Source organism: Ruegeria sp. BHSB056, from assembly GCF_059613305.1.
Genome location: NZ_JBXWSG010000001.1, coordinates 1 through 54,968, shown reverse-complemented (window position 1 = coordinate 54,968; position 54,968 = coordinate 1). Strand labels below are relative to the sequence as shown.

At 58.2% G+C, this 54,968-nt stretch carries 62 protein-coding genes (1 of these 62 running past the window's edge); 28 read left to right on the top strand and 34 right to left on the bottom strand.

Going from position 1 to position 54,968, the window contains the following annotated elements:
• The 10 genes from alr to AC2FND_RS00265 form a co-directional block, all read left to right on the top strand.
• Positions 1–20: the 3' portion of an alanine racemase gene (gene alr, locus AC2FND_RS00310; RefSeq protein WP_496767231.1), read on the top strand. The gene continues 1,015 nt to the left of window position 1, outside the view; the window shows 20 of its 1,035 coding nt (coding positions 1,016–1,035); the start codon falls outside the window, past its left edge; the stop codon is at positions 18–20.
• Complete coding sequence (locus AC2FND_RS00305) at positions 17–799, top strand: MlaE family ABC transporter permease (protein ID WP_480480639.1); 783 nt, start codon at positions 17–19, stop codon at positions 797–799. The genes alr and AC2FND_RS00305 overlap by 4 nt, the downstream gene beginning before the upstream one ends.
• Positions 796–1,542 carry an ABC transporter ATP-binding protein gene (locus AC2FND_RS00300; protein WP_496767228.1) on the top strand — a complete coding sequence of 249 codons (747 nt, stop codon included), beginning with the start codon at positions 796–798 and terminating at the stop codon, positions 1,540–1,542. Before AC2FND_RS00305 ends, AC2FND_RS00300 begins: the two co-directional genes overlap by 4 nt.
• Positions 1,543–1,640: 98 nt before the next feature.
• Positions 1,641–2,123: a cytochrome b gene (locus AC2FND_RS00295; RefSeq protein ID WP_480480635.1), complete on the top strand. Its 483-nt coding sequence runs from the start codon at positions 1,641–1,643 to the stop codon at positions 2,121–2,123.
• Between the two features lie 77 nt (positions 2,124–2,200).
• Entirely contained in the window at positions 2,201–2,650 is a 450-nt protein-coding gene (locus AC2FND_RS00290; RefSeq protein WP_496767226.1) for a paraquat-inducible protein A, read from the top strand.
• A gap of 67 nt (positions 2,651–2,717) precedes the next feature.
• Positions 2,718–4,079: a DNA repair protein RadA gene (gene radA, locus AC2FND_RS00285; protein WP_496767224.1), complete on the top strand. Its 1,362-nt coding sequence runs from the start codon at positions 2,718–2,720 to the stop codon at positions 4,077–4,079.
• A 39-nt stretch (positions 4,080–4,118) separates the two neighbouring features.
• A complete protein-coding gene (locus AC2FND_RS00280) occupies positions 4,119–4,712 on the top strand; it encodes a CvpA family protein (RefSeq protein WP_496767223.1) in 594 nt (197 codons plus the stop codon).
• 654 nt (positions 4,713–5,366) lie between these two features.
• Positions 5,367–6,890, top strand: a complete 1,524-nt coding sequence (gene purF / locus AC2FND_RS00275; protein ID WP_496767221.1) for an amidophosphoribosyltransferase — start codon at positions 5,367–5,369, stop codon at positions 6,888–6,890.
• Between the two features lie 298 nt (positions 6,891–7,188).
• On the top strand, positions 7,189–7,437 hold the full coding sequence (locus AC2FND_RS00270; protein WP_209503732.1) for a hypothetical protein: 249 nt from the start codon (positions 7,189–7,191) through the stop codon (positions 7,435–7,437).
• Between the two features lie 42 nt (positions 7,438–7,479).
• The gene (locus tag AC2FND_RS00265; RefSeq protein WP_267364183.1) at positions 7,480–8,124 is read left to right on the top strand and encodes an SDR family NAD(P)-dependent oxidoreductase; all 645 of its coding nucleotides are present in this window, start codon (positions 7,480–7,482) and stop codon (positions 8,122–8,124) included.
• Positions 8,125–8,184: 60 nt separating this feature from the next.
• Here AC2FND_RS00265 and AC2FND_RS00260 read toward each other — a convergent pair whose 3' ends face one another.
• From AC2FND_RS00260 to AC2FND_RS00245, 4 genes are all read right to left on the bottom strand, one after another.
• A complete protein-coding gene (locus tag AC2FND_RS00260; RefSeq protein ID WP_496767219.1) occupies positions 8,185–9,027 on the bottom strand; it encodes an ATP-binding protein in 843 nt (280 codons plus the stop codon).
• A 117-nt stretch (positions 9,028–9,144) separates the two neighbouring features.
• Positions 9,145–10,023 (bottom strand): twin-arginine translocase subunit TatC, encoded by an 879-nt coding sequence (gene tatC / locus AC2FND_RS00255; RefSeq protein WP_267364186.1) that lies wholly within the window; start codon positions 10,021–10,023, stop codon positions 9,145–9,147.
• Positions 10,020–10,478 (bottom strand): Sec-independent protein translocase protein TatB, encoded by a 459-nt coding sequence (gene tatB, locus AC2FND_RS00250; RefSeq protein ID WP_267364187.1) that lies wholly within the window; start codon positions 10,476–10,478, stop codon positions 10,020–10,022. The genes tatC and tatB overlap by 4 nt, the downstream gene beginning before the upstream one ends.
• Positions 10,479–10,484: 6 nt before the next feature.
• Entirely contained in the window at positions 10,485–10,700 is a 216-nt protein-coding gene (locus AC2FND_RS00245) for a twin-arginine translocase TatA/TatE family subunit (protein ID WP_209503727.1), read from the bottom strand.
• 222 nt (positions 10,701–10,922) lie between these two features.
• Between AC2FND_RS00245 and AC2FND_RS00240 the strand changes: the two genes are divergently transcribed.
• Both AC2FND_RS00240 and AC2FND_RS00235 read left to right on the top strand, forming a co-directional pair.
• The gene (locus AC2FND_RS00240) at positions 10,923–11,228 is read left to right on the top strand and encodes a hypothetical protein (RefSeq protein ID WP_209503726.1); all 306 of its coding nucleotides are present in this window, start codon (positions 10,923–10,925) and stop codon (positions 11,226–11,228) included.
• Between the two features lie 21 nt (positions 11,229–11,249).
• Entirely contained in the window at positions 11,250–11,921 is a 672-nt protein-coding gene (locus tag AC2FND_RS00235) for a helix-turn-helix transcriptional regulator (protein WP_480919665.1), read from the top strand.
• A gap of 62 nt (positions 11,922–11,983) precedes the next feature.
• On the opposite strand, the gene AC2FND_RS00230 is transcribed toward AC2FND_RS00235, so the two are convergent.
• The 8 genes from AC2FND_RS00230 to AC2FND_RS00195 all read right to left on the bottom strand — a co-directional run bounded on the left by AC2FND_RS00230 (position 11,984) and on the right by AC2FND_RS00195 (position 19,423).
• Positions 11,984–13,156: a peptidoglycan DD-metalloendopeptidase family protein gene (locus AC2FND_RS00230; protein WP_496767216.1), complete on the bottom strand. Its 1,173-nt coding sequence runs from the start codon at positions 13,154–13,156 to the stop codon at positions 11,984–11,986.
• 62 nt (positions 13,157–13,218) lie between these two features.
• Positions 13,219–13,869 carry a protein-L-isoaspartate(D-aspartate) O-methyltransferase gene (locus AC2FND_RS00225; protein ID WP_496767215.1) on the bottom strand — a complete coding sequence of 217 codons (651 nt, stop codon included), beginning with the start codon at positions 13,867–13,869 and terminating at the stop codon, positions 13,219–13,221.
• Complete coding sequence (gene surE / locus AC2FND_RS00220; RefSeq protein WP_480772795.1) at positions 13,866–14,648, bottom strand: 5'/3'-nucleotidase SurE; 783 nt, start codon at positions 14,646–14,648, stop codon at positions 13,866–13,868. The genes AC2FND_RS00225 and surE overlap by 4 nt, the downstream gene beginning before the upstream one ends.
• Positions 14,649–14,762: 114 nt before the next feature.
• Positions 14,763–15,830, bottom strand: a complete 1,068-nt coding sequence (locus AC2FND_RS00215; protein WP_245220451.1) for an ABC transporter ATP-binding protein — start codon at positions 15,828–15,830, stop codon at positions 14,763–14,765.
• 107 nt (positions 15,831–15,937) lie between these two features.
• Positions 15,938–16,987, bottom strand: a complete 1,050-nt coding sequence (locus AC2FND_RS00210) for a methyltransferase domain-containing protein (protein ID WP_496767213.1) — start codon at positions 16,985–16,987, stop codon at positions 15,938–15,940.
• 106 nt (positions 16,988–17,093) lie between these two features.
• Positions 17,094–18,206, bottom strand: coding sequence for a YhaZ family DNA alkylation repair protein (locus AC2FND_RS00205; RefSeq protein ID WP_496767211.1), 1,113 nt, complete (start codon positions 18,204–18,206; stop codon positions 17,094–17,096).
• 2 nt (positions 18,207–18,208) lie between these two features.
• Complete coding sequence (locus AC2FND_RS00200) at positions 18,209–18,988, bottom strand: SDR family oxidoreductase (protein ID WP_496767210.1); 780 nt, start codon at positions 18,986–18,988, stop codon at positions 18,209–18,211.
• A gap of 72 nt (positions 18,989–19,060) precedes the next feature.
• Positions 19,061–19,423: a SnoaL-like domain-containing protein gene (locus AC2FND_RS00195; protein ID WP_480480611.1), complete on the bottom strand. Its 363-nt coding sequence runs from the start codon at positions 19,421–19,423 to the stop codon at positions 19,061–19,063.
• A 109-nt stretch (positions 19,424–19,532) separates the two neighbouring features.
• Here AC2FND_RS00195 and AC2FND_RS00190 point away from each other — a divergent pair, with 109 nt between their 5' ends.
• The 4 genes from AC2FND_RS00190 to AC2FND_RS00175 all read left to right on the top strand — a co-directional run bounded on the left by AC2FND_RS00190 (position 19,533) and on the right by AC2FND_RS00175 (position 24,389).
• Positions 19,533–21,137: a peptide chain release factor 3 gene (locus tag AC2FND_RS00190; protein WP_209503717.1), complete on the top strand. Its 1,605-nt coding sequence runs from the start codon at positions 19,533–19,535 to the stop codon at positions 21,135–21,137.
• A 49-nt stretch (positions 21,138–21,186) separates the two neighbouring features.
• On the top strand, positions 21,187–21,930 hold the full coding sequence (locus AC2FND_RS00185; protein WP_496767208.1) for a hypothetical protein: 744 nt from the start codon (positions 21,187–21,189) through the stop codon (positions 21,928–21,930).
• Positions 21,927–22,856 carry a glycosyltransferase family 2 protein gene (locus AC2FND_RS00180; RefSeq protein WP_496767206.1) on the top strand — a complete coding sequence of 310 codons (930 nt, stop codon included), beginning with the start codon at positions 21,927–21,929 and terminating at the stop codon, positions 22,854–22,856. The genes AC2FND_RS00185 and AC2FND_RS00180 overlap by 4 nt, the downstream gene beginning before the upstream one ends.
• A 186-nt stretch (positions 22,857–23,042) precedes the next feature.
• Complete coding sequence (locus tag AC2FND_RS00175; protein ID WP_496767205.1) at positions 23,043–24,389, top strand: DEAD/DEAH box helicase; 1,347 nt, start codon at positions 23,043–23,045, stop codon at positions 24,387–24,389.
• Here the strand turns inward: AC2FND_RS00175 and AC2FND_RS00170 are convergent.
• Genes AC2FND_RS00170 through AC2FND_RS00160 form a run of 3 tightly spaced genes read right to left on the bottom strand, consistent with a single transcriptional unit; the run spans position 24,386 to position 26,408 of the window.
• The gene (locus AC2FND_RS00170) at positions 24,386–25,288 is read right to left on the bottom strand and encodes an EamA family transporter (protein WP_496767203.1); all 903 of its coding nucleotides are present in this window, start codon (positions 25,286–25,288) and stop codon (positions 24,386–24,388) included. The two genes, AC2FND_RS00175 and AC2FND_RS00170, sit on opposite strands and share 4 nt — an antisense overlap.
• 21 nt (positions 25,289–25,309) lie before the next feature.
• Positions 25,310–26,212, bottom strand: coding sequence for a fatty acid desaturase (locus tag AC2FND_RS00165; protein ID WP_496767201.1), 903 nt, complete (start codon positions 26,210–26,212; stop codon positions 25,310–25,312).
• Positions 26,205–26,408 carry a DUF2061 domain-containing protein gene (locus AC2FND_RS00160; protein WP_209503712.1) on the bottom strand — a complete coding sequence of 68 codons (204 nt, stop codon included), beginning with the start codon at positions 26,406–26,408 and terminating at the stop codon, positions 26,205–26,207. The genes AC2FND_RS00165 and AC2FND_RS00160 overlap by 8 nt, the downstream gene beginning before the upstream one ends.
• A 107-nt stretch (positions 26,409–26,515) precedes the next feature.
• Between AC2FND_RS00160 and AC2FND_RS00155 the strand changes: the two genes are divergently transcribed.
• Entirely contained in the window at positions 26,516–27,385 is an 870-nt protein-coding gene (locus tag AC2FND_RS00155) for a helix-turn-helix domain-containing protein (protein WP_209503711.1), read from the top strand.
• A gap of 79 nt (positions 27,386–27,464) precedes the next feature.
• On the top strand, positions 27,465–27,647 hold the full coding sequence (locus AC2FND_RS00150; protein WP_480473168.1) for a hypothetical protein: 183 nt from the start codon (positions 27,465–27,467) through the stop codon (positions 27,645–27,647).
• Between the two features lies 1 nt (position 27,648).
• On the opposite strand, the gene AC2FND_RS00145 is transcribed toward AC2FND_RS00150, so the two are convergent.
• The 3 genes from AC2FND_RS00145 to bcoG all read right to left on the bottom strand — a co-directional run bounded on the left by AC2FND_RS00145 (position 27,649) and on the right by bcoG (position 30,869).
• The gene (locus AC2FND_RS00145; protein WP_496767199.1) at positions 27,649–28,407 is read right to left on the bottom strand and encodes an SDR family oxidoreductase; all 759 of its coding nucleotides are present in this window, start codon (positions 28,405–28,407) and stop codon (positions 27,649–27,651) included.
• A complete protein-coding gene (locus AC2FND_RS00140; protein ID WP_496767334.1) occupies positions 28,404–29,870 on the bottom strand; it encodes a carnitine 3-dehydrogenase in 1,467 nt (488 codons plus the stop codon). The genes AC2FND_RS00145 and AC2FND_RS00140 overlap by 4 nt, the downstream gene beginning before the upstream one ends.
• Before the next feature lie 84 nt (positions 29,871–29,954).
• On the bottom strand, positions 29,955–30,869 hold the full coding sequence (bcoG, locus tag AC2FND_RS00135; protein WP_496767198.1) for a 3-dehydrocarnitine:acetyl-CoA trimethylamine transferase BcoG: 915 nt from the start codon (positions 30,867–30,869) through the stop codon (positions 29,955–29,957).
• A 133-nt stretch (positions 30,870–31,002) separates the two neighbouring features.
• On the opposite strand from bcoG, the gene AC2FND_RS00130 reads away from it, so the two are divergent.
• Positions 31,003–31,989, top strand: coding sequence for a GlxA family transcriptional regulator (locus AC2FND_RS00130; protein ID WP_496767196.1), 987 nt, complete (start codon positions 31,003–31,005; stop codon positions 31,987–31,989).
• A gap of 67 nt (positions 31,990–32,056) precedes the next feature.
• Here AC2FND_RS00130 and AC2FND_RS00125 read toward each other — a convergent pair whose 3' ends face one another.
• Genes AC2FND_RS00125 through AC2FND_RS00115 form a run of 3 tightly spaced genes read right to left on the bottom strand, consistent with a single transcriptional unit; the run spans position 32,057 to position 35,062 of the window.
• Positions 32,057–33,103: an aldo/keto reductase gene (locus AC2FND_RS00125; protein ID WP_496767195.1), complete on the bottom strand. Its 1,047-nt coding sequence runs from the start codon at positions 33,101–33,103 to the stop codon at positions 32,057–32,059.
• 29 nt (positions 33,104–33,132) lie between these two features.
• Entirely contained in the window at positions 33,133–33,591 is a 459-nt protein-coding gene (locus tag AC2FND_RS00120; protein WP_496767194.1) for a DNA polymerase III subunit chi, read from the bottom strand.
• A 4-nt stretch (positions 33,592–33,595) separates the two neighbouring features.
• On the bottom strand, positions 33,596–35,062 hold the full coding sequence (locus tag AC2FND_RS00115; RefSeq protein ID WP_496767192.1) for a leucyl aminopeptidase: 1,467 nt from the start codon (positions 35,060–35,062) through the stop codon (positions 33,596–33,598).
• Between the two features lie 229 nt (positions 35,063–35,291).
• On the opposite strand from AC2FND_RS00115, the gene lptG reads away from it, so the two are divergent.
• The 5 genes from lptG to rsmA all read left to right on the top strand — a co-directional run bounded on the left by lptG (position 35,292) and on the right by rsmA (position 41,688).
• Complete coding sequence (gene lptG, locus AC2FND_RS00110) at positions 35,292–36,392, top strand: LPS export ABC transporter permease LptG (protein ID WP_496767190.1); 1,101 nt, start codon at positions 35,292–35,294, stop codon at positions 36,390–36,392.
• On the top strand, positions 36,392–38,554 hold the full coding sequence (locus tag AC2FND_RS00105) for an LPS-assembly protein LptD (protein WP_496767188.1): 2,163 nt from the start codon (positions 36,392–36,394) through the stop codon (positions 38,552–38,554). The genes lptG and AC2FND_RS00105 overlap by 1 nt, the downstream gene beginning before the upstream one ends.
• Positions 38,545–39,798, top strand: a complete 1,254-nt coding sequence (locus tag AC2FND_RS00100) for a peptidylprolyl isomerase (RefSeq protein ID WP_496767187.1) — start codon at positions 38,545–38,547, stop codon at positions 39,796–39,798. The genes AC2FND_RS00105 and AC2FND_RS00100 overlap by 10 nt, the downstream gene beginning before the upstream one ends.
• Positions 39,795–40,760 carry a 4-hydroxythreonine-4-phosphate dehydrogenase PdxA gene (gene pdxA, locus AC2FND_RS00095; RefSeq protein WP_496767185.1) on the top strand — a complete coding sequence of 322 codons (966 nt, stop codon included), beginning with the start codon at positions 39,795–39,797 and terminating at the stop codon, positions 40,758–40,760. Before AC2FND_RS00100 ends, pdxA begins: the two co-directional genes overlap by 4 nt.
• 85 nt (positions 40,761–40,845) lie before the next feature.
• Positions 40,846–41,688 (top strand): 16S rRNA (adenine(1518)-N(6)/adenine(1519)-N(6))-dimethyltransferase RsmA, encoded by an 843-nt coding sequence (gene rsmA / locus AC2FND_RS00090; protein ID WP_496767183.1) that lies wholly within the window; start codon positions 40,846–40,848, stop codon positions 41,686–41,688.
• Between the two features lie 55 nt (positions 41,689–41,743).
• Here the strand turns inward: rsmA and AC2FND_RS00085 are convergent, their stop codons facing one another.
• The 3 genes from AC2FND_RS00085 to prfA form a co-directional block, all read right to left on the bottom strand.
• Complete coding sequence (locus AC2FND_RS00085) at positions 41,744–42,337, bottom strand: DUF4167 domain-containing protein (protein ID WP_480473192.1); 594 nt, start codon at positions 42,335–42,337, stop codon at positions 41,744–41,746.
• 239 nt (positions 42,338–42,576) lie between these two features.
• Positions 42,577–43,422, bottom strand: a complete 846-nt coding sequence (gene prmC / locus AC2FND_RS00080) for a peptide chain release factor N(5)-glutamine methyltransferase (RefSeq protein ID WP_496714809.1) — start codon at positions 43,420–43,422, stop codon at positions 42,577–42,579.
• A complete protein-coding gene (gene prfA, locus AC2FND_RS00075; RefSeq protein WP_496767333.1) occupies positions 43,419–44,474 on the bottom strand; it encodes a peptide chain release factor 1 in 1,056 nt (351 codons plus the stop codon). The genes prmC and prfA overlap by 4 nt, the downstream gene beginning before the upstream one ends.
• 62 nt (positions 44,475–44,536) lie before the next feature.
• Here prfA and AC2FND_RS00070 point away from each other — a divergent pair, with 62 nt between their 5' ends.
• Entirely contained in the window at positions 44,537–44,827 is a 291-nt protein-coding gene (locus tag AC2FND_RS00070; protein WP_496767181.1) for a hypothetical protein, read from the top strand.
• A gap of 3 nt (positions 44,828–44,830) precedes the next feature.
• Here AC2FND_RS00070 and AC2FND_RS00065 read toward each other — a convergent pair whose 3' ends face one another.
• From AC2FND_RS00065 to AC2FND_RS00045, 5 genes are all read right to left on the bottom strand, one after another.
• Positions 44,831–45,184: a DUF6404 family protein gene (locus AC2FND_RS00065; protein ID WP_480919679.1), complete on the bottom strand. Its 354-nt coding sequence runs from the start codon at positions 45,182–45,184 to the stop codon at positions 44,831–44,833.
• Between the two features lie 35 nt (positions 45,185–45,219).
• Positions 45,220–45,624 (bottom strand): DUF1499 domain-containing protein, encoded by a 405-nt coding sequence (locus AC2FND_RS00060; protein WP_480919680.1) that lies wholly within the window; start codon positions 45,622–45,624, stop codon positions 45,220–45,222.
• 66 nt (positions 45,625–45,690) lie between these two features.
• Positions 45,691–46,638 (bottom strand): agmatinase, encoded by a 948-nt coding sequence (gene speB / locus AC2FND_RS00055; RefSeq protein ID WP_480919681.1) that lies wholly within the window; start codon positions 46,636–46,638, stop codon positions 45,691–45,693.
• An 89-nt stretch (positions 46,639–46,727) separates the two neighbouring features.
• A complete protein-coding gene (gene speB, locus AC2FND_RS00050) occupies positions 46,728–47,702 on the bottom strand; it encodes an agmatinase (RefSeq protein WP_496767179.1) in 975 nt (324 codons plus the stop codon).
• A gap of 30 nt (positions 47,703–47,732) precedes the next feature.
• Entirely contained in the window at positions 47,733–48,896 is a 1,164-nt protein-coding gene (locus tag AC2FND_RS00045) for a M20 aminoacylase family protein (protein ID WP_480564418.1), read from the bottom strand.
• Between the two features lie 66 nt (positions 48,897–48,962).
• On the opposite strand from AC2FND_RS00045, the gene mazG reads away from it, so the two are divergent.
• Genes mazG through AC2FND_RS00030 form a run of 3 tightly spaced genes read left to right on the top strand, consistent with a single transcriptional unit; the run spans position 48,963 to position 51,271 of the window.
• Positions 48,963–49,829 (top strand): nucleoside triphosphate pyrophosphohydrolase, encoded by an 867-nt coding sequence (mazG, locus tag AC2FND_RS00040; RefSeq protein ID WP_496767332.1) that lies wholly within the window; start codon positions 48,963–48,965, stop codon positions 49,827–49,829.
• Between the two features lie 54 nt (positions 49,830–49,883).
• On the top strand, positions 49,884–50,825 hold the full coding sequence (locus tag AC2FND_RS00035; RefSeq protein WP_496767176.1) for a nucleoside hydrolase: 942 nt from the start codon (positions 49,884–49,886) through the stop codon (positions 50,823–50,825).
• Positions 50,822–51,271, top strand: coding sequence for a GNAT family N-acetyltransferase (locus tag AC2FND_RS00030; RefSeq protein WP_496767175.1), 450 nt, complete (start codon positions 50,822–50,824; stop codon positions 51,269–51,271). The genes AC2FND_RS00035 and AC2FND_RS00030 overlap by 4 nt, the downstream gene beginning before the upstream one ends.
• On the opposite strand, the gene AC2FND_RS00025 is transcribed toward AC2FND_RS00030, so the two are convergent.
• The 5 genes from AC2FND_RS00025 to AC2FND_RS00005 all read right to left on the bottom strand — a co-directional run.
• On the bottom strand, positions 51,268–51,432 hold the full coding sequence (locus AC2FND_RS00025; protein ID WP_171631940.1) for a hypothetical protein: 165 nt from the start codon (positions 51,430–51,432) through the stop codon (positions 51,268–51,270). The genes AC2FND_RS00030 and AC2FND_RS00025 overlap by 4 nt on opposite strands.
• A 140-nt stretch (positions 51,433–51,572) precedes the next feature.
• A complete protein-coding gene (locus tag AC2FND_RS00020) occupies positions 51,573–52,112 on the bottom strand; it encodes a GNAT family N-acetyltransferase (protein ID WP_496767173.1) in 540 nt (179 codons plus the stop codon).
• 48 nt (positions 52,113–52,160) lie between these two features.
• The gene (gene eno, locus AC2FND_RS00015) at positions 52,161–53,438 is read right to left on the bottom strand and encodes a phosphopyruvate hydratase (RefSeq protein WP_209596629.1); all 1,278 of its coding nucleotides are present in this window, start codon (positions 53,436–53,438) and stop codon (positions 52,161–52,163) included.
• 136 nt (positions 53,439–53,574) lie between these two features.
• Positions 53,575–54,453, bottom strand: a complete 879-nt coding sequence (locus AC2FND_RS00010) for a DMT family transporter (RefSeq protein ID WP_496767171.1) — start codon at positions 54,451–54,453, stop codon at positions 53,575–53,577.
• Positions 54,454–54,588: 135 nt separating this feature from the next.
• Positions 54,589–54,968: Fur family transcriptional regulator (locus AC2FND_RS00005; protein WP_496767169.1), on the bottom strand; the 380-nt coding region annotated here is incomplete at its 5' end.

The following is a 54,968-nucleotide window of genomic DNA, read 5'->3' as shown; positions in this document are numbered from 1 at the left end:
CGCGGGGCTACGTGGAATGAACCCAATCAGCGCGCTGGGGGGGCTGGGCCGCACCGTGCTGGGCCTGCTTGCGGCCTTTGGCCGGGTGGCCCTGTTTGCGCTTGATGCAGCGTCGCACATCCTGCGCCCACCCTTCTATCCGCGCGAATTCGGGATGGCCCTGCTGAATATCGGCTGGCTGTCCCTGCCCGTCGTCGGCCTGACCGCCATTTTCACCGGCGGCGCGCTGGCCTTGCAAATCTATGCGGGCGGTGCGCGGTTCAACGCCGAAGCCGTCGTGCCCCAGATTGTCGCCATCGGCATGGTGCGAGAGCTTGGCCCGGTGCTGGTCGGCCTGATGATCGCCGCGCGCGTGACCTCGTCCATCGCGGCCGAGATCGCCACGATGAAAGTGACCGAGCAAATCGACGCTCTGGTCACGCTGTCGACCCACCCAATGAAGTATCTTACTGCTCCGCGTGTGCTAGCCGCCCTGATCACCGTACCTGCGCTGGTCGCGGTGGGTGACGTTATCGGGATTGCGGGCGGGTACACTGTCGCCACGCAGAACCTGGGCTTCAACCCGGCGGCCTATCTGAAAAACACCGTCGATTTCCTCGAGATGCGCGACATTGTATCGTCTCTGGTCAAGGGCGCAGCCTTTGGTGTGATCGCGGCTATCATGGGCTGCTATTACGGCATGAACTCGGGCCGCGGCGCACAGGGCGTCGGCCGCGCAACCAAAGGCTCGGTCGAGGCCGCAGCCGTGTTGATCCTCGCCGCAAACTTTGTTCTCACGGGGGTGTTCTTCTCGCTATGATCCGGATGGAGAACGTACATAAAGCCTTTGGCGACAACCGTGTGTTGCAAGGCATGAACCTTGAGATTCCCAAAGGCACCTCAATGGTGATCATTGGCGGCTCGGGCACCGGCAAGTCGGTGGCATTGAAGTGCATTCTGGGCTTGATCCACCCTGACAGTGGCGTGATCTACGTGGACGGCAAAGATGCACAATCCGGTGACAGGGATGCGTTTCTGGCCAGGTTTGGAATGTTGTTTCAGGGCGGTGCTCTGTTCGACTCGCTGACCGTCTGGCAGAACGTCGCCTTTCGCCTGCTGCGTGGATCCTTGAAACGTCCAACCGAGGAAGCGCGCGAGATCGCCATCGAAAAACTGCGCCGCGTGGGCCTGAAATCCGACGTGGCCGACCGTTTTCCGGCAGAACTGTCAGGCGGGATGCAAAAACGCGTGGGCCTTGCCCGCGCCATCGCCGCCGAGCCTGAGATTATCTTTTTTGACGAACCCACCACCGGCCTCGATCCGATCATGTCCGGCGTCATCAACGACCTGATCCGCGAGATTGTGACCGAGATGGGCGCCACCGCGATGACCATCACCCACGACATGAGTTCCGTCCGCGCGATTGCCGACAACGTGGCCATGCTGCACGGAGGTGTGATCCAGTGGACCGGCCCTGTCAGCCAGATGGATGCCTCGGGTGATCCCTATGTGGAGCAGTTCATCAGTGGGAGCGCTATGGGGCCGATTGAGGCGGTGCGGTGATAGCAGTGATGCTGGACAAATAATTCAAAAATCATCGACGGAGATCTGACAGTTTTGCGTTAAACCAGAGCAACGTTAAAGTTTGTCGGAGCTTCCCCATGCCCAATTCGTATTCTCGCGCGCAAATCGCCCTTCACTGGGTCATTTTCGTCCTGATCGCAATTCAATTTCTCTTTCACGAGCCGATGTCTGAAGCCTGGGATCAATTCGAACGCGGATTGCCTGTCTCTTTTCAAGCTCCAGTTGCTCTTCATGTATTCGGAGGATTGCTTGTCCTTGCTCTCGCGATTTGGCGGATTGCACTACGTCTGACCCGCGGCGCGCCGCCGCTACCGGAAAAAGAAACAGCCGCGATGAAGCTCGCCGCACATATCACGCACTTCTCACTTTATGCGTTGATGGTGCTGGTGCCCGCCTCAGGCGCCCTGGCCTGGTTTGGTGGGATAGCAGCGTCCGCCGAAGTGCATGAAATCCTGAAAACGCTAATGCTTGTTCTGATTGTCTTGCATTTTCTGGCTGCCTTGTTCCATCAGTTCATTCTTAAAACCAACCTGATGGCTCGTATGAAGCGCGCAGGATAAGCTTTTGAACAAGCATCCTTGAACCCACGGTCCAACACCGTAATGTCAGGCGGTCACACTTAATAGCGTTGGCCGCCATGATATTGCGTTTCGCAACACTGTCACTTTTGGTTTTCTATCCCATCGCATGGTTCGCCCCGCTGATGCGCGCGGGGTTCCTGCCGATCTTTGGTCTCAGCGAAATCAGCGTCATCACCGGCCTCCAGTCGCTTTGGAAATCCGACATCTTCCTTGCGCTGGTCGTCACCATCTTCGCCCTTTTCGCGCCCTACATCAAAACCATTGGCACCGCCCTGATACAGTGGAACCTGCTAGATGCCCGTGTGCAGCCTGCACTCAACATCCTAGGCAAGCTGGCTATGGCAGATATCTTCCTGATCGCGCTTTACATCACGCTGGCCAAAGGTATTTCTTACGCCACTGTTGAGACCGCATGGGGTCTTTACCTGTTCACCACCTGCATCCTTACCTCCATCGCTTTGGGCATTCTCACCGAACGCCAATGCAAATCCATCGCTCGGACATAGGGCGCTGACGACGAGGAAAGCCCAGCAAGGGCTTGAAGAACCGCCCGTCCTCGGGCACCAAGACGTCATGGCAAAACCAACCTTCTCCTGCTCCGCCTGCGGCGCATCCCATTCCCGCTGGTCGGGCCGCTGCGACGGGTGCGGCGAGTGGAACTCGATCATCCAGGACGTACCTCTGTCGGCAGGCCCAGCCAAGAAATCGCTGGGTTCAAAACGCGGGCGGTCGATGACGCTCACCGATCTGTCGACCGAGGAAAAGCCACCACCCCGCACACTCTGCGGAGTGGAAGAGCTGGACCGGGTGCTTGGCGGCGGGCTTGTTCCCGCATCTGCCCTGTTGGTGGGCGGCGACCCCGGCATCGGTAAATCCACCCTGCTGCTGCAAGCGGCTGCCCGATTTGCCCGTGCTGGCGTCAAGACGATCTATGTCTCGGGTGAAGAAGCCAGTGCGCAGGTTCGCATGCGGGCGCGCCGCCTTGGGCTGGAGAACGCTCCGGTGCAACTTGCTGCCGAAACCAACCTACGCGACATTCTCACCACGCTTGAAGCCGAGAAACCCGGTCTGGCGATCATTGACTCGATCCAGACCATGTGGGCGGACAATGTCGACAGCGCGCCGGGGTCCGTGTCGCAAGTCCGGGCGGCTGCTCATGAATTGACCGCCTTTGCGAAACGGCATGGTGTGTCGATCATCATGGTCGGGCACGTCACCAAGGAAGGCCAGATCGCAGGGCCCCGTGTTGTCGAACACATGGTTGATACGGTGCTGTATTTCGAGGGCGAGCGCGGCCATCAGTTTCGAATTCTGCGGGCAGTCAAGAACCGCTTTGGTCCCGCCGACGAAATTGGCGTATTCGAGATGACAGGCAAAGGGCTTGCGCAGGTCACCAACCCCTCGGCCTTGTTCCTGTCGGAACGTGGTACGCCCAGCCCTGGCTCTGCGGTCTTTGCCGGGATTGAGGGCACACGGCCGGTTCTGGTCGAATTGCAGGCCCTTGTCGCCCCGTCCCCCCATTCACAACCACGCCGGACAGTGGTGGGATGGGACAGCGGGCGGCTGGCGATGATCCTTGCCGTTCTCGAAGCGCGTTGCGGCATTCCCTTTGCGGGTCTCGACGTCTATCTGAACGTGGCCGGTGGATTGAAAGTCAGTGAACCCGCCGCCGATCTGGCCGTTGCTGCTGCATTGATGAGCGCACGCGAGGACACGGCCCTGCCCTCAGACACCGTCGTTTTCGGGGAAATCTCGCTATCCGGGGCACTTAGACCGGCTCCGCAGACAGAAAACAGGTTGAAAGAAGCACAAAAACTTGGTTTCACAGCAGCAATTGCTCCGGCAGGTGGCAAAACCGGTACTGTGGCAGGTCTGACACTCACCCGGCCCTCTGATTTGGTGGGGTTTGTTGGCGAAACCTTCGGAGCAGGTTAAAGTCGCGCCTTGAGGGGCAGAAAAGAACAGGCGAGGGCCATGGAAGGTTTTACAATAATCGACGGGGTGGTTGCCCTGATCATCGTGCTGTCAGGCTTGCTGGCCTACTCGCGTGGGTTCATGCGCGAAATTCTGGCCATCGCGGGTTGGGTTGCGGCGGCCGTACTGGCGTTCATCTTCGCCCCGCAGGCTGTACCTCTGGTCAAGGAAATCCCGGTCGTCGGAGATTTCCTGCGTGACAGTTGCGAACTGTCCGTGATCACCGGGTTTGCAGCGGTCTTTGCGGTGGCGCTGATCGTGGTCAGTATCTTCACACCGCTGTTTTCATCACTGGTCCAGCGCTCGGCCCTTGGCGGTCTGGATCAGGCTCTGGGGCTGTTCTTCGGCATCGCTCGTGGCATTCTTCTGGTTGCGATCGCATTCTTCGTTTACGACACCGTGATGACCGGCCAGTCTTACACAATTGTTGATGAAAGCCGGTCGGCCAAGGTGTTTGAACAGTTCAGCGGCCAGATTGAGGAACAAAACCCCGAGGCGGCTCTGGGGTGGGTTACGACTCAGTATGAACAGCTGGTCGCCAGTTGCACGGCAGGAAACGCTGAACCGGCAACAACTGCACCTTCCAACGGCTGATAGAGGCAGATTAACAATTCATGAAAGCCCGGCCCTGCCGGGCTTTTTTTGTTGCTGATCAGACAAACCCCTCACCACCGCACACGGTACAGCGGATTGTTTTCAACCCAAAGCATCCGTCACATCGACTGAAAATCGGTTTTCCAAAGATATCTCTGCTTTTGGCGACCTCGCCCGCTCCGTTACAGATCTGGCACGATGCGCGCCCCAGTCCCCTGCAACGATGACACCGCTGCCTGATCCGTTCCTGGTTCTTGTGAGGAGGTTTATGTTGCCACATTCAGGTCCCCCCGAGGTGCTGAGTTTTAGCAGTTAATGTATGCAATCAAATGCATGACAGCACATATGTTTGCACATGTCACCATCTTCGTTTTTCTAAGTCGACATGCGTAAACTTGGCCTGCGGCATTTGGCTATTGTGATCCTTTGATGACAGCCACGCCAATAGGCATTATGTGGGGGCCAACCCGCCACGGAATCGGAGCCACCGATCTTGTCCTTTCTGTATGAATGCGCGCTGATCGCAGTGATGGTCGCCCTAACGGCGTCTTGTTCCTGTGTAGCGAACAGTTCCGCGCTGAAGATGCAGAAAGTCCGGTGCCGAACTGCGGCCAATCCTCGAATGAAATCGTCATAGAAGTTGGAGCCCCTTGAATGTGTGGGATTTTAGGAATCGCAAGCCGGACACATGATGTCTTTGCTGAGATCTATGACGGGCTGCTGATGTTGCAGCACCGGGGTCAGGATGCCTCGGGGATCGTGACTTACAACGGCGAATTCTTCCGGGAAAAGAAAGCCAATGGTTTGGTCAAGGACGTGTTCAACGCCCAGGATGCTGAAACCCTTTTGGGTCATATCGGCATGGGGCATGTTCGCTATCCAACGGCCGGATCACTCAGCGCGGCCGAAGCGCAACCTTTCTTCGTGAACGCACCCTACGGTATCTATCTTGTTCACAACGGCAACATCACCAACACAGCGGAGCAGCGCGAGAAAGTGACCGGGAAATACAGCCGCCACCTGCGCACCACATCGGATTCGGAAATCCTGCTGAACGTGCTGGCCGACAAAGTGGCTGACGCCATCAAGGTGAACGGCAATTCGGACCCGATCCGAAACATCTTTGCCGGTGTGAAGATGACGATGGAGCGGGTTCAGGGCGCCTATTCAGTCATCTGTCTGGTGGCAGGTGTTGGCATGCTGGCGTTCCGCGACCCATTTGGCATTCGGCCCCTTTCGGTCGCAAAACGCGATGTCGACGGTCAGGGGGACGATTATGCCTTTGCTTCGGAAGACGTGGCCTTTGGTATCAACAGTTTTGAAAAGCTGCGCGATCTGCGCCCGGGCGAGGCCATCCTGATCGACCTGAAAGGCAACATGCACGAGTTTCAGGCGGTCGAAGGTAAGCTGACGCCCTGTATCTTCGAGTATGTGTATCTGGCGCGTCCGGATTCACTGCTGGACGGTGTCTCGGTTTATAAAACCCAGATGCGTATGGGACAGACGCTGGCGAAACAAATTCAGGACTCAGGCCTGGAAATCGACCGGATCATTCCCGTACCCGACAGCGCCCGCCCCGTGGCACTGGAAGCGGCAAAAATCACCGGCATCCCCTATCGCGAGGGGTTGGTGAAGAACCGCTATGTGGGGCGTACCTTCATCATGCCGGGTCAGGCCGAGCGACAGAAATCCGTCCGCCGCAAGCTGAACGCAGTTCCGCTGGAATTCGAAGGCCACAGCGTTCTGTTGATTGACGATTCCATAGTGCGCGGCAATACCATCAAAAAGATCGTTCAGATGTGCCGCGACGCCGGGGCCAAAAAGGTTTATGTGGCCAGCGCCTCGCCGCCGGTCAAATACCCCAATGTCTATGGCATCGACATGCCGACCAAGGCCGAACTGATCGCAAATGGCAAAGAGATCGAAGAGATCCGTGAAGAGCTGGGCGCTGATGCGCTGTTCTATCAGCATCTGGAGGACCTGATTTGGGCCGCCCAGGAAGGCAACCCGGACATTCAGGGATTTGATTGCTCCTGCTTTGACGGCAATTACATTACTGGCAGCGTCAGCGCGGATTATCTGGACAGTCTGGAAAACAGCAGCCGTGTCAGTCAGAAACGCGCGGATATGCAGGTTCCGGGCGGGTCCTGGAATGCGGCCAAACTGGCCTCAGGCTGAAAGACCTAGCCCACTGAGGGCATGTACTGTTTTTGTTCGGACGGCGATTCGAACCGTTCGACATGCAGATAGGGCAGCCCCGTTCAAAGCGACTCTCACTTGTGCTGATCAACTGATGAGTGGAAATCTGCCACAACCCGGCGGCGAATCCTGCACGATCACAAGGACTAACAAAAAGGTCGCTACCTCGTGAAGCGCCGTGTCTGTGAGGGTCTTTTTCTTAGCTGATCGTTTTGTTAACGGGCGGCAACCACTCACTCGAAAAAAGGGGTTCGGATCTCGCGCCGGGCCACGGACCATGTCAAACACCAATGTCAAAAGCGCGGCCACGCAGCAGGGCGCGTTGAACAAGAACTCCGTTTCTGTCCTGGGAGTGTTCGGGCCCAAAACCGAACTGCACGCCTTGGTACGCCTGTCATCGGGCCGCGTAAAAGAGGTTGAACCCGGAAGCCGTGTCGCCTCGGGTACAGTGATAGCAATCGACGAACAGGGCATCATGCTGCGACAAAGCGGCCAGACCAAGCGGATCGCCATTCCCGGAAGCTAATCGCGACTTGACGCCCTTCGCGCGGGGGTTCAAACCGCAGCCATGACCGATCAGACAAAAATCGCCCTTATCACCGGGGCCTCTCGCGGGTTGGGCGCTGCGCTGGCCGAAGCGCTGGCACCTGAATACCATATCGTCGCCGTCGCCCGGACCACCGGCGGACTGGAAGAGCTGGACGATCGAATCAAGGCGAAGGGCGGGTCAGCCACCTTGGCCCCCATGGACATCACCGATCCAAACGCCATGGCGACCCTGTGTCGTGGCATCCATGACCGTTGGGGTAAGGTCGACCTGTGGATGCACACAGCCATCCACACATCAGCACTGACACCGGTGCATTTTGTTGACCCCAAGGAATGGGCCAAGGCGATCAACACAAATGCAAACGCGACCTCGGTTCTAATCCCCTATGTCTCACCCCTTCTGGGCGAGAGTGGCCATGCGGTGTTCTTTGACGATCCGAAAGCTGGCGAGAAGTTTTATGGCATCTACGGTGCCACCAAGGCCGCGCAGATGGCTCTGGCCCGCAGCTGGGCCGTCGAGACCGAACGCACCGGCCCGCGGGTTTCGGTTGTCGAGCCCGCGCCAATGCCCACGGCCGTCCGCGCACGGTTTCATCCCGGGGAAGACCGGAGCGTGTTGAACAGCACCAAGGATGAAGCCGCGCGGATTCTGGCGCTGCTTTAGGAAATGGCCCTGACGGGCCATGCCTCTGGCGGGGATATTTACAGCCAGGTGAAGCCGGGATCAGGTGATATGAACGCCGTTGCGCCCGGCCAGATCGACGAAGAATTGCCAGGCGACACGGCCAGAGCGCGACCCGCGCGTGGCCTGCCACTCAATTGCCTCGGCGCGCAGGGTCTCTGCATCAACTGAAACGCCATAGGCGGCGCAATAGCGGTCGATCATCGCCAGATACTCGTCCTGAACGCAGGGATGGAACCCAAGCCACAGACCGAAGCGATCCGACAGCGAGACTTTTTCTTCGACCGCCTCGGAAGGATTGATGGCGCTGGAGCGTTCGTTTTCGATCATATCCCGTGGCATCAGATGACGGCGGTTTGAAGTGGCATAGAAGACCACATTCTCTGGCCTGCCTTCAATACCACCGTCCAGAACAGCCTTGAGGGATTTATAGTGCTGGTCATCGTGGCTGAACGACAGGTCATCGCAAAACAGTATGAACCTGTAGGGCGCGGCGCGCAGATGGTTCAGCAGCCGCGCGACCGTGCCCATATCCTCGCGCTGCAGTTCGACCAGCTTAAGGTCAGCGTACTCAACGCTCAGAGAGCCGTGCACGGCCTTCACAAGGCTGGACTTTCCCATCCCCCGCGCCCCCCAGAGTAGCGCGTTATTTGCCTTGTAACCTGCTGCAAACCGGCGCGTGTTGTCCAACAACGTGTCGCGAGAGCGATTGATGCCGACCAAGAGGTCCAGATCGACCCGGTTGACATGCGCAACAGGTTCCAGTCGATCCGGTTCGACATGCCACACAAAAGCCGGAGCAGCGGCGAAATCAGGTGCCGCCAAAGGAGCCGGTGCCATGCGTTCCAACGCCTCGGCGATACGGTTCAGGGCTTGGTCGTCCATATGGGCCTCCGGTTTTGTCTTGAGGGGTTCAAAGCACGTTCCAATTGGCACAACAAGAGTTTCAAAAGAAAAAGGCGCGCCCATGGATGGCGCGCCCTTTTGTTTTCGTCGGCAGATTTACTTGTCGTCTTCGAATTCCTGCATCAGGTCATCATCCGCTTCCGCTTCATCATCGTAATAACCGTCAGCGCGCAACTGGTCCTCGCGTTTCTTTTCTACTCGCGCGACCAGGAAGATCGAAATCTCGTACAGGCCGTAGACCACCACAAACAGAATGATTTGTGTGATGACATCCGGTGGTGTGACGACTGCGGCCAGAACCAGAATTCCGACCACCGCATATTTCCGAACAGCGCCCAGCCCCTCGGCACTGACCAGTCCAGCCTTCCCCATGAGAGTCAGGAGAACCGGCAGTTGGAAACATAATCCAAAGGCCACGATGAACTTGATCGTCAGGTTCAGATATTCCTGGGCTGAGCCCTGGAACACCACACTCAGCGGTGCCGCGTTGACCCCGTCGGCCACGGCTTCACCCTCAGCCCCGAATTGCTGGAACCCGAGAAAAAAGTCATAGGCCAGAGGCGTGACGACGTAGAAGGCAAAGCTTGCGCCCAGGAGAAACATAAAGGGCGAAGCCAGCATGAAAGGAAGGAACGCGTTTTTCTCGGACTTGTAGAGGCCCGGTGCTACAAAGCGCCACATCTGCATCCCGATATAGGGAAATGCCAGAATGAACCCACCCAATAGGGAAACCTTGATCGCAACAAAGAACCCTTCCTGTGGCGAGATGAAAATCAGGCCACAATCCTGCCCGCGCTCGGCCAGAACGTCACACAGGGGATTGGTCAGGAAATTAAAGATCGGCGTCGCCACTGAAAAACAGATGATCATACCGACCAGAAACGCCACAACGCTATGGATCAGCCGTGTGCGCAGTTCGGCCAGATGTTCGATCAACGGGGCCGAAGAATCGTCAATCTCGTCGGTTTTGCTCATGTCTTGCTTTCAGTGTTCAACGCGGCTTCGGCCTCTTCTGCCTTGGCCAGTGCATCGGCTGCTTCCTTGGCCTTGCGCTCGGCGGTGGCACGGGCGGCTGACGCCTGAACCTTTTTGGCCTGCTCGGCCCGCTCGGCCGCCAGTTTACCCGTTTCGCTGTCAGGGTCGAACTTTGTCGGATCGATGCTTTTCGCCATCTCCTGCGCGGCTTGCTTGACACCGTCCATGGCCGATCCCACAGGGTTCACGGCAGCGTTGAGACCTTTCTTGATCTCATTCACACCGGCCTGATCGGCAGCCTCGTTCATGGCGCTGCTGAATTCGCGCGCCATTCCACGCGCCTTGCCGACAAAACGTCCGACATTGCGGAACAGCACCGGCAGGTCCTTTGGCCCCACAACGATCAGGGCAACGATGCCGATGACCAGAAGCTCGGTCCAGCCCAGATCAAACATCCGTGCTTACGCCTTGTCTTTCTCGGTTTCAGGTGTGACGTCCTTGGCCAGTTCAGAGGCGTCCTTTTCCAGCTCTTCCGAACCGTCCTTCACGCCCTTCTTGAACGCAGTGATGCCTTTGCCGACTTCGCCCATGAGCGAACTGATCTTGCCGCGTCCGAACAGAACCAGAACCACAACGGCGATCAGCAGCAGGCCAGGAAGGCCGATATTGTTGAGCATGTCTTTTCTCCTTTTTCGTCGGCACGTTTGCGCGCCGGGAACATCAACTGACTCAGTCTTTACGCCTCGATCGCCGGTCTCAAAAGGGATCTGCTCCGATTTGCTGGCGAAAATTGTAGCAAACGCGTGAAATCTAAGGGGTCGCAATTTCCAACTGACAGGTTTATGTCAGTTGCTGTCCGCTAAGACTTTGGCATCGAAACAAGGTCAATGGAGAAATAAATGACCCACGTTGCTGAAATCGTCACCTTCACGCTGGCCAATGGCACCACCCCGGAAGAGTTCGTGAAACTCAGTCAGGCCTCTGAGGCCTTTGTGCGCAGCGCTCCGGGATTTGCCCATCGGCAGCTTAGCCAGGGCGAAGATGGTCGCTGGACCGACTATGTTGTCTGGACCGATTTGAAGGCGGCACAGGACGCTGCTGCGCAATTTCCGCAACAGGAATGTGCAGCAGGCATGATGGCGGTCATCAATCCAGATAGCATCCAGATGCGTCACGAGAAAGTATTATGGAACATGACTGCCTAAACGCAGTCAGAATGGCGCGTCATGCGCCGCACTGACCGCCTGTTCGATATCATCCAGATCCTGCGCGACGGCAAACTGCACCGCGCGCAGGACATTGCGGACCGGCTTGAGGTGTCGGTCCGCACCATCTATCGCGACATGGATACGCTGGTGGCCTCGGGCGTTCCGGTCGAGGGAGAGCGCGGTGTCGGCTACATGGTGCGCGAGCAGATCACCCTGCCCCCGTTGAACCTGACCCCAGCCGAGCTTGAGGCGCTGAACCTTGGCATGGCCATCGTGGCCGAGGCTGCGGATACTGACCTGAAAGCAGCCGCACAATCGCTTGCCGACAAGATCGACGCTGTTTTGCCAACGCAGGTCGTGGCCGAGGCGGACAGCTGGAAATTCGCGGTCTACCCGTTTGCCGATGCCGCAAGGGGCCTTGCCCATATGGCCCCGATCCGTGCAGCCATCAAATCTCGTCAGAAACTTCACCTGTCCTATCGTCGCATTGACGGTGTTTTGACAGAACGCATCATCCGTCCGCTCCATATGGAATACTGGGGGCGGGTCTGGACCCTTACCGCCTGGTGCGAGCAGCGCAACGGATTTCGTGTTTTTCGAATTGACCTGATCGAAGCTGTTTCACCCCTTCCGGAGATCTTCGCCGACGAACCCGGAAAGCGCCTGAGCGACTATGACCCGTACGTCTGACAGGCTTCATCTTTTCAGAAATACTCTCGCCGAAGGCATGGCCCGGTACGGGCCATCTAGTCTCACTTCAGATAAGGTTCCGGGTCTACGGACTCGAACCCTTTGCGGACTTCGAAATGCACATAGGCATTGTCGCCGCCCCGCAGTTGCGCCAGCTTCTGGCCACGGCGTACCTTATCGCCTTTCTTGACAGTGATCTTGTCGACATTTGCATAGACAGTCAGAAGATCGTTGTTGTGCTTGACCACAATGATCGGCACCTGATCCGCGTCCGCGGTGATCGCCGCGACCGTACCGGCTTCGGCAGCTGTAACCGACGTACCCGGAGCAGCAGCAATGTCGATGCCCTCATTCTTGCCCTTGTCATAGCCGCGAATGATAGTGCCGCCAACCGGCAGGGACAGCGCAGTTGTGCGCGTATTGGTTGGCGCTTCGGCGGTTACGTCGGGGGCCTCGGCCAGAGGCTCGATTTTTTCGTCCGGCAAGGGCTGCGTAGCGCTGGGTGGTGTCGGCGTCGGAGAACCCTGCCCCGGTTCCGTCACCTCTGTGGCAGGAACGGGCGCGGCACTAGCCGCATTTTGCCGGGGCGCTGGTTGGTTCTTGACCGGAATCAACAAGTATTGACCTTCACGCACGGTAAAATCTGATCCCAGCCCGTTCCATTCCGCCAGCGATTCAACCGGAACCTGGTAGAGGCGCGAAATCGTATAGGCAGTCTCACCCCGCTTGACCTTGTGCCTGACCGGCTCCGGTCCTGTTGAAATCGGCGCGGGTGTTGCTGCCTGTTTCGCGGGTTCCAGTGTTGTGGTCTGAACCGAACCCGACGCCGGCACCTGGTCAATTGCAGACCCGGCAACCGACGCGATGTCCACGCCGCTGCCAGCACCAACAGTGCGTGGCAATGCAAGAACCTCACCCTCTCTCAGCGTGTCCGTTGTCTGCAGGCCGTTGAAGCGCGAAAGCTCGCCCTCGGGCAGGCCAACCCGCGCAGCCACGTCCCGCACCGTATCGCCGCGGCGGGCCACGACCACCTGATAATTCGGATAGGTAATGACACCCCGGCTGTCCGGTGTCGGGCGGGATGCCGTTGCGGATTGCGCTGCATTGGTGGTCGAAAATCCACCGATCTGCCCGCGAAGGTCATAATCCAGAGGCCCCTCGCACCCGGCCAGAATGGCCATAGCGGCCACCCCGGTCGCACAGCGGTGCATTGCTGATTTGGATACTGCTCTCATAATTCTGTCCTCAACGCCTGCCCCTGTTGCCCGGAGTTCCGGCGACCAATTCTTTAAGCCTATTACGCCTCGTCCTTTCCAAGCCCCTCCAGAAGGGGCACGAAACGGACAGACGTTAATTCGTCATAGTTCAGACCATCTTCGGTGCGCGTCACTTTGATCAGCTGCTGCACCGCGTCCGACTGGCCTACGGGTAGAACCATAATACCCCCGATTTTCAGCTGCGCCAAGAGCGGGCCCGGAGGATCCTCGGCTGCGGCTGTGACAATGATCCGGTCAAAAGGGGCTTGTTCCGGCAGGCCAAATGACCCATCCGACAACATCGACGTGATATTCGTCAGGCCCAGGTCGGCAAACAGCTTGCTTGTTTCGCTCACCAACCGCCTGTGGCGTTCCACTGTGTAGACCCGGCGGGCCAGCTTGGACAGGATCGCTGCCTGATAACCTGAACCTGTCCCAATCTCGAGCACCGTGTCCCGGGGCCTCACGTTCAGGGCCTGCGTCATCAGGCCAACGACCGAGGGTTGACTGATCGTCTGACCGCAGGAAATCGGCAGCGGCATGTCCTCGTAAGCACGCCCTGCAAACAGGCCGGTGACAAAGCGACCGCGGTCCACCTGCTCCATCGCAGCCAGCACGCGCGCATCCGTGACCCCCCGTTTGCGCAGGGCAAACAGGAATTGCATTACGGTTTCCGGGTCCAGTCCGCTCATTCGACCGCCTTCAATGCCTCCAGCATGTCATGTGCAGTCAGGTCGGCGCGCATCGGCGTCACCGAGATATAGCCTTCCAGATTGACAGCCGCATCCGTCCCGGGTGCGGTCGGATTGTGCTGATAGCCACCCTTGATCCAAAGGAACCGCCGCCCCGAAGGCGAACTGTGCGGTTCGACTGAAAACCGTGTGTCGCGTCGAAACCCCTGCGCCGCAATCCGCGTGCCCAGCACTTCGGCTGCCGGAACCGGGGGAAAATTCACATTATAGAACAGCCGGTAATCACCTTGTTCTGCCGGAGTTGCGTCCAGAATCCGGCGCACCAGTTCTGCACCATACCGAGCGGCTGCCTCGAACGGGTCGTCAACGCCCAGGTTGCGGGGGCCAAAATATTGCGACAGAGCAATCGCCGGGACGCCCTGCAATGCCGCCTCCATCGCGCCACCGATCGTACCGGAATACAACGTGTTTTCGGCAGAGTTATTACCCCTGTTCACGCCGGACAGAACCAGATCGGGAGGGGTATCCAACATAACATCGTGAAGCCCTGCCAAAACACAGTCGGCAGGCGATCCTTCGGCGGCAAAGCGACGCTCTCCCAGCTTGGCGACCATCATCGGATGCGTGTAGCTGATGCAATGCCCAACCCCAGACTGTTCAAACGCGGGCGCGACCACCCAGACCTCTCCATCCGGTCCGGCCAGCTCGGCCGCAATCGCCTCAAGCGTGATCAAGCCCGGCGCATTGATCCCGTCATCATTGGTCAGAAGAATTCGCATGTGCCCGATTTACCCCCGCGTTTGGCTCTTGATAGACCCGGGCCTGCGTTGCGGCAAGCGACGTGGTCCCCCAATCTGAGGATTTCGCGCACCACTTTGGTGGAAATCGATGGATCAGCGCCTTGTCTCGGGGAAAACGAAGCACCTGTCGCGGCGGATGGTCAGCCACATGACCCGGCCCGGGTTGGGGACAAACACGTTCGGAACCGTCGCCTTTAGGATCGAACCATCATAGTCCATGCGGAACTCTACCAGACTCTCATTGCCCAGAAATCGCGCACGTTCAACGACACCACGGGCCGCAACACCATCTGTCGGCGTCGGCAGTGGCCCCTTGCCGTTGCGGTCAAAGTCCAGCTTGATGTGCTGAGGGCGAAAAACGATCTCGACATCCGTACCATTCGGAATGCCCGGTGCCAGGAACTGACCAAAGGGCGTGTCCGCCAATGCGCCATTCACTTGCGCCCGTAAAACGTTGACATCACTGAAAAAAGATACCGCTGCCTTGTCTGCGGGACGCGTATAGACGTTATAGGGCGCGCCCTGTTGCACGATCTTGCCACGCCGCATCAGGGCGATCTCGTCGGCCATGCGCATCGCTTCTTCCGGCTCGTGCGTGACCAACAGTACGGCGGCATCTTCTTCCTTGAGAATGGCCAGCGTTTCGTCACGGATACCATCACGCAAACGGTTGTCGAGGCCGGAAAACGGCTCGTCCATCAGCATGATGCGTGGGCGCGGCGCCAGCGCACGCGCCAACGCAACGCGTTGTTGCTCGCCACCCGATAGTTGATGCGGGAAACCGTCGATAAACCGCATCAGGTCGACTTTGCGCAACAACTCCTCGACCCGGACACGTTTTTCGTCCTTGCTGCCCTTCAGGCCGAAGGCCACGTTATTGGCCACGCTCAGATGCGGGAACAGCGCAAAGTCCTGAAACATCAGACCGATCTCGCGCCGTTCCGGAGGCACCCGGAACACGGTGTCGCAGATCAACTTACCATCAACATAAATCTCACCCGAGTCCTGCATCTCGACCCCGGCGATCATGCGCAACGTGGTGGATTTCCCGCAGCCCGACGGCCCTAGAAGACAGGTCACCTTGCCTGCCTGAACGGTCAGCGAAACATCATCCACAACAACCCGGCCTTCAAACCGACGGATAATGTTGCGAATTTCCAGACGCGGCGGAATTGCGTTACCTGTCACCGATGGACCCCGTTGCCTTTCCCGATCAAATCCATCGGGCTTGAGCGGGGATAGCAACCCCGCCCTTCAGGTGCAAGGGATCAGCAACACCCGCCAGAAGCGACAGATGCACCCGTGGCCTCAAACGGGCTTTCGCCACCACAGCCTTCGAAAATGCCATAATGGGTCGAAAAATCGCCGATAAAGTCAAAGTGACGGGCAAATCGCGTGTCTTTCAGCATCATCCAGGTGTTGCCGCAAACCGGAAACACCTTGCCAGCTTCGATAACATGGTGGTCATCCAGAACAAATTCATGCGGTGCGCTCGGCACGGTCCCCTTGTAGATCACGGCTTGCCCAAAATCCTCACAGGCCGGTTCCAGTGCTGGCAGCTTGAACAGACGGTATGTCGCGGACAGGAACTTCAATGGCGCAACACGCTCTTCCAGTACGGGATTTTCGATCGTCAGTGGACGGTGCGTCACGCGGCGCGGGTCGCCGAAACCGGCCGTTCGAGCCATTGACAGGAAATCATTCCAATAAAGCGCGCCGGACAGGCACTCGCCATAAAGAACTTCGTCTTCGGCCATCGCCTGCGGAATACGGCGGTCTGCATAGACATCCGAGAAATACATCTCTCCGCCCTTTTTCAACAACCGATGCGCGCCGCGCAGAACCGCATTCTTATCCGTGGCCAGGTTGATCACGCAGTTCGAGACGATGATATCGAACGATCCGGGTTCCAGATCAAGCTCATCCAGTTTTTCGATATAGCCGTGATGGAACTCCACATTGCTGCGGGCATATCCAAATGCTTGGGCGTGATACTCCTGATGCGCGCGGGCGACGTCCAATTGTTCGGACGTCATGTCGACCCCCACCACCCGGCCCGTCTCGCCGACCATGGCGGACAAGGCATATACATCCCGCCCGGCCCCACACCCCAGATCGAGGATCGACATGCCTTCCAGATCAAGTGGGGCAATCAGACCGCAGCCATAGTAGCGAGTCAGAACGTCGTCATGAATCTTTGAAAGGATCTTTTTGACATGACCGGGCATGTCGTCGGGCGTGCAGCACGCATTGGTCTGCAAGTCAGCACTGCTTTGCAGGACTTCACCGTAATAGTTCTGCACCGATTCATGTTTCATCGCGCTTTTCCCTCGCAAATGGTCATGTCCGAGCTAATGCAAGCGCCGGGAGTTCGCAATCCGGCGAAGGCGTTTTTGACGAAAGCGTGAGTGGTCCCGCGCGGTTTTACCCAAGCAGATCGAAGTCCACGCCCGCACGAATTTTGCCATTCACCTGAACCTCAAGCCGATGTGCGCCGGGGACCAGTTTGAACGTTGTGGCGTCACCCTTCAACTTGTGGCGTTTTTCCAGCGTCAGTTTCCCGTTCTTCAAAGCCGCCTGCTTCAACTTGTGCACCTTGGCTGAGATTTTCCCGCCAGGTCTTTGAAAATGAATGACATAGTCAACCAGAACTGGCAGCTCTCCGGCCCCTTTCAAAGTGACCGAAAAGGCCAGAGCGTCCCCAATTCGAGCTTCGGAGTTCAGGTTGACCGCGACCTCGATTTTCGCGTCCGGGTCATAGCCTAACATCTTCATTGCTTCAGGATGCCCCGCTTTCACAAGTCCGCGCAGGGTGTGTGACGTCATCCAGTCCAGTTCGTCCTGAGCCTGATGACCCTGATTGCGCCACGCCTTCAGGCGATCCAATACCAGATCCGGGTCTTTCTTGGTGATGTCGTTCAGGTGATTGGATACGGACCGGGTGACATACCGCGTCGAATCCATGTGCAAATTGTCCAGCAACGGCAGCGGGTCCTGCAAACCCAATGCGACCGCCTGCCCCCATGGCAATCGGGGGCGCGTCCCCTCGCTGACCAACCTGCGCACGTGGTAACTGTCATGAGAGCACCAATCCTGCATCCGCCGCAACACCCGGTCCGGGTCATGGTTCAGGAACGGTCGGATCGCCCATTCCATGGAAAACCTCTGTGTCAGTTCCTCCATCACGTCCAAAGCCAGATCAACATGCTCAAGGCCTATGGCCGCTACCCACTCACCGACCGGCGCAAAGATGAAATCGCCAAAATCGTCATCCGTTTTCGTTGGGTCCAAAGGCGCAGGCAAGGCGCGCAGGATCGTCGGGGCAACAGCAGGCAAGTCACCGGGCACCGCCTGTTGCAGGCAAGTGGCGATCCAGATGATCCGATCCTTCAGCTCTAGATCCAGCAATCGCGACATGACCGCAGATCGGAATGCCGGGGCATCAAATTCTGCATGAGACTCGGAAAACAAACCACTGAGATAATTTACTTTCTCAGCGTTGAACATCTGATCTTTCAACGAAAACCCTTGCGCCATGGTCACATCGTCAAGTTGGTTGCGCCACCATCCAGCAGAATGTTCTGACCAACGATGAACCCCGCATGTTGAGAGCACAGGAACGCGCAGGCTGCCCCGAATTCCTGCCGGGTTCCATAGCGTCGCGCGGGAATGGTTGCGGAACGGTTTGCGCGTGCGTCTTCGATCGAGATGCCTTGCTGTGAAGCCACACCGCTGTCCAGCGCATCTGCACGATCCGTCGCGTGAATGCCGGGCAGCAGGTTGTTGATGGTCACGCCATGCGGTGCAACCTGGCGTGAAGTTCCCGCGACATATCCGGTCAAACCCGTGCGGGCTGCATTCGAAAGCCCCAGCACCGCAATTGGCGCGCGCACAGATTGCGAGGTGACGTTCACAACCCGGCCCCAACCTTTGTCCATCATTCCAGGAAGCAGCGCCTTCATGAACGCAATGGGGGTCAACATATTGGCATCCAGCGCCTTGATGAAATCATCACGCTCCCAGTCCGACCATAAACCCGGCGGCGGTCCACCAGCATTTGTCACAAGAATATCAACGCCCTGCGCCGCTTCGATCACCCGCGCCTGCCCTTCCGCAGTCGTCACGTCACACGCGACTGTTTGTACCTCAACGCCATTCTCTGACCTGAGGCGTGCCGCCTCGCTCTCCAAAGCGTCCGAACCACGCGCATTCATCACAAGATTTACGCCGGCCTCAGCCAAAGCCTCGGCACAGCCCAAACCCAGCCCTTTGCTGCTGGCACAGACCAGCGCGCGCTTTCCTTTTAGTCCAAGGTCCATCAGATCCTCCCTGTCAGTCATTGCCGCATGTCTAGCATCGGCCAGACAGGGAAGACCAGAAATGGCTTGGGATCAGTAGAAGAACTCTTCTCGCACGATCTTGCCATCTGCGACGTGATAGACACCCACTTCCCGCATATCAAAGGCTTCGCCGGTTTCCTTTACCTTACCCTGCACTTCGAAAATCACTGCAAAGCGGTCTTCGCCGTGCACAAACGGGTCGCTGACCGAAGCGCCAGAAACCTCGTGGGCTCCTTCCCACCATTCATGTTTGCCACGGATCGCGTCACGCCCTTGTACTTCGCGCCCCATGCCTGAGTAATCGACTGCTTCGACCGAAACCGCGTCTGGCGCATACAATTTCTCAAGGTTTTCCTTGGCGCGGTCCTCACGGCAGCCGGCCACCAATTCATTGGCAATCTCTTTCAAATCCATCGAATTACTCCATTATTTGTTCACTATATGTTCTTATAACCACAAGCCTGTGATTCGAACCACCCCCTTTGTCTTGCTTCGGCAGGATTCCCCGCCTATACGCGCGGTCATGCTTGATACCTCGAACCAACCTGCCCTGCCGCCCGAGATTGCCCGTCGCCGGACATTCGCCATTATCTCGCACCCGGATGCGGGCAAAACGACGCTGACTGAAAAGTTCCTGCTTTACGGGGGCGCCATTCAGATGGCTGGTCAGGTGCGCGCCAAGGGCGAGGCCCGGCGGACACGCTCGGACTTCATGCAGATGGAGAAGGATCGCGGAATCTCGGTTTCCGCGTCTGCAATGTCGTTCGACTATGGCAACTTCCGGTTCAACCTGGTGGATACACCCGGCCACAGCGATTTCTCGGAAGATACCTACCGCACGCTGACGGCCGTGGATGCAGCCGTGATGGTGATTGACGGTGCGAAGGGTGTCGAAAGCCAGACGCAAAAGCTGTTCGAGGTCTGCCGCCTGCGCGACCTGCCGATCCTGACCTTCTGTAACAAGATGGACCGCGAAAGCCGCGATACGTTTGAGATCATCGACGAAATTCAGGAGATGCTGGCCATCGACGTCACCCCCGCCGCATGGCCGATTGGCGTAGGTCGTGATTTCATCGGCTGCTACGACATGTTGCGCGACCGGCTGGAGCTGATGGACCGCGCCGACCGCAACAAGGTGGCCGAGAGCATCGAAATTAACGGGCTTGATGACCCGAAACTCGCAGAGCACGTACCCGAACATCTGCTGGAAAAGCTGCTGGAAGAGGTTGAGATGGCGCGCGAGTTGCTGCCCGCGCTGAACCCGCAGGCGGTGCTTGAAGGGCACATGACCCCGATTTGGTTCGGCTCGGCCATCAATTCGTTCGGCGTTAAGGAACTGATGGAAGGCATCGGCGCTTACGGCCCGCAGCCGCAGGTGCAATCAGCCGAACCCCGCCAGATTTCGCCGGATGAAAAGAAGGTCGCCGGCTTTGTTTTCAAGGTGCAGGCCAATATGGACCCCAAGCACCGTGACAGGGTGGCGTTTGTGCGCATGGCCTCCGGCCATTTCAAGCGCGGCATGAAGCTGACCCATGTTCGGTCGAAAAAGCCGATGGCAATTTCAAACCCGGTGCTGTTTCTGGCCTCTGACCGGGAACTGGCAGAAGAGGCCTGGGCCGGAGATATCATCGGCATTCCCAACCACGGCCAGCTGCGCATCGGTGACACGCTGACCGAAGGCGAGGCGCTGCGCGTCACCGGCATCCCCTCTTTCGCGCCGGAACTGCTGCAAGGCGTCCGCGCGGGTGATCCGATGAAGGCCAAGCATCTGGAAAAGGCCCTGATGCAGTTTGCAGAAGAAGGCGCGGCAAAGGTGTTCAAACCTTCGATTGGCTCGGGCTTTATCGTCGGCGTTGTCGGTGCGTTGCAATTCGAAGTGCTCGCCAGCCGGATCGAGATGGAATACGGCCTGCCCGTGCGTTTCGAGGCGTCTCAGTTTACCTCGGCCCGCTGGGTCAGCGGTGACAAGGCCGAGGTCGAAAAGTTTGTGAATGCAAACAAGCAGCACATCGCGCACGACCATGACGGCGACATTGTATATCTGACCCGGCTGCAATGGGACATCGACCGGGTGGTTCGGGACTATCCCGCCCTGAACCTGACTGCCACCAAAGAGATGATGGTGTGATCCAACTCACTGATTGCACAGCCGAGTCTGCCTGTGCAATTCTGCGCGCATGAGCAAGAATGAACTGACTTTCCCCGGCGGTCTGCCCGACATGCTGGACAGGTATGAAAACCGGCGCAGCCCGTTTCAGTTCGGCACCACCTCGTTGCCTGACCTTGACATCGACCTCATTGAACTGGCCGGTCGTACATTGCCCGAAAGTGCGACTGTGCCCCCGCCAAAGCCTAATACAAGCTGGGATCGCAAGCGCGCTCAGATAGCGCGGGAATTTGTCGGAAATTCTGAACTTGCTTTCCTGAATGCCCAGTTGATCTCGAACCTGCGAAAGCGGTCCTTCCCACGCCACGCCCCGCTTCTGTTTTGCCGCCTTTGGAACGAACAGTCGGACCACCTTCTGTCCACGCTTGATCTGCGGTGGCTGGTCTCGTCGGTTCAGACCTTTGCGGACCACGGGCAAACTGCAACCCAGCGCGAGGTTGGTCATGCGTTGCGCATGTTGTTCGGCATGATGAAACTTTATGAGTTCGAGAGGCGCTTTTCGCAGCTGCCCCCGGAAACACCGTTTCCGTATCAAAAATTGAAACGCGTCCCGCTGCCCTATCAGATGAAAGGGTTTTCCCTTGGAAGTGGCGGGCTGGACGTCAATCTGATTGCTCCGGTCTGGACCAAAGCCCTAAGCGACACCACCATCGCGCCGCTGGTCGATCACTTGATGATCGAGCTCAACAGTGATCCCGGCGGTGTCTTTCGCCGCCTGAAACTCATGCGCGAAGCGCGCGCGCAGCGCACATGACCACATGGGGTGTCGTGTCGATGGTCAGGGGACCGACCGAAGACGTTCTTCGGTTCGTAGCCTATCACCTCGATCTGGGTGCCGAGACCATCTATATCTATCTGGATGAGCCGAACCAGCGCACGTTCGAGGCGCTGAAGGCGCATCCCAGTGTTTGCGTACAGGTTTGCGATGATGCTTATTGGCAAAAACTAAAACGCACGCGACCGGACAAGCACCAGGTTCGCCAATCGGTCAACGCCACATACGCCTATCGTGACACGCATCTGGATTGGCTGGCCCATATCGATGTTGACGAGTTTCTGTGGTCGCCGACCCCAATCTCGGATGTGTTGCGCGAAGTCCCGGACAAGGTTCACGCCGCCCGTGTCCGCCCGATCGAGGCGCTGGCAGGCGGCGACGACCTGTACAAGGCGCATGTGCCGCAAAGCCCGGCCCGTACAGAGTTGATTGAGAGGCTTTATCCCAACTATGGGGCCTTCGTCCTTGGCGGGTTCCTCAGCCATGTACAGGGCAAGTTGTTTGCGCGCACGGGATTGAAACGTCTGAGTTTTCGTATCCACAACCTGTTTCAGAACGGGAAATTGCTGCCGTGCAAATACGAGCTTGTGCAAGTCGATCTATGCCACCGCCATGCGCCGGACTGGGACCACTGGATCGCACATTATCCGTTCCGCATGGATCGCGGCTCGTATCAGGCTGGTATGGCCCCGAATGCCCCGCGCGAGATGGGGGGACTGAACAAGAATGAATTGCTCAGTTGGATTGAAAGCGAACACGGCGAGGACGGGCTGCGCGCGTTCTTCAACGAGATGAGCGGCGCTGACCCAAAAGTCCGCGAACGGCTGGAGCAGAACGGGCTGATCCGCCACCGCGCATTGAATCTGGACGGGAAACTGGCGAAACACTTTCCCGGAAGTTGCTGAATTGTTGCGCAAAACTCGAACCTGTCTCAATGATACCCGGATGCAGCGGTCTTCATTTGACCCCGACCAACGTTTTTGTTATGTCCGCGTCCAAGCCGAAATGTCGCATCACGCGTATGGCCATCCGGGCCCGGCACATCTTATACGCGCGGGCCAGGTCAAGTGTCCGCATTCAACCGGACTTACATGACAAAGTTTAGCGAACTGAACCTGAACCCGAAGGTCCTCAAAGCCATTGAGGAAGCCGGATACGAAACCCCAACTCCGATCCAGGCAGGTGCGATTCCACCCGCATTGGAAGGGCGCGATGTTTTGGGCATCGCCCAGACAGGCACAGGTAAAACCGCCAGCTTCACGCTGCCGATGATCACACTGCTGGCCCGTGGCCGCGCGCGTGCGCGTATGCCACGTTCGCTGGTACTGTGCCCGACGCGGGAACTGGCCGCACAGGTGGCCGAGAATTTCGACACCTATACCAAACACCTGAAACTGACCAAAGCGCTGTTGATCGGCGGTGTCAGCTTCAAAGAGCAAGAAGCCCTTATCGACCGCGGTGTCGACGTTCTGATCGCCACGCCGGGCCGTTTGCTGGATCATTTCGAGCGCGGCAAGCTGTTGCTGACCGGCGTGCAGATCATGGTGGTGGATGAGGCGGATCGGATGCTCGACATGGGGTTCATCCCCGATATCGAACGCATCTTCTCACTGACACCTTTCACCCGTCAGACCCTGTTCTTCTCGGCCACCATGGCGTCCGAAATCGAGCGGATCACCGACACGTTCCTGTCGGCCCCTGCCCGGATCGAAGTGGCCCGTCAGGCGACCGCATCCGAGACAATCGAACAAGGCGTGGTCATGTTCAAAGGCGGACGTCGTGACCGCGAAGCCAGCAACAAACGCAAGGTTCTGCGCGCGCTGATCGATGCCGAAGGTGACAAATGCACCAACGCGATCATCTTCTGTAACCGCAAGACGGATGTCGACATCTGCGCAAAGTCATTGAAAAAACACGGTTACAACGCTGCCGCCATCCATGGTGATCTGGACCAGTCGCAGCGGATGAAAACACTGGACGGTTTCCGTGACGGATCATTGCGCCTGCTGGTGGCATCGGACGTCGCGGCGCGCGGTCTGGACATCCCGTCGGTCAGCCATGTGTTCAACTTCGACGTCCCCGGCCACCCCGAGGATTATGTGCACCGCATTGGCCGCACCGGTCGCGCCGGGCGTGAAGGCAAGGCCATCACAATCTGTTCGGGACGCGACGAAAAAGCACTGGTTGCGATCGAAAAGCTGATCCAGAAAGACATCCCGCGTATAGACCACCCGGTTCAGGAAGACCCTAGACCCGAACAGCCAAAACCTGAGAAAAAGGCCAAAGCACCCGAGAACCCGAAAGAGGGCAAAAAAGTTCGCGAGCCTAAGGGGCGCAGTCGTGGACGCAAGGAAGACACCGGCCCGACCGTCGTGGGCATGGGAGATCACCTACCCAGTTTCATCGCGCTCAGCTTCGACGAACGTCGCGCCAGCTAGATTGCCAGCACAAGTGCTAAAATCGAAAACCCAAGCAACATCATCCCGGCGATTTCGCGCCGGGTGATTGTTTCGCGAAAAAACAGGATCGACGCCAACAGGCTAAAGATCAGCTCTACCTGCCCCAGCGCTTTGACATAAGCCGCATTCTGCAAGGTGAAGGCCCAGAACCAGCAAAACGAGCCACCGAGGCTGGTCAGGCCGACAAATACCCCGGTCTTTCGCGTTTGCCAGACTGCGTGCAGTTCGGCCCGGTCGCGCCACAGCAGCCATATCCCCATGCTGGTAAACTGGAATGTCACCACCGCTGCCAATGTTACCAGCGCCCGGAACCACGCATCGATATCGCCCAGTTGCAGCGAAGCCCCACGATAGCTGACGGCGGAAAACGCAAACAAGACACCCGATCCAAGCCCCAATTGCGAAGCCCGATTGGTCAGATGGCGCCACCAGGGTCCGTCCCCACCGGGTGTTTTTGACAACAAAAGCACAGCCATCAACCCCAACAGGATCGCGATCAACGCACCGCGCGACACACTGTCCCCCAGGATCAGGAAGCCAACAATGGCGGTCTGGATCACTTCGGTTTTCTTGAAGGTAATTCCAACGGCAAAATTGCGTTGTTTGAACAGCGCCACCACGCAGATCGTGGCAAGGATTTGGGCTGTCCCGCCGATGACCGCGTAAAGCCAGAATAAACTGCTGAGCCGGGGTATACTCGCCCCAGTTATCTGCAACGCAACACATAGCCCGATAACCGCCAAAGGCATGGAATAGGCAAACCGCGCAAAAGTGGCACCTGCGGCAGACAATTTCACGCTGGCCAGCGACTTTTGCAGCATGAAACGCACAGTCTGGAAACTGGCGGCAGCAATTGTGACAGGGATCCAGAGACTCATGCCACCCGTTGTGTCGTCAAATCAAGGCTTTGGCCAGAGCGGATGTGGCACAGGGTCTTTTGCGTGAAAGAAATACTGCCGGAAAATCTGTGCATAGGACCGGTAAACATAAGCCTCATTGCAAGCCAAATACCTGTCCTTTCCGTCCCTGTACAACGATGGCAGGCGATACCATGGTGCAGTCGGATTCATATGATGAACGACGTGCAGGTTATTGTTCAGAAACAGGAAAGCCAAAGGCCCGCGATCTTCGATGATTACCGTGCGGGCGCGGGATTTTTCATGTGCACGATGTTCCAGAAACGTGCGGATCTTCAAAAGCGACAACCCCAGATAGGCCGCGATCAGATAGGCCCAAACCGGCATGGCCGATTGCGCAACAACCCACAGCACCACTACCGCGCCGGGTAGATGCACAGCCCATGCCAGCAGAATCGTCCTGTCCCCGCGCATAAATCCGCGCCATTCGTCCCGCATAAACAGAACCTGACCAAGGACGGGTCCCAGCACCATCCGCCCCAACAGCGTGTTGTTCAGGCTCAGGATCATCTGCGCCAGCCGGGGCAATCCCGACCAGATATGCGGATCCAGATAATTCGATTCCGGGTCGTCATAAGGGTCTGTCAGGGTGGCATCCTGATGATGCGCCAGATGCAGGTCCCGAAAGCGGTTATACGGAATTGCCAATGTCAACGGCAGTGCCATCAACGCCTCGTTCAGCCATTTGGCACGAAAAGGGTGCCCATGCAGGGCCTCATGCGTCAGTGACGAATGCAAAGCCGCAACAACACCCAGAGCAGGGACAGCCACCCACAAGGATGTGTTTGCCAGCCAGTACAGACCGGTAAGCCACGCGGCATAACACAAGACGATCAGGAAAAACGTACCCCATTCAGGCGATTTGGGTGTAGTGGGATCAGCCATTGCGTCCCCACGAAATGTTCGCCCAGATTCTTTCGTAAATCACGTACATCGTCAGGCCGATGGCCGTGTTCACCAGCGCCAGCGCCCCTCCTACAGCGGCCGAGCCTGTTGCGATCAAGCCCACCACTGTCATGATCGCCAACCCCATCACATTCCAAACGATTGCTTTCACGACTGATCTTCGCCGCGTTTCCATTCCGAACCCCGTTCTTTTTCTTACTCAAAAGCGTTACATTCGGACCCCGGTATTGGAAATTCTGAATATGATTAACAAAATTCATCAAATGTGATAAAAAACACGACATGCAGGAAAATATCGACAAGCGCGACCGAGCCGCCCAGTTTCGTCTCCGCCTCGCCCGTGCAATGGAAGAGCGCCATGTCAGCCAAAGTGCCCTTGCGCGCAATATTGGCGTTGACCGCTCGACCGTTTCCCAACTGTTGACAGATCATGGCGCGCGGTTGCCCAACGCGCATGTCGTTGGCGGATGCGCAGCGGCACTTGGCGTGTCGGCTGACTGGTTGCTGAGCCTTTCTGACAGGCCGGAAAGCGCGGCCGAGCTTCTGGCTAGCTCGCTGACCTTTACCGAGGCCCCCCGCGCCCTTGTCGATGAACGTATCTTCGAGTGGCATCAGGAGGCCGCCGGGTACAAGATCCGCTATGTCCCGGCCACCCTGCCCGACATGCTGAAGACGCGTGCGATACTGGAATGGGAATACGCCCCGCATCTGGGTCGGACCGCTGATCAAGCCATCGGCGCGTCGGCGGATCGTCTGGCATGGATGCGCAGCGCCCAGTCGGACTATGAGATCGCTATGCCGTTATTCGAAATCGAAAGCTTTGCATACGCGACCGGGTACTATCAGGGTCTCAGCCCCGAAGTTCGGCTGGAACAGATCGATCACCTGTTGGCGCTGTGCGAACAGCTCTATCCGCGGATGCGCATCTATCTGTTTGACGCAAAACGGCTTTATTCGGCACCGGTGACGATTTTCGGCCCGCTGCTTTGTGTATTCTACGCAGGAAGTCACTATATGGCCTTCCGCGACCGGGACCGGATCGAGACGTTCTCACGCCATTTCGACACGCTGGTACGTGAGGCCGACGTGGCAGCCCGTGACTTTCCAAACCATCTGCGTCGCCTCAGAACGGCGGTTTCCCGCGACGGGTGATGCAGCAACGCTCAACCTGTGCTATTTTACTATGGCGCGAACCATAAGGCATTCCGAACACAGACGGAGGAGCACAGGAATGGACGCAATTCAAACCGCTCAATACGCACGTGCACTTTTTGCCGCCCATGGAGACCAAGCCGAAGCCGAAGCCGCGAAAAAAATGCGCGACTGCGAAGCCGCCGGAAACCGACAAGAAGCCCAGGACTGGCAGGCAGTCCGTCAGACCATCCGCCAGATCCGTGGTCCAAACCAGGGCTGAGTTACAGTTTCGGGTCCGGGTTGACCGTGTGACCATCCACCGCGATCACCTGACCTGAAACCAAACGCGCCGCATCTGAGGCAAGGAATACTGCCATATTGGCGATATCCTGCGCTTCAACAAAGCGCCCCATTGAGGTGCCCGAGGCATAGCCCTGATAGACCTCGTCACGGGTCATGCCCTTGGCTGCGGCCTCGCGGGTCAGGACACCTTCCATCCGAGGGCCTTCAACTGCGCCCGGACAAATGGCATTGGCGCGGATGCCATAGGGCCCCAACTCCATGGCCAGCGTCTTCATCAACCCGATGACAGCCCATTTTGCCGACGCATAGGGCGCACGGAACGGATAGCCATACTGCCCGGCTGTCGACGAGGTCAGAATGATACTGCCCGCCCGCGCCGATTTCATCAGCGGCGCTGCATGTTTCGCCGCCAGGAAGGCACCGTCCAGATTGACCGCGACACAGGCACGCCAGGCATCCAAATCGATATCCTCAATAGCATCGGTCGGACCAGCAATACCTGCATTGGCACAGAGCACATCCAACCCTCCCGTCGATTGGACGGCGTCAAATACCGCGCGCATGTCAGCTTCGTCCGCAGCATCCGCTCGGTGCCTGGTCCAATGTTCGGGCAAAGAATCCAACGCCGCCTGATCGATATCCGTGACCCGGACGTCATAGCCAAACGCATCAAACGCCTCGGCCATGGCCCGGCCGACGCCTGACGCGCCAGCCGTCACCAGAACCCGGCGCGTCATGAAGGCTTCCTGATCGCCGCGCCTGCGCCCTCTGGATAAGGCAATCCGGCCTGAGCCTCTGCAACCCGCGCCATAGCCGCTTCGATTTCAGCGGATGGCGCGCTGGGGCGGCGGGTTTCCAGGCTGACATGCAGCAGAAAACTTTCACCTGTGGCCAGCAGTTTGTCACCCTCATACATGCTGTGGAACACATGCAGCTTCTTCCCCTGCCCCAACAGCATCTGCGTGCGCACGTCGATTTTGGCACCAGCATGAGCTTCATCCACATAGCGAATGTGGTTCTCCGCCGTGAAATAGCTGCCACCCGAGGCGATGTAATCCGCATCGCATCCGATGATTTCCATGAACCGATCGGTGGCGGAGGCAAAGGCCTCCAGATATTTCGCTTCGTTCATGTGGCCGTTGTAATCCGTCCAGTCCAGCGGAACGGCCCGCGACAGGGTCAGGATGGGCTGGCTCAGATCCGCTTGATCCAGCGTCGGCAGCGCGCCGGGTTTCAACCCTGCATCATGTTGGTTCAGCACCGCCCCCGCGCCGTAATTCTGCGCCTTGAGGGCCCGCATCATCCCAACAAGGTTGCTATCGCGAATACGCTCTAATTCTCGGATCGAATGCATCCCGGATTGTGCGTCAGATTGATTGGCGATCAAATCGACCAGTTCGTCAGTGAACTCAGGAACATCCATCAACTTGGTCCACGGCCATTTCAAGGCAGGCCCGAACTGCGCCATGAAATGGCGCATCCCCGCCTCGCCCCCGGCCACGCGGTAGGTTTCGAACAGACCCATCTGCGCCCAGCGGATGCCGAACCCCATACGGATGGCCTCGTCAATCTCTTCGGTTGTCGCAATGCCATCCTTGACCAGCCAAAGCGCCTCGCGCCAGACAGCTTCCAGGAACCGGTCGGCGATATGCGCATCGATCTCTTTCCGGACATGCAACGGGAAGAACCCAAGCGATTTCAACAGGTCCTGCGCCTGTTTGATCATCTCGGGCGGGTTCTTGTCTGTTGGTACAAGCTCGATCAAAGGCAACAGGTAAACCGGGTTGAAGGGGTGCGTCACCACGATCTGCTCGGGGCGCAGCGCTCCGTCCTGAAGTTCGGACGGCTTGAACCCGCTGGTCGAGGATCCAATGATCGCGCCCGGATCGCAAGCCTCCTGCAAGCCTTTGTAAACCTTCAGTTTCAAATCCAGACGTTCTGGCACACTCTCCTGTATCCAACGCGCACCCTTAACCGCTTCGGCCATGTCGCTGTGAAAGCTCAGCGAACCCTCGGCTGGCAACGGAACGTCACTCAGCCCCGGCAAGGACCGTCTTGCGTTGTCCAGCACCTCGCCAATCTTGCGTTCCGCCTCGGGGTCAGGGTCAAACACCCGCACATCCCAGCCATTGAGCAGGAACCGCGCGGCCCATCCACCGCCGATAACTCCGCCCCCAATAATTGATGCCGTTTTCATGATTTCCCACCTACTGGCTGCGCATGATTCATCTTTTTAGAAATATTCCGGGGGCTTGGGGGCTGGCCCCCAAACTCCGCGTGCCCATTATTTTGCAACCGGTGCGTGCTTGGTCAGCCCCAGCTTCGCACGGACTTCGTCAGGACCTATCACGCGCGCGCCCATATTCTCGATGATGGATCGCGCACGTTCCACCAGTTGCCAGTTCTCGGCCATTACGCCCTTATCCAGCCACAGGTTGTCCTCAAGCCCCACGCGCACGTTGCCGCCTGCCAGAACCGAAGCCGCGACAAACGGCATCTCGTTCCGTCCCAGCGAAAACGCGCTGAAGGTCCAGTCATCCGGCACGTTGTTCACCATCGCCATAAAGGTATTCAGATCATCCGGCGCGCCCCACGGCACCCCCATGCACAGCTGAACCAGAGCGTTGGGCGCCAGAATCCCTTCCTTCACCAGTTGCTTTGCAAACCACAGGTGGCCGGTGTCAAAGGCTTCGATTTCGGGCTTCACACCCAGATCAGTCATCATCTTGCCCATGGCGCGCAATGCACCGGGCGTATTCGTCATAACATAATCGGCCTCGGCAAAGTTCATTGTGCCGCAGTCCAAGGTGCATATTTCGGGCAAGCATTCGGCAATATGCGCCACGCGTTCCGAAGCGCCAACCATGTCGGTGCCCTCGGCCACAGGAAACGGGTTTTCAACACCGCCGAATACGATATCGCCACCCATCCCTGCGGTCAGATTCAAAACAGCGTCCACATCAGCGTCACGGATGCGGTCTGTCACCTCACGGTACAAATCCAGCCTGCGGCTTGGCGCTCCAGTCTCGGGGTCGCGCACGTGGCAGTGAACCACTGCCGCCCCGGCCTTGGCTGCAGCGATTGCGCTGTCGGCGATCTGCTGCGGTGACCGCGGCACATACGGGCTGCGGTCCTGCGTTCCACCCGAGCCGGTTACGGCACAGGTGATAAAGACTTCGCGGTTCATTTCCAAAGGCATGGTGTTTTCCCCAGCTTATACCGGCTTGTGCCAAGGGTTTTCCCCAGGCTTTTCCCCGGATTCCGATTTGCGTTCTGACCCGACTCTGGCGCAGCTTTGGGAAACCCACTTGGCAATATGCGAATCAAACTTGATGAAATCCGCAAAAAACATACTGCAACCGGAACACCGCGCCCTGAAAACAGCTGTGCTTGTGCTGGACGAATGCAACACGCTCAGCTTTGCCTCTGCGGTGGACCCGATGCGGGCCGCGAACCGTCTGGCGGACCGCCCGGCCTTTGACTGGGACTATGTGACCGCGACGCCAGAGCCCGCAATGCTGACAAGTGCGTTGCAGGTGCCTGGTATTCCACTGGCCCGGTTGCAATCCTGCGACCTGATGATCGTGGTCGCCGGGTTCCAACTGGCCCGCCACGCCACCCCCAGCCTGCTGGCTGGTCTGCGGCGCATCGCGGGCACAGGCGCAACGATGGCAGGCATTGATGGCGGCCCGTGGCTCTTGGCCGAGGCCGGGCTACTGGATGGTCATCTGGCAACAACCCATTGGGAAGACCTCGAAAATTTCGCCACCCGGTTTCCCGAAGTTGATGTGCGCACCGACCGCTTCACCGTTTCGGGCAACCGCCTGACTTCGGGTGGCGCAATTCCGGCTGTCGAGATGATGCTGCACATCATCGCCGCCCGTCACGGCGCGAGTTTCGCCGCGCGTGTTGCGGGCCTGTTCCTTTACGATGGCGCTCCGGACCCTGGAAAACCGCAAAGCCGCACAGGCGCACCCCATCGCCACACAGCACTGACCGCCAAGGCCAACTCGATGATGCAGGCGTCACTGGATGATCCTCTGCCGCTGGCCTTTATCGCAGACCGCCTGGGCACCAGCCCACGGACGCTGCAACAACAGTTCCGACTGCGCCTGAACACGACGCCGCAGGACCACTATCTGCAACTGCGCCTGGCCGAGGCCCGCCGTCTGGTCACCGACACCGACATGCCACTAATGGATGTGGCGCTCGCCACCGGCTTTGCTTCGCAATCCAGCTTTGCCCGCGCTTTCCGCACCGCCCACGGTCAATCGGCCCGCGACCTGAGACACGAACGCGCGCATCCCACCCATCACTGACCGGATCCTTCTTCATCTGGCCAAAAATATCCCGGGGGCGTCGCCAAAGGCGACGGGGGCAGAGCCCCTAAAACGGCATCGGGTGCGCCCGATGTGCCCTGCTGATCTCGGCCAACACATCCTTGGATAATTCAAGATCCACGCCCGCCAGAATATGATCCAGCTGTGCAACGGTCGTGGCCCCGAAGATTGCCGACATCATGAACGGGCGCGTCCGGCACCACGCCAGTGCCATATGCACCGGATCCAGACCATGCCGTGCGGCGATGTCCAGATAAGCTGCAACCGCCTCGAAAACACGACCGGATTTCCGGCCTCCCATCTCAGGCACAAAGGACATACGCGATCCGTCGGGAACGCAGTCATTTTGGTACTTTCCGGTCAGAAAGCCTGCTGCCAAAGGGGAAAACGCCATCAACCCAACATCTTCATGCACACTCAACTCACCCAGGTCGGTGTCAAAATGGCGGCACAGCAATGAATACTCGTTCTGCACCGATGCCACGCGCGGCGCCCCCATCTGGTCGGCCAGCCGCAGCCATTGCGCGGTTCCCCAAGCGCTTTCATTCGACAGGCCAAAGGCACGGATATTGCCCTTGTCTACCTGAGCCTGCAATGCCTCAAGGCACTCTTGCATGTTGCTCAGCACTTCGTCCGTGTTTTCGCCAGACGGCGCATAATCCCAGTTCTGCCGAAACATATAGCTGCCCCGATTGGGCCAGTGAAACTGATAGAGGTCGATATACCCGGTCTGCAAACGTCGCAAAGACCCCTCAATCGCTTCGGGTATGGTGCGGGCGGTGATCGGCGCACCATCACGGACAAAAGACAGCCCCGCGCCGGAATGCTTGGTCGCCAAAACATAATCTCCCCGGCGGGTAGGACTGGCGGCATTCCAGTTTCCCAAAATCTCTTCGGTGCGCCCGATCGTTTCTTTCGCTACAGGGTTCACCGGATACATTTCCGCCGCATCGACAAAGTTGATCCCCGCGTCCAACGCCATATCCATCTGACGGTGCGCATCCGTTTCAGACGTTTGAGAGCCAAATGTCATCGTGCCAAGGCACAGATCGCTCACGATAATTCCGGTACGGCCCAAGGGCTTTTTCTGCATTGTCGTATCTCCTGAAAATTGCGGGCCGGTCAGGCTTCAGCCTTTTTTTCCCACCGCCCGGACTCCTCCGACCAGTATTGTGCGGAACATCCGGCATCCGTCAGCGCTTTCCACTGCCCGCGCGCCTGTTGTACAGCCATGTCGTCATTGCCATCGAACAGGATACAAACCCGTTCCAGCGCGGCGACTTCTTCCGCTTCGACCGGCGCGCCATCCACAGCCATGATGCAGGTCGCGCCATTTCCCGCAACGGCGCTGGTAGTCAGCAGGATCGGCTGGTCCGCGTCGTGCGGGCCGCCAGCGCGACCATGTGGCAGGAACCCGTCCTCGGAGCCCAGCCACAGCTTTTCATCCAGCCAGTCCATCCGCGCAGGGTCAGTACCCCGCACGGCTATCCGCCACCCGGCTTGCCGCGCCTTGTCCAGCAGCGCGGGCAAGGTGTGCTCCAGCGGCTGGCGGGTCAGGTGGTAGAAATAGACAGCGCCCATGTGTTTACTCGAAATTATCCTGCACAAACCGGCTCAGCGCGCGCACGCCCCAGCCGGTGGCGCCTTTGGGCGCATAAGAGGTCTCTTCAGACACCGAGGCGACGCCTGCAATGTCCAGATGAATCCACGGTGTTTCCTCTTTTACGAACCGCTGGAGGAACTGCGCGGCGGTGACTGAACCGGCGGGGCGACCGCCCACGTTCTTCATGTCGGCAATGCGCGATTTCAGCAACTTGTCATAGGCATCGCCCAATGGCATCCGCCAAGCGCCTTCATCCTCGGCCTTGGCAGATTTCAGGAAGGCATCACAGAACGTGTCATTGTTCGAAAAGACACCAGCGTTTTCATGGCCCAACCCGATGATGATCGCACCGGTCAAAGTTGCCAGGTCAATCATACCGACCGGCTTGAATCGTTCCTGCGCGTACCACATCACGTCACACAGAACCAGGCGGCCCTCGGCGTCGGTGTTGATGATCTCGACCGTATCGCCCTTCATCGACCTGACCACATCACCCGGACGGGTGGCGTTACCTGATGGCATATTCTCGACAAGACCGACCAGCGCCACGACATTGGCTTTTGCCTTGCGCTTGGCCAGCGCGCGCATGGTGCCTGCAACAACGCCGGCGCCGCCCATGTCCATGGTCATCTCTTCCATGCCAGCAGCGGGTTTGAGCGAGATACCACCCGTGTCAAACACCACGCCCTTTCCGACCAGTGCCAAAGGCGCGTCATCCTTGGCCCCGCCATTCCACTGCATCACCACCACTTTCGAAGGGCTGTCCGAGCCCTGCCCGACGCTTAGCAATGTGCGCATTCCCAACTCGGCCAGCTTGTCTTCGTCCAGTACTTCGACCTCAAGACCCAGCCCCTGCATCTCAACCAGGCGGTCCGCGAATTCGGTGGTGGTCAAAACATTTGCTGGTTCATTGGTCAGATCGCGCGTCATCCGAACGCCATCAGCAATTGCATAGAGAGGTGCAAAATCTGCCTCGGCCTCCGCAGGCTTTGCGTGGCTGATTGTCACTGTGCCCGCCTTCTGGCTTTCCTTGGTTTTATGCGCGTCGAACTCATAGCTGCGCAGAACAATCCCCAGTGCCAGATCCTCGGCCCTCGCCTGATTGCCCACCATCACCAGCATGTCCTTGCCGCCGGCCAGCTTAGCCAGCGCCGCCCCTGCCTTGCGGGCTTCGCCGGCCTCGGGGCGACGTGGCAAAACCAGAACATCCAGCGCCTCTGCCGCCATCCCTGTGGGCCATGCCATCGAGATGACATCACCTGTCTTCGACTTTCTGAAACTCTCGCTTTCAACAAGCCGCGCCAAGCCGCCCTTCGTCAGACGGTTTGCCCGGCGGGCTGCCGGGCTCATCTTACCGTCATCCGGAATGATGATGGCGACGCGCCCCCCGGCCTGCGCCATAGCCTCAAGGTCAAATTCCTGAAAACGGATCGGTATCAGACTGCTCATTGTACACTCCTCGAATTCTGTTCCCCAAGACCTAGCCCGCGGGGCACGCATTGACCAGATAGCAGTTTTCCCCGCCTTTCAATTGCATTAAGGTCCCGAAAAAATGACCGGCAGGCTCGGGGGAGAAAAACGTGGTACGACAGGGCAGGCATACGCTGTCGCGCGCAGCATTGCGCAGGCGCGATATCGGCCCGAACCCTCGCACTACAGGCGCAATGGGGTCGCGCCCATGATCCTGGACCGTTATTTCGCTCGCCGGTTTCTGCAAAGCTTCATGGTCATCGGAGGTATTTTTCTGACCTTGATGATTCTCATCGATCTGATCGAACAGATTCGCCGCTTTGACGATTTCGACCTGTCTTTTGCCCAGCTGCTGCACCTCACACTGCTGAATACACCAGCCGCCATCAGCGAAATGCTGCCTCTGCTGGTGATCCTGTCCACCATTGCGCTGTTCGTCGGGCTGGCACGTACGTCCGAACTTGTGGTGACCCGTGCAACTGGCCGCTCGGGCATCCGCGCCTTGGTTGCGCCTGTCCTGTTGTCGCTGATCATCGGCACGCTGGCAGTCGCACTGCTGAACCCTATTGCAGCAGCCACATCCGAAGAATTCCGGCGCTTGTCGGATTCCTACCGAAACAACGGCAGTTCGGCCCTTTCGATCAGCAGCGAGGGCCTTTGGCTGCGCCAGTCTGCCGAGAATGGGCAGGCTGTCATCCACGCCCGGGCAACGTCGAACCAAGACAAGCTGCGGCTGGACGGAGTTACCGTCATCACTTTTGGGCGGGATGGCAAACCGACCCAGCAAATTGTTTCGGACCGGGCAGAGTTGGAAGGCGGGAACTGGGTTCTTTCCAAAGCAAAGGTATGGGCTTTGCAGGACGGGCAAAACCCCGAATCCAACTCGGTTGCACACGAGCGTCTGGAGCTGCCAACCTCACTGACTCGGCAGCGGATCATGGACACTTTGGGGCAACAGGATTCGGTTTCGGTATACGACCTGCCCCAGTTGATCAGCGACCTGCGCGAGGCGGGATTCTCGACCAAGCAATATGAGGTCTGGCTGCAGGTACAGCTGGCCCGGCCTTTCTTTCTGATCTCGATGGTTCTGATCGGGGCCGCGTTCACCATGCGCCACGTTCGGTTCGGCGGCACAGGGATCGCCGTCCTGACAGCCGTCCTGCTTGGATTTGCCATCTATTTCGTGCGCAATTTCGCGCAAATCCTCGGGGAAAACGGACAATTGCCCATCTATATCGCCGCCTGGGCACCGCCCTTTGCCGCAATTCTGTTGTCTCTTGGTCTGCTACTGCACGCGGAGGACGGCTGATGCGGCATATCGTTCCTGTGTTGCTTACCAGTGCACTCGCTTTATCCATTCCGACGGGACTTGCGGCACAGACCTCTCAAGGCCAACCACAGCCACAGGGCGCACAAGCGCAGCAAGAGCCTGCCTTGCTGGTGGCCGACAAGGTATTCATCACGCCTGAGCGCAAACTTGTGGCTGAAGGCAATGTCGAGGCCTTTCAGGGCGACACCAAATTGTCCGCCCATCGTATCACATATGACCGCGAGACTGGCGAGCTGACACTGGAAGGCCCAATTCGTATCGATCAGGGTGGTCAGACCACCCTGCTGGCGGATTCAGGGCAACTGGACAGCGGAATTCAGAACGGACTGCTGGTTGGTGCGCGCATGGTGTTTGAACAGCAGGTACAGATCGCCTCGGTTCAGGCGAAACGGGCCGCAGGCCGTTATACACAATTCAGCAAGGTTTCAGCCACATCCTGTCATGTCTGCAACGACGGCAGGCCGCCTCTTTGGCAAATCCGGGCGCGCAAAGTCACGCATGATCAACTGGAACGGCAACTATATTTCGAAGGCGCGCAGCTTCGGGTGTTGGATTATCCGGTATTCTACTTTCCTTATCTGCGCCTGCCCGACCCAACGCTAGAGAGGGCAACAGGCTTTCTGGTTCCTTCGATCCGCAGCACCTCGCAATTGGGCACTGGGGTTCAGGTCCCCTATTTCTTCAAGCTTGGCGATCACAAGGACCTGACACTTACGCCTTACGTCTCAGCAAAGACGACTACTCTGGGATACCGCTATCGTCAGGCCTTCGTAAACGGACGTATTCAGGTGGATGGCGCGTATACACGGGATGATGTGCAACCCGACCAGGATCGCGGCTACCTGTTTGCCAAAGGCTGGTTCAATCTGAAAAACGATTTCCGGCTGACCTTCAATCTGGAAACCACATCCGACGATGCCTACCTGGCTGACTATGGCTTGCCGGATCTGGACCGTTTGCGCAGCGAAATCGCGCTGGAGCGGATCAAACGCGACAGCGCGTTCAAAACCGGCGTGATCTACTACAAAACGCTAAGGGACAGCGAAAATCAGGACGAGATTCCGTCTCGCGTCTTCGATCTCAACTATGAAAAACGCTATTTTCCCAGCACGCTAGGTGGCGAGGTTCGGCTGGCTTTCATCGGTCATGCGCACGAACGTACCAGCGATACAGATGTTGTTGGTCGCGACATTGCACGGGCCACCTTCGATGCCGAATGGCTGCGCAGCTGGACTTTCTCATCGGGGCTGCGGGTCGATACCACGCTGGGGGCGTCGGTTGACACTTTCAACATTCGCCACGACAGCAACTACCCCAACAATGTGACCCGATCTACGCCGCGCGCGGCTTTGACTCTCCGATATCCAATGACCCGGCGCGAGGAATCGGGGGCTGTTCAGTTCCTCGAACCGATCGCGCAGTTCGGATGGACACATGTATCGGATACCGATGTTCCGAATGATGAAAGCACGTTTCAGGAATTCGATCAGGGCAACCTTCTGTCCCTCTCGCGGTTTCCTGCTGAAGATCAGCGCGAGAACAGCGCCACAAGTGTTGTTGGCCTGAACTGGGCCCGGTATGGCGCGGGTGGTTGGCAGGCCCAGGCGACTGTGGGCCAAGTGTTTCGGGCCGACGCCGATCCAAACTTCACGCTGACATCGGGCTTGCAGGGCACATCATCGGATTTGCTGGTAGCCGGGCAGATCAGCACGGCCAATGGCTGGTCACTTGCCGGGCGCGGTCTGATAGACGGGGATTTGAGTTTTGTCAAAGCCGAGCTGCGCGGCGCATGGGCATCCGAAAACGCCGGCCTTTCCGGCAGCTATATCTGGCAAGAGCCGGACCCAGCGGAAAACATCACCGAAGAAATCTCGGAAATTCTGCTTCTTGGGCGCTACCAGGTCGATCAGAACTGGCTGACCAATGCCCTGGCGCGCTACGATCTGGCCGAGTCGGAACCGATCCGGCTGGGTCTGGGTGTGACCTATCAGAACGAATGCGTTCGGGTTAACATGTCCGTAAGTCGGCGCTTTACTTCAACATCCACTATTGAGCCTTCGACAGAATTCGGCTTTACCCTTTCTCTGACAGGGTACGCCCTTGAAGGCGGTGGCAAGACATACAAGAGAACATGCAGTTGATATCAGGTTTCTCCAGGTTTCTCCGTTCCGGTTGGCTTAAACCGGTCACACCGGCACTGGTTGCCGCAGTTTTTGCAATCGCGCCTCATCAGGGTGGCACGCAAAGCCTGTTCTCACCCGCGATCCGCGTCAATCAGGACATTGTCACCTGGTACGAGCTTGAACAGCGCCTGCAATTCCTGAATGTTCTGGGTTTGCCCGGTGACAACGAAGCTGACGTCAGGGATGCCCTGATTGATGAAAAACTGCGCAAGCAGGTCATGCGCGACGCCGGCGTGCAAGCGACGCCCGAGGCCGTTCAGCTGGGCATCGACGAATTCGCCGCGCGCGGACAACTGTCATCCGAACAATTCCTGAAACTTCTCGGCGACGCTGGCGTCGACCCTGAAACGGTCCGGGATTATGTCGCGGATCAACTGGCATGGCGCGACTATATCAGCTCGCGCTATCTGTCGCAGGCCCGCCCGACCGAGGATGAGATCGATCGCGCACTGGGCCAGACGGGCGGAGGCGGATTGCAGGTCCTGCTGTCCGAAATCATTATCCCGGTAAACCCGCAAACGGTTGCCCAGACCGAGCTGTTGGCCGAAGAAATCTCGCGCCTTGAAGGGCAGGACGCGTTTTCTGCTGCCGCCGCTCAGTATTCCGCAGCCGCAACACGGGGTCAGGGCGGACGTCTGGAGTGGCTGAACATCTCGAACCTGCCCCCGGCGCTTCAACCTGTTATACTGGGGCTTCAGACCGGTGAGATCACCGACCCGATCACCCTGCCAAACGCGGTTGCTCTGTTTCAGATGCGTGGCTTGCGCGAAGTCGCAACCGGCGCTCCGCGCATTTCAAAGCTGGATTATGCCGCCTATTACCTGCCAGGCGGACGCAGCGCCGAAACCCTTTCACGTGCCGCGAAGCTGAAAGAAGAAATCGACACTTGTGATGATCTCTATGGCATTGCCAAGGATCAGCCGGCCGAAGTTCTGGACCGGGTCGAAGCCGCGCCTTCTGAGGTGCCCGGTGATATTGCCGTGGAACTGGCCAAGCTGGATCGGAACGAAGCATCGGCGACTCTGACCCGCAACAATGGTCAAACGCTTGTGTTCCTGATGCTATGCAACCGCACGCGCGATCTTGGTGAAGACACCTCTCGGGGCGATGTAGCCAACGCGCTGGCGCAGCAACGTCTTCAGGCGTTTGCGGCCAGTCTGGTGGAGCAGCTGCGGGCTGACGCTGTCATTACTCAGGAATGATGCGGCCCGTCGCGCTCAGCTGCGGTGAACCGGCTGGTATCGGTCCGGAAATCGCGGCCAAAGCCTGGGCAGACCTGCGCGATGCCTGCCCGTTCTTCTATATCGGAGACGCCAGCCACCTGCCCGCAGGCACACCCGTTGCGAAAATCGAACATCCAAGTCAGGTCGCTGAAATCTGTGATCGGGCCCTGCCCGTTCTTCAGATGGACTTTCCCGCCCCGAACGTTTTCGGACAGCCAAACCCGGCCAACGCGCCGTCGGTGGTTGACGCCATCGAAACCGGCACCGAACTGGTACAGACCGGCGAGGCGGCGGCGCTTTGCACCGCACCGATCAACAAGAAAGCCCTGATTGACGGCGCAGGGTTCACCTTTCCTGGCCATACCGAGTTTCTGGCAGCCCTTTCCGGAACCCGCCGGGTAGTCATGATGCTGGCCAGCGAGCAGTTGCGCGTCGTTCCCGCGACGATTCACATTCCATTGTCACAAGTTCCCGCGGCACTTACCCCTGATCTTCTGCGCGAGACGATTGAAATCACTGTACGCGGTTTGCGTGATCAGTTCGGGCTCACACATCCCCGCATCGCAGTTGCAGGTCTGAACCCACATGCAGGTGAAGGCGGCAAGATGGGCACAGAGGAACTCGACTGGATTGCTCCGATGCTGGCTGATCTGAACCCAGAGGGCGCAACCATCACCGGCCCCCATCCTGCGGATACTCTGTTTCACGCCGCTGCCCGCACCCGCTATGACGCCGCCATCGCCATGTATCATGATCAGGCTCTGATCCCGATCAAGACGCTGGATTTCGACCGGGGCGTGAATGTCACCCTTGGCTTGCCTTTCATCCGCACCTCACCCGACCACGGAACAGCACTGGACATCGCGGGGAAAGGCATCGCCAACCCCTCCAGCCTGATCGAAGCCCTGAAACTTGCCCGGCGCATGGTAAAAAGCTCTTGATCCTTCACCTGGCTGAAAATATCCCCGCCGGAGGCACAAAAATCTCGGGCGCAGCCCCTTTCACAGGCGCCAAGGTATTCCGATCATGAGCGCTATAGACACGCTTCCCCCTTTGCGCGAGGTCATCGCAACCCACCAGCTTTCAGCGCGCAAATCGCTGGGGCAGAACTTTCTGCTGGATCTGAACCTGACTGCCAAAATCGCCCGACAGGCCGGCGATTTGTCAGAATGCGATGTGCTTGAAATCGGCCCCGGTCCCGGTGGGTTGACGCGGGGCCTACTGTCCGAAGGCGCGCGCAAGGTCGTGGCGGTTGAAAAAGACACCCGGTGCATTGCCGCCCTGAACGACATCGCGGCTGCGTATCCGGGTCGGCTTGAGGTGATCAACGGCGACGCCCTGGAAATCAACCCGCTTGAATACCTGACACCGCCAATCCGCGTCGCAGCCAACCTGCCCTACAATGTCGGCACCGAGCTGCTGGTGCGTTGGCTGACACCGCCCGAATGGCCCCCATTCTGGCAGAGCCTGACGCTGATGTTCCAACGCGAAGTGGCCGAGCGTATCGTCGCCCAACCTGGCAGCAAAGCTTATGGACGCCTTGCCATCCTCGCTCAATGGCGGGCAGAGGCACGTATCGCCATGTCGCTTCCCCCCGGGGCCTTCACCCCGCCGCCCAAGGTTTCAAGCGCCGTGGTCCACCTGACCGCCCTGCCCGAACCACGCTTTCCCGCCGATGCCGCCACCCTGTCACGTATCGTGGCCGCCGCCTTCAACCAACGCCGCAAGATGCTGCGCGCCTCACTCAAAGGCATTGCCCCGGATATCGAAGACCGTCTGCTGGCTGCTGGTATCAAGCCCACGGACCGTGCCGAACAAATCCCGCTTGAAGCGTTCTGCGCTTTGGCGCGCGAAGTTAAGAAAACCTGATCAAACAAAAAAGCCCCGAGTTTGACCTCGGGGCTTGGTTCATTGGCCGTCAGCTTTACTCAGCCGCCTCTGGAGCATCCCCGGTGTTGGCGGGTGCTTCCTCTTTTGCCTCGGGTGCAGCTTTGGGCTTCCGCGTGCGCGGTTTACGCGCGGGTTTTTCTTTGAGCGGTGCCTCTTCCGGTGCCTCAGCTACCGGGGTTTCTTTGTTTTCCGGTGTTTCTACCAAGCCGCTATCGGGCTCTGAAACTTGCTGAGACAGGTCCATCAAATCAGGCTGCGGTGCTTCGGCCGGATCAGCCTGACGGGTCGCTTCGCGTTCCTGACGTTCGGCACGTTCACGATCGCGCTCAGCCTGGCGTTCGCGGTTCTGGCGCTCCTGCTCTTCACGGCGCGCATCCATTTCGCGCTGCGCTTCGCTCAGCATCCGCAGATAATGTTCTGCGTGTTGCTGGAAGTTTTCTGCTGCCACGCGGTCATTCGACAGCTGAGCGTCACGTGCCAACTGGTTGTACTTGTCAATAATCTGCTGCGGCGTGCCACGAACCTTGCCTTCGGGACCCGAGCTGTCAAAAACCCGGTTTACGACGTTGCCGCCAGAAGGACGATTGCGGTTATTCTTGGCCCGCGAACGGGGTTTGGAAGATCTCATCTTACTTTACGTCAGCCTTATCAATGCGCTGTCGCTCAACCCGTGTTTTGCACTGCTCTAAGGCGTTTGCCGTGACGGGAAGTCGACTTTTTGGGCTTGGCGTCAGGGGTGCGCTGCAACAGCGTCAACCTCGCCGACTAATCCTGAGTAAACATGTCCTGACGGCGCAGACAAGAGGAATCTCGGGTTTTCACAAGCTTTTTTGTTCGGGTTGGCGTTTTTTGCCGCAAACCCGCCACTCAATCCGGCATTCTTGCGCCAACAACGCGGTCGCGACCGTCCAGATCAGGGATGATCCGAACATCCACCAACCCGGCAGCGTCGAACAGGGCTGATACTTTTGCCGCCTGCGTCTGACCGATTTCGACAAGAATTCGCCCGCCCGGCAACAGAAAATCCGGGGTCGCAGCCGCGATCCGACGATACGCTCCCAACCCATCCCCCTCATCCGTCAGAGCCATGCGCGGCTCATGCTCGCGCACTTCGGGCGACAGTTCTTCCATCTCAGACACTGAGATATATGGAGGGTTGGAAACAATCAAGTCGAATTGACCATTAATGTCTTCAAACCAGTTTGATCGAAGAATCTCAATCCGCGCCTCTACCTGATGCTGAACCGCATTGGCACTGGCTTGCAGGCAGGCGGCTTCGCTCAGATCGACACCCACGCCCGTGGAACTGCTGCGTTCGGCCAGAAGGGTTATCAGGATACACCCCGAGCCCAGCCCCAGGTCGAGGACATGATCAAATGGTTCGCTCAACGCCGCTTCGATAAGGGTTTCTGTTTCCGGGCGCGGATCAAGGACATCCCGGCTGACGCGAAACCTGCGGCCATAAAACTCCCGCTCACCTAACAGATGCGACACCGGAACCCGAACGGCACGCAAGGAGATCAGCTGGTCATAACGCTCGGCGATTTCGGGCTGCAATTCTTCCGGGGCAATCAGTGTCACGCGACTGGCTTCAATCCGTGCAGCGTGGGCCAGCAACAGACGCGCGTCGCGCGCCGGATCGTCCACACCGGCCGCACGCAGGCGCGCTGTCGCTGCTACCATGGCCTGTGCCGCTGTTTGCAGACCCGTCATTGTGCCATCTCGGCCAGCAGCCGGGCCTGATCGTCTGCCGTCAGCGCATCAATCACCTCGTCCAGATCGCCCTGCATCACCTGATCCAGCTTATATAGCGTCAGGTTGATCCGATGGTCGGTCATGCGCCCCTGCGGGAAGTTATAAGTACGAATGCGTTCCGAGCGATCCCCCGAGCCCACCTGACTGGCGCGATCTGCCGAGCGTTCGCTGTCAATCCGCTGCCGTTCCAGATCGTACAAGCGCGTCTTCAGAACCTGCATGGCGATTTCGCGGTTGCGGTGCTGAGATTTTTCGGAACTCGTCACCACCAATCCCGTCGGAAGATGCGTGATCCGCACAGCCGAGTCTGTCGTGTTCACGTGCTGTCCCCCGGCACCCGAGCTCCGCATCGTATCGATTCGGATATCAGTGGCGTCGATCTGGATGTCTACATCCTCGGCCTCGGGCAGAACCGCCACTGTCGCCGCCGAGGTGTGAATGCGCCCCCCGCTTTCGGTTTCGGGCACGCGCTGCACCCGATGGACGCCGGATTCATATTTCAAGCGCGCAAAGACATTGTCGCCTTTGATATGGGCGACCACTTCCTTGATGCCGCCCAGATCCGAGGCCTGCTCTTCGATAATCTCGAATTTCCAGCCACGCGCCTCGGCGTATCGCTGATACATGCGCAATAGATCACTCGCGAACAAAGCGGCCTCGTCCCCGCCGGTGCCAGGGCGAATTTCCAGCATCGCTGGACGGGCATCTGCCGCATCCTTTGGCAACAATGCCAGTTGGAGCGCGTTTTCCGCCTTGGGGATGCGAGCCTGCAACTCGGGGATTTCCTCCTCGGCAAGCTCTTTCATGTCCGGGTCAGTCAGCATCGCCTGCGCCTCGGCCAGATCTCCCACCAGCTGTCGCCAGGCCATGATCTGATCGACGACAGGCTTGAGGTCGGAATATTCTTTGGCCAGCGCCGCAATATCACCACCCGACGCGCCATCGGCCATGGCAGCTTCGAGGTACTGAAAACGCTGGGTGATCTGTTCAAGACGTTCTTCGGGGATCATCCCGGCGGTGTCTCTCATCCGGGGGCTTTGGTCAAGGGCAACGTCATGCTAAGCTGGCAGCCATGAAACGGGTTTTTCTTACTCTGCTGGTGACGACCACGCCTGCATTCGCCGATTACATCGGCCCTGACGGCAAGACGCGGGATTGCTATTGCACCGACACATCCGGGTCTCGCATCGAACTGGGTGAGATGATCTGCCTTCAGGTCGACGGACGCATGTTCACCGCGCAATGCCAGATGTCCCTGAACGTTCCTATGTGGCGCGAGGTTCAGGAAGGGTGTTTGTCGTCTGGATTACACTCGGACTGGCCAAATTTGGATACACCACCAGATGGTGACAACGCTCTCTGAGCGCTACAAGTCTTCCCACTTGCTCAAATTGTATGCCCTGCGTTGGAACAGTCTTAGTGCGACTGTTAGCAAAGTAAGTGGTACGGCGGCCAACACTGCGGGGCCAAATATATTGGGAAGGCAAAAGTTCTCACCAAGAATGACAGTTACCCCGGCCTGAAACGAAGCAACTATCAAGGTCACCAAGACAAACACAGCAACATTGGTTAATGGCGATGCCCAATACAGAAAGGGTCTTGGTTCAAAGCCAAGGGCTTTCAATCGTTCAAGCTCAGACTCAATTCTTATGTGCTGCTTAACACCGGCCTGCTCAATTTCAGCCAATGCATTATGGAACTTTTTCTCATAGTCACTCATACGTCCAATCTAGGAACTTTCCCCTTGGTTTCAATCTATTGAAGTGCCGCCAACCACCCATCGACTCGCGCCCTGTTCACCCCGAAATCCTTACGACCAAACCGCAAGCGGCCGTGAATGCGCAGGGTGTCTCCGTCCTGCTGAGCCGTGGTGTAGTCGGGAAAGCCGATCCATTTCGTGCGGGTGATATAGGTGATCATGCCCTCGCTGACCGAGCCGGCCAATACCGTAGTGCGCGGCGTGGTTTGGGCAATCTCATCAAGACGCTGCAACCCGTCGGGGCCGGTTTCAACAACGCGCAACACACCACCGGGCAAGTTCTGGCTTTCGGTCGAAACCAAAGCGACGTGCCACCGCGCAGGGTCTGACGGTGCCAGCCGGACATAGGCGCCCGCCCCAACCACAAGCGCAACCACCGCCCACAAAGCCATCCTTCTCATCCCGCTCTATCCTTTTTGGTGAACCCTAAGCGGAACAAAACCGGCGGCAAGACATTCCACCGCGTCTTACCGCGACGTCACACCCGGCAGGATACACAGCATCTCATAGATCAGGTTGGCTGCTGTCAGTGCAGTGTTGCCCGATGGATCATAAGGAGGTGAGACCTCGACCAGATCGCATCCCACTACGTTTACCCCATGCAGTGCATGGATCAGTTGCAGCGCTTGCGGTGTCGTCAGACCAGCGATTTCCGGCGTGCCGGTGCCCGGAGCGTATGCGGGATCTAGGCTGTCGATGTCATAGGAGATGTAAACCGGGTGGTCCCCAATGATCTTGCGAACCTGCGATCCGATCTGGGTCAGATTCTGCTGCCACAGCTCCCATGCGGGGAACTGGCGGAAGCCCCAATCCTTGGCTTCGGTAAAATCCGAGGCTGCATAACCCGAGCCCCGAATGCCGATCTGGAACGTTTTGTCGGGAACAATCAACCCCTCTTCATAGGCGCGGCGGAAAACGGTGCCGTGGGTTTCGCGTTCACCGAACATCTCGTCATTCACATCGGCATGGGCGTCCACATGCACCAACGCCACGGGACCGTGTTTGGCCTTGATGGCTCGCAGGATCGGCAGGGTGATCGAATGATCGCCCCCCATCGCCACAGGGATCACGCCTTTCGCCAAAATGGCGTCATAGCTTTCCTTGATGATCCTGAGGCTGTCTGCAAGCGAGAAGGTGTTGATCGCCAGATCCCCAATATCGGCTATCTGCAAGCTGTCGAACGGGGCCGCTCTGGTGGCCATGTTATAGGGTCGGATCATCGCGCTTTCGCCGCGGATCTGCTTGGGGCCAAAGCGCGTGCCCGACCGCCACGACGTGCCAATATCCATCGGCACCCCCAACACCGCCACATCCAACCCCTCAAGCGAGGTGGCCTGCGGCAGGCGCATGAATGTGTTCGGCCCGGAAAACCGGGCCAGATCATTCCCGCTAAGTGGTTGGTTGAATTCGGTCATGTGCGTAATGGTCCCGTCCCTGTTCGTCACTTGATCCAGCACATACCTTAAGCATGGCTAACTGTTGGTTAACGTGAACCCTTGCGGGTTTACCCATCTGCTTTATCCAGCTTGTTCCACCCCAACAGGCAAATGATCTGCGTCGCCACATGGGCCCCAGCAATCGCTGTCGCACCGGATGTATCAAAGGGTGGCGATACTTCGACAACGTCCCCGCCCTTGATATTGATCCCGGCAATGTCGCGCAGGATGATTTGCGCCTGAATCGAGCTTAACCCACCCCAGACTGGCGTGCCCGTACCAGGGGCAAAAGCCGGGTCAAGACCATCGATGTCGAAGCTGAGGTAAACGGGGCTGTCACCAAGAATGTTCTTGATCTTCTCTGCCACAGCAGCTGGTCCCGATTCATAAACCTCGCGCGCATCAATGATGTTCACGCCCAGCGTATCCTCATTCGTCGTGCGAATACCCACCTGGACCGAGCGTTTCGGATCGACAATGCCCGACTTTACAGCCTTGTAGAACATTGTCCCGTGATCCACGCGGGACATGTCGTCATCGGCCCATGTGTCGGTATGCGCATCGAATTGCAGCAGAGACATTGGCCCGTATTTCTCGGCATAGGCCTTGAGGATCGGAAAGCTGATATAGTGATCGCCACCCAGCGCGACCGACGCCACATCAGCGGCCAGAATGGTTCGGATGTGGTCGGTCAGCGTGTCGGGAAAGGCCGGGATATTGGCGTAATCATAAGCCATATCGCCATAATCCACGATCGCCAGCTCACTCAGCGCATCAAAGGGCCAGCCATAGGGCGCATCAGGCGATTGCAAAGCGCTGGCCTCACGGATCGCCCGAGGGCCAAGGCGCGTGCCGGGCCGGTTCGTAACCGCCTGATCAAACGGCACGCCAGTAACCGCGATGTCCACACCCTTCAGGTTCTTGGTGTAAAGCCGCCGCAGAAAAGACGTCGCCCCACCGAACGTGTTTTCATAAGACAACCCCTTGAGATCCGGATTGGTGAATGCCTCATCCACCTGGTTTCTTGCGTCTTCCAGTGCCATGTCTTCTGTAGTCCCTTTCCCGAACCTTTATCAGCTCAACGGCTGCGCTTTTTCCACGATTCGCGCGAAAAACGACGCGCCCACCGGCGCGATTTCGTCGTTAAAGTTGTATTTCGGATGATGCAGCCCTGCGCCTTCGCCCTGCCCAAGGAACAAATAAGCACCGGGGCGCTTTTGCAGCATATACGAGAAATCCTCGGCCCCCATCTCGCGCCCGGTATTGCCGGTGACCCGGTCGTCGCCGGATATTTCACGCGCCACCTCGGTCGCAAAGCCCGCCTTTTCGGCATCATTGATGGTGGCAGGGTAATCTACATTGTATTCCAATCGCGCCTCGACCCCATAGGATTTGGCCTGCCCCTCGACAATCTCGGCCATGCGCCGCATCACCATCTGCTGGACGTTCGGATCGAACGTTCGAACGGTACCGTTGATATAGGCCGTATCCGGGATAACGTTGTTGACCGTGCCGGTGTGGATCTGCGTGACCGAGACGACAAGATCATCCAACGCATAATGGTTGCGGCTGACAATGGTCTGAATGGCCTGCGCAATCCCACAGGCCGCCATAACCGGATCACGGGTTTCATGCGGCATCGCACCGTGGCCGCCGACACCCTGAATATGCACTTCGAATGTATCGACAGCCGCCATGATCGGCCCCGGCGTGGTATAGAATGTCCCTACGGCAAATCCCGGCGCGTTGTGCAGCGCATAGACCTGCGAGATGTCGAACCTGTCCATGATGCCTTCTTCGACCATCACACCAGCACCGCCGCCATCTTCCTCGGCGGGTTGAAATATCAGCGCCACGCGACCGCTGAAATTTCGCGTCTCGGCCAGATAACGTGCCGCGCCCAGTAGCATGGTAGTATGCCCGTCATGGCCGCAGGCATGCATCTTTCCGGGGTTCTGAGAGGCATAGTCAACGCCCGTTTCCTCGGTAATTGGCAACGCATCCATATCGGCGCGCAAGCCAATCGTCGGCCCGTCGCCCTGCCCGTTGATGATCGCGACCATCCCGGTCTTTGCGATCCCCTCATGCAACTCATCAACCCCGAACTCACGCAGACGTTCGGCCACAAAGGCTGCCGTTTCATGGCATTCGAATTCCAACTCGGGGATGGTATGCAGATACTGGCGCCATCTGGTCATGTCGGCAGAGAAATCGGCAATTCGGTTGACGACGGGCATCTGGGGTGGACTCCTGATCGGGACTGCGGAATGGATGCATCTGACACCGGAATGAAAGGGTTCGCAATGGCTGAAAATCCTCTGATCCACGACAGCAATGCAGGTATCGAACGGCTGCTGGAAATCATGCGCCGCCTGCGCGATCCGCAATCCGGCTGCCCGTGGGATATCGAACAGGATTTCGCGACCATCGCCCCCTATACGATCGAAGAGGCCTATGAGGTCGCGGACGCCATCGAACGTGAAGCTTTTGACGAGCTTAAAGGAGAGCTGGGGGATTTGCTGTTCCAATCCGTGTTTCACGCCCAAATGGCAGAAGAAGCAGGATATTTCACCTTTCAGGACGTGGTGCGCACCATGTCCGACAAGATGGTCAGCCGCCATCCGCATGTGTTTGGCGATGAATCCCGTGACAAGTCGGCCGATCAGCAAACCAAAGATTGGGAAACCATCAAGGCCGCCGAGCGGGCGGGCAAAGAACAAAAAGGTGCGCTGGACGGTGTAGCCGCAAACCTGCCCGCCCTGCTGCGGGCCCATAAGCTGCAAAAGCGCGCCGCTCGGGTGGGGTTCGACTGGCCTGACGCCAGCCACGTGCTGGCCAAGATCACCGAAGAAGCGGCCGAACTGGAAGAGGCGCGCGACAAGATGGATGTTGACGCGCTGGAAGACGAGTTCGGAGATCTGCTGTTCGTGATGGTCAATCTGGGCCGTCATCTTGGCATCGAACCCGAAGCCGCCCTGCGTCGCACCAATGCCAAGTTCACCCGTCGCTTTGAAAAGATCGAAGCCCGGCTGGCCGAACGGGGCAAGACCCCCTCGCAAAGCGATCTGGCCGAGATGGATGCGCTGTGGGACGAGGTCAAAACTGAAGAGCATCGCGCCAACGGCAAACTCCCGCCGGTGGATGCACTGGCGACGACCAGAAACGGGTAGACAAGCGATCCGACACTTGCGAGTGTCCCACCTTCACGACCCCCGGAGACGCCAATGCCCCCTCGCAAGATCATCATCGACACCGATCCCGGACAGGATGACGCCGTCGCCATACTGTTGGCGCTGGCCAGCCCGGACGAGATCGAGGTTCTGGGTATCACGGCCGTCGCGGGTAACGTCCCACTCGCCCTCACGGCCAAGAACGCCCGAATCGTTTGTGAATTGGCCGGACGTACGGATGTGCCGGTTTATGCGGGCTGCGACAAACCGCTGAACCGCCCACTTGTCACAGCAGAACATGTGCACGGGAAAACCGGGCTGGATGGCCCGGTCCTGCCGGATCCGCAGATGCCATTGGCCGACGGTCACGCAGTGGATTTCATCATCGACACCCTGCGCTCTGAAGAACCGGGAACAGTGACCCTGTGTCCGCTGGGGCCGCTGACAAACATCGCGACTGCATTTCGCAAAGCCCCCGATATCATCGACCACGTGCAGGAAATCGTCTTGATGGGCGGGGCGTATTTCGAAGTCGGCAACATCACCCCCACCGCTGAATTCAACATCTATGTCGACCCAGAAGCTGCTGATATCGTATTCAAATCCGGAAAGCCAATCGTTGTCATGCCATTGGATGTCACACACAAGGCGTTAGTGACCAAACCACGAAATGACGCGTTCCGCGCATTGGACAGCAAGGTAGGAAATGCCGTGGCCGAGATGACGGATTTCTTTGAACGCTTCGACAAAGAGAAATACGGCAGCGCGGGTGCTCCCCTGCACGACCCTTGCGTCACTGCCTATCTGATCCGCCCCGAGCTGTTTTCGGGCCGCCGCGTGAATGTCGAGATTGAAACAGGGTCTGACCTGACCCTGGGCATGACCGTTGCGGATTGGTGGCGTGTCACCAACCGCGCACCAAATGCGCTGTTCATGGGGGAAATCGACGCCGACGGCTTTTTCACCTTACTGACAGAAAGGCTGGCCAGACTATGAGCGCCGCCCTCCGCCTTGCGCGCCCCGACGATCTGGATCGCCTGATGACACTGGTCACCGCCTTTCATACAGAGGCCGGGCTGACACAGGACGCTGACAAGACACGCAATGCCCTCGCCCCCATGCTGGATGGCATCCCTCATGGCTGTGTCTATCTGATCGGGCCCGGACGCGCGCCGTTGGGATATATCATCCTAACCTTTGGCTGGTCAGTCGAGTTCGGCGGCATGGACGGTTTCGTGGACGAGATCTATATACGCCCTGCCGTTCGGGGCCGCGGCATTGCCACCGAGGTTCTACTGGACCTGCCCAAAGCTCTTGCCGGGGCAGGCCTGATGGCTCTTCATCTGGAAGTCGACCGGAACAATGAAACTGCCCAAAAACTCTATCTGCGCACGGGGTTCAGACAACGCGACAGCTATATGCTGATGAGCAAGGTACTTTAGCGCGACTCGCCACGGAAGATATTTGCCGGATTCATGTCCTGAACCGGGTCATTCGACGAAACCTCTTCTCCGGTTATCGGATACGTTCCCGGACCCGCACACGCGGACAATACCGTGATGGACGCTGTGACGATTATCAGAAGGAATTTGGATACAGACATCGTGGTCTCCTTTCTGCAATGAAGAAAGACTACGGCATTTCGAGTGAACGCGATAAGTAACAAGTTCACACATAAGAATAATTAAGCCGCTTAATTATTGTCAAATTTCTACGTCCAAGACGACCATGCCCCTGAGAGTTTTATCTTTTCTCAGGCAAGCCAGTGTCTTCCTCAAAAAGCGGCATCTCGAAAAAAAGCAGGTGATCGCGTGCGATTTCAGGAGTTTCGTAATAGGCGTCTCGCAGGTGAAAGCCCAAAGACAGGTATAACCGAGTCGCCACTTCCAGGGGTTTGCCGGTGTCCATTCGAATATAGTCGAACCCAAGATCTCGACACATTTCGATCAGCGAAAGCATGATGGCACAGCCTGCGCCTGTCCCTCTTGCTGCGTCAGTTACAAATACGCGTTTGATTTCAGCCACACCAGGCTCGTACGTGTGAAACATGCCGCAGCCGACCGGTTCCCCATGCAGCAATGCCAGTTTGATCCCACCGTTCGGCGGCGTGTGTTCCGCGTCGATGTTGTCCATTACACGGGTGTATTTTTCGCTTGGGTAGAAGGCCTGAACGATCTGGGCGGTTCTTTCATCCAGCGCCAGCAGGAAATCCCTGTAATCCCAACACAAACGCCGAACCGCTTCAAACTGGTCCGGCGTTTCCGGTTCGATGATGTTCAACACAATGCGACCCCCGGATTAAACCCAGGGGCCAGCCTAGCACCAAGTGCGTTATTTGCGAAGGATCGACGCGCCTGCGTATTCCGCAACCTCGCCCAGCGATTCCTCGATGCGGATCAACTGGTTGTATTTGGCCAACCGGTCCGACCGCGCCAGCGAGCCGGTTTTGATCTGACCGCAATTGGTCGCCACCGCCAGATCGGCAATGGTGGCATCCTCGGTTTCACCCGAACGGTGCGACATTACGTTGGTATATCGCGCCCGGTGGGCCATATCGACGGCGCGCAGGGTTTCGGTCAGCGATCCGATCTGGTTCACCTTGACCAGCATCGAGTTCGCGCAGCCGCGCTTGATCCCTTCGGCCAAGCGCGCCGGATTGGTCACAAACAGGTCGTCGCCCACCAACTGCACCTTGTCGCCGATGGCGTCAGTCAGGGCTCTCCAGCCGTCCCAGTCATCCTCGGACATGCCGTCTTCGATCGAGATGATCGGATAGTCATTGACCAGAGCCGCCAGATAGGCTGCGTTTTCCTCGGATGTCAGGGTGATCCCCTCGCCCGCCAAAACGTATTTGCCGTCCTTGTAATACTCGGTCGCCGCGCAATCCAAGGCCAGGTGGATTTCTTCTCCCGGTTTGTAGCCCGCCTTTTCAATGGACTTCAGGATGAAATCCAGCGCCTCGCGGGTGCTGGCGATGTTCGGGGCAAAACCGCCCTCGTCACCGACACCGGTGGCCAGACCGGCAGCTGACAGCTCTTTCTTCAGGGTGTGGAACACTTCGGACCCCATGCGCACGGCTTCGCGGATATTCGCGGCCGAGGTTGGCATGATCATGAATTCCTGAATGTCGATCGGGTTGTCGGCATGTTCGCCGCCGTTGATGATATTCATCATCGGCACCGGCAGCACGCGGGCCGAGGTGCCGCCGACGTAGCGATAAAGGGGCTGCGTGGTGAAATCTGCTGCGGCTTTGGCAGTTGCCAGCGACACGCCCAGAATGGCGTTGGCACCCAGACGGCCTTTGTTATTGGTTCCGTCCAGTTCGATCATCGCCTGATCGATGGCCACTTGCTCTGTCGCGTCAAAACCCACCAGTTCCTCGGCGATTTCACCATTCACGGCGGCCACGGCTTCCAGAACCCCTTTGCCCATATAGCGGGATTTGTCGCCGTCGCGTTTTTCAACGGCTTCATGTGCGCCGGTGGACGCACCGGACGGTACGGCGGCGCGGCCCATGGTGCCGTCTTCCAGAATCACGTCGACCTCGACCGTCGGGTTGCCCCGGCTGTCCAGAATTTCGCGCGCGTGGATGTCAATGATGGTGCTCATGAGGTCTGTCCCTATGGCTGCAGTCGGTTGCACGCGTCATAGCAGCAACCGACCAAAAGTAAACCGGTTCCGTTATCGCTAACACGTATATTTACCGACCTTTAGGGCTAACAGTTTGCTGTTTGCGCCAACAGGTTCACACCGGGATCAGATTGCGCGCCAGACGTCGCTCGCGGATAAAGGTATACAGGCCAGATCCGATGATCAGGCTCGCCCCAGCCATTGTCAGCGCATCCGGGCGTTCACCGAACATCAGCATTCCGGCAAGGATCGAAAACACCAGACGCGTGTAGCGAAACGGCATCATGGCCGAAGCCTCGCCAACCCGCATGGCCGTGACGATGCCGTAATACCCTAGAACACCAAAACCGATCGCCCCCAAATACGGCCCTGCCTGGCCGCTTTGCACCGGCACAAAGGGTGTTCCTGAAACAACCATCAACAGCAGCCCGGCCAGCGCCACTGCGATATACGCCTGCATCGCTACAACCGATGAGGCCACCCGAACATCCAGCCTGCGCGTTATCAGATCGCGCGCCGCAATCGCAAACACGGTCAGCACGACAAACAGTGAATCTGGCTGAAACCCTTCCAGTCCGGGGCGAATGATCATCAGAACACCGATAAAGCCGACACCAATGGCGCTCCAGCGGCGCCAGCCGACCTGCTCTCCCAGAAACAGGGCCGCGCCCATGGTCACGGCAAGCGGCATGGCCTGAAACACGGCGGCGACAGTGGACAGATCAATCAGCGACAACGCGGTGACAAAGGTTACGGCACCGAATCCTTCTGTCCCTGCGCGCAGCATCGGCAGCAGTTTCCACGCTACGGGATCGAAGATGCGTTTGCGTGTGACCACCGACATCACCGCAAAGACAAGCCCGCAGAACACACCCAGACACACCATGATCTGACCAGTCGGCACAGCGCCCGACAGGAACTTGATGAACATATCCTCAAGCGAAAAGGCCGCCATCGATCCGATCAGCAAAAGGATGCCGTTTACGTTATTCATGCGCGCGTCCACAGGAAAAGGGCACTTGAGGTGCAGTATGCGGGCACATGAACCGCAACCAGCGGCGTCTGGCAAGCCATTTCCCGACACGTTCAATGAATTAACGTGTTGGGGCCGTTCGCGATTTGTGATGGATCACTCCTGCTTGAGCGGCACGCCGTACAGTTCCAGCCGATGCCCTTTCAGCTTGTACCCAAGCTTGGCGGCGATCTTTTCCTGCAGGGCTTCGATTTCGGGATCGACAAATTCGATGACCTCGCCCGACTGCATATCGATCAGGTGATCGTGGTGATCACGCTCGGCATCCTCATAACGGGCCCGCCCATCGCCGAACTCCAGACGCTCCAGAATCCCGGCCTCTTCAAACAATTTGACCGTACGATACACCGTCGCAATCGAGATGCCTGTGTCGATGGCAGAAGCACGCGCGTACAGTTCTTCGACATCCGGATGGTCGTCGCTTTGTTCCAATACCTGCGCGATGATCCTTCTTTGACCGGTCATGCGCAGACCTT

Excerpts from the sequence above, each read along its gene's own strand:
- AC2FND_RS00030 (WP_496767175.1), top strand. The coding sequence starts at position 50,822 with ATGAGCGCCGCCCTCCGCCTTGCGCGCCCCGACGATCTGGATCGCCTG.
- lptG (WP_496767190.1), top strand. The coding sequence starts at position 35,292 with ATGATCCTGGACCGTTATTTCGCTCGCCGGTTTCTGCAAAGCTTCATG.
- AC2FND_RS00045 (WP_480564418.1), bottom strand. The coding sequence starts at position 48,896 with ATGCCCGTCGTCAACCGAATTGCCGATTTCTCTGCCGACATGACCAGA.
- surE (WP_480772795.1), bottom strand. The coding sequence starts at position 14,648 with ATGCGAATTCTTCTGACCAATGATGACGGGATCAATGCGCCGGGCTTG.
- tatC (WP_267364186.1), bottom strand. The coding sequence starts at position 10,023 with ATGAGCAAAACCGACGAGATTGACGATTCTTCGGCCCCGTTGATCGAA.
- AC2FND_RS00190 (WP_209503717.1), top strand. The coding sequence starts at position 19,533 with ATGCTTGATACCTCGAACCAACCTGCCCTGCCGCCCGAGATTGCCCGT.
- AC2FND_RS00280 (WP_496767223.1), top strand. The coding sequence starts at position 4,119 with ATGGAAGGTTTTACAATAATCGACGGGGTGGTTGCCCTGATCATCGTG.
- AC2FND_RS00035 (WP_496767176.1), top strand. The coding sequence starts at position 49,884 with ATGCCCCCTCGCAAGATCATCATCGACACCGATCCCGGACAGGATGAC.
- AC2FND_RS00170 (WP_496767203.1), bottom strand. The coding sequence starts at position 25,288 with ATGAGTCTCTGGATCCCTGTCACAATTGCTGCCGCCAGTTTCCAGACT.
- eno (WP_209596629.1), bottom strand. The coding sequence starts at position 53,438 with ATGAGCACCATCATTGACATCCACGCGCGCGAAATTCTGGACAGCCGG.
- prmC (WP_496714809.1), bottom strand. The coding sequence starts at position 43,422 with ATGACGGGTCTGCAAACAGCGGCACAGGCCATGGTAGCAGCGACAGCG.
- AC2FND_RS00225 (WP_496767215.1), bottom strand. The coding sequence starts at position 13,869 with ATGAGCGGACTGGACCCGGAAACCGTAATGCAATTCCTGTTTGCCCTG.
- AC2FND_RS00245 (WP_209503727.1), bottom strand. The coding sequence starts at position 10,700 with ATGCTCAACAATATCGGCCTTCCTGGCCTGCTGCTGATCGCCGTTGTG.
- AC2FND_RS00295 (WP_480480635.1), top strand. The coding sequence starts at position 1,641 with ATGCCCAATTCGTATTCTCGCGCGCAAATCGCCCTTCACTGGGTCATT.
- AC2FND_RS00060 (WP_480919680.1), bottom strand. The coding sequence starts at position 45,624 with ATGAGAAGGATGGCTTTGTGGGCGGTGGTTGCGCTTGTGGTTGGGGCG.
- AC2FND_RS00155 (WP_209503711.1), top strand. The coding sequence starts at position 26,516 with ATGCAGGAAAATATCGACAAGCGCGACCGAGCCGCCCAGTTTCGTCTC.
- AC2FND_RS00305 (WP_480480639.1), top strand. The coding sequence starts at position 17 with ATGAACCCAATCAGCGCGCTGGGGGGGCTGGGCCGCACCGTGCTGGGC.
- AC2FND_RS00210 (WP_496767213.1), bottom strand. The coding sequence starts at position 16,987 with ATGAAACATGAATCGGTGCAGAACTATTACGGTGAAGTCCTGCAAAGC.
- AC2FND_RS00125 (WP_496767195.1), bottom strand. The coding sequence starts at position 33,103 with ATGCAGAAAAAGCCCTTGGGCCGTACCGGAATTATCGTGAGCGATCTG.
- AC2FND_RS00160 (WP_209503712.1), bottom strand. The coding sequence starts at position 26,408 with ATGGAAACGCGGCGAAGATCAGTCGTGAAAGCAATCGTTTGGAATGTG.
- purF (WP_496767221.1), top strand. The coding sequence starts at position 5,367 with ATGTGTGGGATTTTAGGAATCGCAAGCCGGACACATGATGTCTTTGCT.
- prfA (WP_496767333.1), bottom strand. The coding sequence starts at position 44,474 with ATGATCCCCGAAGAACGTCTTGAACAGATCACCCAGCGTTTTCAGTAC.
- AC2FND_RS00180 (WP_496767206.1), top strand. The coding sequence starts at position 21,927 with ATGACCACATGGGGTGTCGTGTCGATGGTCAGGGGACCGACCGAAGAC.
- mazG (WP_496767332.1), top strand. The coding sequence starts at position 48,963 with ATGGCTGAAAATCCTCTGATCCACGACAGCAATGCAGGTATCGAACGG.
- pdxA (WP_496767185.1), top strand. The coding sequence starts at position 39,795 with ATGATGCGGCCCGTCGCGCTCAGCTGCGGTGAACCGGCTGGTATCGGT.
- AC2FND_RS00010 (WP_496767171.1), bottom strand. The coding sequence starts at position 54,453 with ATGAATAACGTAAACGGCATCCTTTTGCTGATCGGATCGATGGCGGCC.
- AC2FND_RS00150 (WP_480473168.1), top strand. The coding sequence starts at position 27,465 with ATGGACGCAATTCAAACCGCTCAATACGCACGTGCACTTTTTGCCGCC.
- AC2FND_RS00260 (WP_496767219.1), bottom strand. The coding sequence starts at position 9,027 with ATGGACGACCAAGCCCTGAACCGTATCGCCGAGGCGTTGGAACGCATG.
- AC2FND_RS00200 (WP_496767210.1), bottom strand. The coding sequence starts at position 18,988 with ATGGACCTTGGACTAAAAGGAAAGCGCGCGCTGGTCTGTGCCAGCAGC.
- AC2FND_RS00130 (WP_496767196.1), top strand. The coding sequence starts at position 31,003 with ATGAAATCCGCAAAAAACATACTGCAACCGGAACACCGCGCCCTGAAA.
- AC2FND_RS00205 (WP_496767211.1), bottom strand. The coding sequence starts at position 18,206 with ATGGCGCAAGGGTTTTCGTTGAAAGATCAGATGTTCAACGCTGAGAAA.
- bcoG (WP_496767198.1), bottom strand. The coding sequence starts at position 30,869 with ATGCCTTTGGAAATGAACCGCGAAGTCTTTATCACCTGTGCCGTAACC.
- AC2FND_RS00240 (WP_209503726.1), top strand. The coding sequence starts at position 10,923 with ATGACCCACGTTGCTGAAATCGTCACCTTCACGCTGGCCAATGGCACC.
- radA (WP_496767224.1), top strand. The coding sequence starts at position 2,718 with ATGGCAAAACCAACCTTCTCCTGCTCCGCCTGCGGCGCATCCCATTCC.
- tatB (WP_267364187.1), bottom strand. The coding sequence starts at position 10,478 with ATGTTTGATCTGGGCTGGACCGAGCTTCTGGTCATCGGCATCGTTGCC.
- AC2FND_RS00195 (WP_480480611.1), bottom strand. The coding sequence starts at position 19,423 with ATGGATTTGAAAGAGATTGCCAATGAATTGGTGGCCGGCTGCCGTGAG.
- speB (WP_496767179.1), bottom strand. The coding sequence starts at position 47,702 with ATGGCACTGGAAGACGCAAGAAACCAGGTGGATGAGGCATTCACCAAT.
- AC2FND_RS00065 (WP_480919679.1), bottom strand. The coding sequence starts at position 45,184 with ATGAGTGACTATGAGAAAAAGTTCCATAATGCATTGGCTGAAATTGAG.
- AC2FND_RS00070 (WP_496767181.1), top strand. The coding sequence starts at position 44,537 with ATGAAACGGGTTTTTCTTACTCTGCTGGTGACGACCACGCCTGCATTC.
- AC2FND_RS00270 (WP_209503732.1), top strand. The coding sequence starts at position 7,189 with ATGTCAAACACCAATGTCAAAAGCGCGGCCACGCAGCAGGGCGCGTTG.
- AC2FND_RS00175 (WP_496767205.1), top strand. The coding sequence starts at position 23,043 with ATGACAAAGTTTAGCGAACTGAACCTGAACCCGAAGGTCCTCAAAGCC.
- speB (WP_480919681.1), bottom strand. The coding sequence starts at position 46,638 with ATGACCGAATTCAACCAACCACTTAGCGGGAATGATCTGGCCCGGTTT.
- AC2FND_RS00185 (WP_496767208.1), top strand. The coding sequence starts at position 21,187 with ATGAGCAAGAATGAACTGACTTTCCCCGGCGGTCTGCCCGACATGCTG.
- AC2FND_RS00235 (WP_480919665.1), top strand. The coding sequence starts at position 11,250 with ATGCGCCGCACTGACCGCCTGTTCGATATCATCCAGATCCTGCGCGAC.
- AC2FND_RS00230 (WP_496767216.1), bottom strand. The coding sequence starts at position 13,156 with ATGAGAGCAGTATCCAAATCAGCAATGCACCGCTGTGCGACCGGGGTG.
- AC2FND_RS00300 (WP_496767228.1), top strand. The coding sequence starts at position 796 with ATGATCCGGATGGAGAACGTACATAAAGCCTTTGGCGACAACCGTGTG.
- AC2FND_RS00115 (WP_496767192.1), bottom strand. The coding sequence starts at position 35,062 with ATGAGCAGTCTGATACCGATCCGTTTTCAGGAATTTGACCTTGAGGCT.
- AC2FND_RS00145 (WP_496767199.1), bottom strand. The coding sequence starts at position 28,407 with ATGACGCGCCGGGTTCTGGTGACGGCTGGCGCGTCAGGCGTCGGCCGG.
- AC2FND_RS00120 (WP_496767194.1), bottom strand. The coding sequence starts at position 33,591 with ATGGGCGCTGTCTATTTCTACCACCTGACCCGCCAGCCGCTGGAGCAC.
- AC2FND_RS00105 (WP_496767188.1), top strand. The coding sequence starts at position 36,392 with ATGCGGCATATCGTTCCTGTGTTGCTTACCAGTGCACTCGCTTTATCC.
- AC2FND_RS00265 (WP_267364183.1), top strand. The coding sequence starts at position 7,480 with ATGACCGATCAGACAAAAATCGCCCTTATCACCGGGGCCTCTCGCGGG.
- AC2FND_RS00100 (WP_496767187.1), top strand. The coding sequence starts at position 38,545 with ATGCAGTTGATATCAGGTTTCTCCAGGTTTCTCCGTTCCGGTTGGCTT.
- AC2FND_RS00025 (WP_171631940.1), bottom strand. The coding sequence starts at position 51,432 with ATGTCTGTATCCAAATTCCTTCTGATAATCGTCACAGCGTCCATCACG.
- AC2FND_RS00165 (WP_496767201.1), bottom strand. The coding sequence starts at position 26,212 with ATGGCTGATCCCACTACACCCAAATCGCCTGAATGGGGTACGTTTTTC.
- AC2FND_RS00085 (WP_480473192.1), bottom strand. The coding sequence starts at position 42,337 with ATGAGATCTTCCAAACCCCGTTCGCGGGCCAAGAATAACCGCAATCGT.
- rsmA (WP_496767183.1), top strand. The coding sequence starts at position 40,846 with ATGAGCGCTATAGACACGCTTCCCCCTTTGCGCGAGGTCATCGCAACC.
- AC2FND_RS00290 (WP_496767226.1), top strand. The coding sequence starts at position 2,201 with ATGATATTGCGTTTCGCAACACTGTCACTTTTGGTTTTCTATCCCATC.